Annotated in this window: 51 protein-coding genes and 8 tRNA genes (1 of these 59 only partly in view); 10 read left to right on the plus strand and 49 right to left on the minus strand. The window is 62.7% G+C overall.

The genetic code is table 11. The annotated features are described in order from the left end of the window. Window positions 1–43: 43 nt before the first annotated feature. The 12 genes from A7D27_RS16925 to gspE all read right to left on the minus strand — a co-directional run bounded on the left by A7D27_RS16925 (window position 44) and on the right by gspE (window position 7933). Window positions 44–120: transfer RNA gene (locus tag A7D27_RS16925), tRNA-Asp, on the minus strand. 104 nt (window positions 121–224) lie between these two features. Further along, window positions 225–301, minus strand: a tRNA-Asp gene (locus tag A7D27_RS16930). Window positions 302–338: 37 nt separating this feature from the next. Continuing rightward, window positions 339–414 (minus strand) — tRNA-Val (locus tag A7D27_RS16935). Window positions 415–552: 138 nt separating this feature from the next. Beyond that, a complete protein-coding gene (locus A7D27_RS16940; protein WP_069562928.1) occupies window positions 553–1068 on the minus strand; it encodes a type II secretion system protein M in 516 nt (171 codons plus the stop codon). Window positions 1069–1070: 2 nt separating this feature from the next. Then, entirely contained in the window at window positions 1071–2213 is a 1143-nt protein-coding gene (gspL, locus tag A7D27_RS16945; protein WP_069562929.1) for a type II secretion system protein GspL, read from the minus strand. After that, window positions 2210–3184, minus strand: a complete 975-nt coding sequence (gene gspK, locus A7D27_RS16950; RefSeq protein WP_069565513.1) for a type II secretion system minor pseudopilin GspK — start codon at window positions 3182–3184, stop codon at window positions 2210–2212. Before gspK ends, gspL begins: the two co-directional genes overlap by 4 nt. Beyond that, on the minus strand, window positions 3181–3864 hold the full coding sequence (gene gspJ / locus A7D27_RS16955; RefSeq protein ID WP_069565514.1) for a type II secretion system minor pseudopilin GspJ: 684 nt from the start codon (window positions 3862–3864) through the stop codon (window positions 3181–3183). The genes gspK and gspJ overlap by 4 nt, the downstream gene beginning before the upstream one ends. After that, window positions 3861–4250, minus strand: coding sequence for a type II secretion system minor pseudopilin GspI (gene gspI, locus A7D27_RS16960; RefSeq protein WP_069562932.1), 390 nt, complete (start codon window positions 4248–4250; stop codon window positions 3861–3863). The genes gspJ and gspI overlap by 4 nt, the downstream gene beginning before the upstream one ends. Next, window positions 4247–4792 carry a type II secretion system minor pseudopilin GspH gene (gene gspH, locus A7D27_RS16965; RefSeq protein WP_069565515.1) on the minus strand — a complete coding sequence of 182 codons (546 nt, stop codon included), beginning with the start codon at window positions 4790–4792 and terminating at the stop codon, window positions 4247–4249. Before gspH ends, gspI begins: the two co-directional genes overlap by 4 nt. Next, on the minus strand, window positions 4792–5178 hold the full coding sequence (gene gspG, locus A7D27_RS16970; RefSeq protein WP_044408614.1) for a type II secretion system major pseudopilin GspG: 387 nt from the start codon (window positions 5176–5178) through the stop codon (window positions 4792–4794). The genes gspH and gspG overlap by 1 nt, the downstream gene beginning before the upstream one ends. 49 nt (window positions 5179–5227) lie before the next feature. After that, window positions 5228–6445 (minus strand): GspF family T2SS innner membrane protein variant XcpS, encoded by a 1218-nt coding sequence (gene xcpS, locus A7D27_RS16975; RefSeq protein WP_069562934.1) that lies wholly within the window; start codon window positions 6443–6445, stop codon window positions 5228–5230. Next, window positions 6446–7933 carry a type II secretion system ATPase GspE gene (gene gspE, locus A7D27_RS16980; RefSeq protein ID WP_083265664.1) on the minus strand — a complete coding sequence of 496 codons (1488 nt, stop codon included), beginning with the start codon at window positions 7931–7933 and terminating at the stop codon, window positions 6446–6448. Between the two features lie 340 nt (window positions 7934–8273). Between gspE and A7D27_RS16985 the strand changes: the two genes are divergently transcribed. Both A7D27_RS16985 and gspD read left to right on the plus strand, forming a co-directional pair. Next, entirely contained in the window at window positions 8274–8843 is a 570-nt protein-coding gene (locus A7D27_RS16985; protein WP_083265672.1) for a type II secretion system protein N, read from the plus strand. Between the two features lie 4 nt (window positions 8844–8847). Further along, a complete protein-coding gene (gene gspD / locus A7D27_RS16990) occupies window positions 8848–10782 on the plus strand; it encodes a type II secretion system secretin GspD (protein ID WP_069565516.1) in 1935 nt (644 codons plus the stop codon). Between the two features lie 200 nt (window positions 10783–10982). Here the strand turns inward: gspD and A7D27_RS16995 are convergent, their stop codons facing one another. From A7D27_RS16995 to leuC, 16 genes are all read right to left on the minus strand, one after another. Then, entirely contained in the window at window positions 10983–11759 is a 777-nt protein-coding gene (locus A7D27_RS16995; RefSeq protein WP_139131220.1) for an SDR family oxidoreductase, read from the minus strand. Next, window positions 11759–12970, minus strand: a complete 1212-nt coding sequence (locus A7D27_RS17000) for an O-succinylhomoserine sulfhydrylase (protein ID WP_069565517.1) — start codon at window positions 12968–12970, stop codon at window positions 11759–11761. The genes A7D27_RS16995 and A7D27_RS17000 overlap by 1 nt, the downstream gene beginning before the upstream one ends. 83 nt (window positions 12971–13053) lie before the next feature. Continuing rightward, window positions 13054–14559 carry an amidophosphoribosyltransferase gene (gene purF, locus A7D27_RS17005; RefSeq protein WP_069562940.1) on the minus strand — a complete coding sequence of 502 codons (1506 nt, stop codon included), beginning with the start codon at window positions 14557–14559 and terminating at the stop codon, window positions 13054–13056. An 83-nt stretch (window positions 14560–14642) separates the two neighbouring features. Next, the gene (locus tag A7D27_RS17010; RefSeq protein WP_069562941.1) at window positions 14643–15155 is read right to left on the minus strand and encodes a CvpA family protein; all 513 of its coding nucleotides are present in this window, start codon (window positions 15153–15155) and stop codon (window positions 14643–14645) included. Window positions 15156–15249: 94 nt separating this feature from the next. Beyond that, window positions 15250–15900, minus strand: a complete 651-nt coding sequence (locus tag A7D27_RS17015) for an SPOR domain-containing protein (protein ID WP_240920418.1) — start codon at window positions 15898–15900, stop codon at window positions 15250–15252. A 15-nt stretch (window positions 15901–15915) separates the two neighbouring features. After that, window positions 15916–17193, minus strand: coding sequence for a bifunctional tetrahydrofolate synthase/dihydrofolate synthase (gene folC / locus A7D27_RS17020; RefSeq protein WP_069562943.1), 1278 nt, complete (start codon window positions 17191–17193; stop codon window positions 15916–15918). Continuing rightward, a complete protein-coding gene (accD, locus tag A7D27_RS17025; RefSeq protein ID WP_069562944.1) occupies window positions 17190–18080 on the minus strand; it encodes an acetyl-CoA carboxylase, carboxyltransferase subunit beta in 891 nt (296 codons plus the stop codon). Before accD ends, folC begins: the two co-directional genes overlap by 4 nt. Window positions 18081–18349: 269 nt before the next feature. After that, the gene (locus A7D27_RS17030) at window positions 18350–18973 is read right to left on the minus strand and encodes a phosphoribosylanthranilate isomerase (protein ID WP_069565519.1); all 624 of its coding nucleotides are present in this window, start codon (window positions 18971–18973) and stop codon (window positions 18350–18352) included. Window positions 18974–19031: 58 nt separating this feature from the next. After that, window positions 19032–19892, minus strand: coding sequence for a tRNA pseudouridine(38-40) synthase TruA (truA, locus tag A7D27_RS17035; RefSeq protein WP_069562946.1), 861 nt, complete (start codon window positions 19890–19892; stop codon window positions 19032–19034). 3 nt (window positions 19893–19895) lie between these two features. After that, complete coding sequence (locus A7D27_RS17040) at window positions 19896–22715, minus strand: FimV/HubP family polar landmark protein (protein WP_069565520.1); 2820 nt, start codon at window positions 22713–22715, stop codon at window positions 19896–19898. A gap of 152 nt (window positions 22716–22867) precedes the next feature. Continuing rightward, window positions 22868–23872: an aspartate-semialdehyde dehydrogenase gene (locus A7D27_RS17045; protein ID WP_069562965.1), complete on the minus strand. Its 1005-nt coding sequence runs from the start codon at window positions 23870–23872 to the stop codon at window positions 22868–22870. A gap of 104 nt (window positions 23873–23976) precedes the next feature. Beyond that, on the minus strand, window positions 23977–25089 hold the full coding sequence (gene asd / locus A7D27_RS17050) for an aspartate-semialdehyde dehydrogenase (protein WP_069562948.1): 1113 nt from the start codon (window positions 25087–25089) through the stop codon (window positions 23977–23979). 57 nt (window positions 25090–25146) lie between these two features. Continuing rightward, complete coding sequence (leuB, locus tag A7D27_RS17055) at window positions 25147–26229, minus strand: 3-isopropylmalate dehydrogenase (protein WP_069562966.1); 1083 nt, start codon at window positions 26227–26229, stop codon at window positions 25147–25149. Between the two features lie 51 nt (window positions 26230–26280). After that, the gene (locus A7D27_RS17060; RefSeq protein WP_069565521.1) at window positions 26281–27045 is read right to left on the minus strand and encodes a class I SAM-dependent methyltransferase; all 765 of its coding nucleotides are present in this window, start codon (window positions 27043–27045) and stop codon (window positions 26281–26283) included. Window positions 27046–27065: 20 nt separating this feature from the next. Then, window positions 27066–27707, minus strand: coding sequence for a 3-isopropylmalate dehydratase small subunit (leuD, locus tag A7D27_RS17065; RefSeq protein WP_044408667.1), 642 nt, complete (start codon window positions 27705–27707; stop codon window positions 27066–27068). Between the two features lie 11 nt (window positions 27708–27718). Then, complete coding sequence (leuC, locus tag A7D27_RS17070) at window positions 27719–29146, minus strand: 3-isopropylmalate dehydratase large subunit (RefSeq protein WP_069562951.1); 1428 nt, start codon at window positions 29144–29146, stop codon at window positions 27719–27721. 205 nt (window positions 29147–29351) lie between these two features. Here leuC and A7D27_RS17075 point away from each other — a divergent pair, with 205 nt between their 5' ends. Further along, entirely contained in the window at window positions 29352–30233 is an 882-nt protein-coding gene (locus tag A7D27_RS17075) for a LysR family transcriptional regulator (protein WP_069562952.1), read from the plus strand. Between the two features lie 117 nt (window positions 30234–30350). Beyond that, on the plus strand, window positions 30351–34022 hold the full coding sequence (locus tag A7D27_RS17080) for a PAS domain S-box protein (protein WP_069565522.1): 3672 nt from the start codon (window positions 30351–30353) through the stop codon (window positions 34020–34022). A gap of 60 nt (window positions 34023–34082) precedes the next feature. Here A7D27_RS17080 and A7D27_RS17085 read toward each other — a convergent pair whose 3' ends face one another. Continuing rightward, window positions 34083–34538 (minus strand): Hsp20 family protein, encoded by a 456-nt coding sequence (locus tag A7D27_RS17085; RefSeq protein WP_069562954.1) that lies wholly within the window; start codon window positions 34536–34538, stop codon window positions 34083–34085. Window positions 34539–34647: 109 nt separating this feature from the next. Between A7D27_RS17085 and A7D27_RS17090 the strand changes: the two genes are divergently transcribed. Next, entirely contained in the window at window positions 34648–35394 is a 747-nt protein-coding gene (locus tag A7D27_RS17090; protein WP_069565523.1) for an SDR family oxidoreductase, read from the plus strand. Here the strand turns inward: A7D27_RS17090 and A7D27_RS17095 are convergent. After that, window positions 35352–36347, minus strand: a complete 996-nt coding sequence (locus A7D27_RS17095; protein ID WP_069565524.1) for a tRNA-dihydrouridine synthase — start codon at window positions 36345–36347, stop codon at window positions 35352–35354. The genes A7D27_RS17090 and A7D27_RS17095 overlap by 43 nt on opposite strands. A 133-nt stretch (window positions 36348–36480) precedes the next feature. Here A7D27_RS17095 and A7D27_RS17100 point away from each other — a divergent pair, with 133 nt between their 5' ends. Then, entirely contained in the window at window positions 36481–36852 is a 372-nt protein-coding gene (locus A7D27_RS17100) for a hypothetical protein (protein WP_069562956.1), read from the plus strand. Window positions 36853–36854: 2 nt separating this feature from the next. On the opposite strand, the gene A7D27_RS17105 is transcribed toward A7D27_RS17100, so the two are convergent. From A7D27_RS17105 to A7D27_RS17140, 8 genes are all read right to left on the minus strand, one after another. Then, on the minus strand, window positions 36855–37292 hold the full coding sequence (locus A7D27_RS17105; RefSeq protein ID WP_069562957.1) for a thioesterase family protein: 438 nt from the start codon (window positions 37290–37292) through the stop codon (window positions 36855–36857). Continuing rightward, entirely contained in the window at window positions 37292–37939 is a 648-nt protein-coding gene (locus tag A7D27_RS17110) for a bifunctional 4-hydroxy-2-oxoglutarate aldolase/2-dehydro-3-deoxy-phosphogluconate aldolase (protein WP_069565525.1), read from the minus strand. The genes A7D27_RS17105 and A7D27_RS17110 overlap by 1 nt, the downstream gene beginning before the upstream one ends. A gap of 272 nt (window positions 37940–38211) precedes the next feature. Then, window positions 38212–38287: transfer RNA gene (locus A7D27_RS17115), tRNA-Glu, on the minus strand. A gap of 66 nt (window positions 38288–38353) precedes the next feature. Next, window positions 38354–38429 (minus strand) — tRNA-Ala (locus A7D27_RS17120). A 50-nt stretch (window positions 38430–38479) separates the two neighbouring features. Then, window positions 38480–38555 (minus strand) — tRNA-Glu (locus tag A7D27_RS17125). A 45-nt stretch (window positions 38556–38600) separates the two neighbouring features. Beyond that, a tRNA-Ala gene (locus A7D27_RS17130) sits at window positions 38601–38676 on the minus strand. Window positions 38677–38908: 232 nt separating this feature from the next. Then, window positions 38909–40393, minus strand: a complete 1485-nt coding sequence (gene gltX / locus A7D27_RS17135) for a glutamate--tRNA ligase (protein ID WP_069565526.1) — start codon at window positions 40391–40393, stop codon at window positions 38909–38911. A 25-nt stretch (window positions 40394–40418) separates the two neighbouring features. Continuing rightward, the gene (locus A7D27_RS17140; protein ID WP_069565527.1) at window positions 40419–41342 is read right to left on the minus strand and encodes a LysR family transcriptional regulator; all 924 of its coding nucleotides are present in this window, start codon (window positions 41340–41342) and stop codon (window positions 40419–40421) included. Between the two features lie 104 nt (window positions 41343–41446). On the opposite strand from A7D27_RS17140, the gene A7D27_RS17145 reads away from it, so the two are divergent. Together A7D27_RS17145 and A7D27_RS17150 are read left to right on the plus strand one after the other, a co-directional pair. Continuing rightward, entirely contained in the window at window positions 41447–42484 is a 1038-nt protein-coding gene (locus tag A7D27_RS17145; RefSeq protein ID WP_069562961.1) for an HlyD family secretion protein, read from the plus strand. 62 nt (window positions 42485–42546) lie between these two features. After that, window positions 42547–44043, plus strand: coding sequence for an MDR family MFS transporter (locus A7D27_RS17150; protein ID WP_165667743.1), 1497 nt, complete (start codon window positions 42547–42549; stop codon window positions 44041–44043). A 9-nt stretch (window positions 44044–44052) separates the two neighbouring features. On the opposite strand, the gene uvrB is transcribed toward A7D27_RS17150, so the two are convergent. Next, window positions 44053–46068: an excinuclease ABC subunit UvrB gene (uvrB, locus tag A7D27_RS17155; protein WP_069565529.1), complete on the minus strand. Its 2016-nt coding sequence runs from the start codon at window positions 46066–46068 to the stop codon at window positions 44053–44055. A 186-nt stretch (window positions 46069–46254) separates the two neighbouring features. Between uvrB and A7D27_RS17160 the strand changes: the two genes are divergently transcribed. Together A7D27_RS17160 and A7D27_RS17165 are read left to right on the plus strand one after the other, a co-directional pair. Continuing rightward, the gene (locus A7D27_RS17160) at window positions 46255–47451 is read left to right on the plus strand and encodes an amino acid aminotransferase (protein ID WP_069565530.1); all 1197 of its coding nucleotides are present in this window, start codon (window positions 46255–46257) and stop codon (window positions 47449–47451) included. A 69-nt stretch (window positions 47452–47520) separates the two neighbouring features. Beyond that, window positions 47521–47596 (plus strand) — tRNA-Asn (locus A7D27_RS17165). Window positions 47597–47729: 133 nt separating this feature from the next. Here A7D27_RS17165 and A7D27_RS17170 read toward each other — a convergent pair. The 10 genes from A7D27_RS17170 to gmd all read right to left on the minus strand — a co-directional run. Next, window positions 47730–48047: a ComEA family DNA-binding protein gene (locus A7D27_RS17170; protein ID WP_069565531.1), complete on the minus strand. Its 318-nt coding sequence runs from the start codon at window positions 48045–48047 to the stop codon at window positions 47730–47732. 58 nt (window positions 48048–48105) lie between these two features. Beyond that, a complete protein-coding gene (locus A7D27_RS17175; RefSeq protein WP_069565532.1) occupies window positions 48106–50109 on the minus strand; it encodes a nucleoside-diphosphate sugar epimerase/dehydratase in 2004 nt (667 codons plus the stop codon). Window positions 50110–50130: 21 nt separating this feature from the next. Further along, a complete protein-coding gene (locus A7D27_RS17180; protein ID WP_240922951.1) occupies window positions 50131–51165 on the minus strand; it encodes a glycosyltransferase family 4 protein in 1035 nt (344 codons plus the stop codon). After that, window positions 51150–52115, minus strand: a complete 966-nt coding sequence (locus A7D27_RS17185) for an SDR family oxidoreductase (protein ID WP_069565534.1) — start codon at window positions 52113–52115, stop codon at window positions 51150–51152. The genes A7D27_RS17180 and A7D27_RS17185 overlap by 16 nt, the downstream gene beginning before the upstream one ends. After that, window positions 52112–53305, minus strand: a complete 1194-nt coding sequence (locus tag A7D27_RS17190) for a glycosyltransferase family 4 protein (protein WP_170832301.1) — start codon at window positions 53303–53305, stop codon at window positions 52112–52114. Before A7D27_RS17190 ends, A7D27_RS17185 begins: the two co-directional genes overlap by 4 nt. Then, window positions 53305–54279, minus strand: coding sequence for an NAD(P)-dependent oxidoreductase (locus tag A7D27_RS17195; protein ID WP_069565535.1), 975 nt, complete (start codon window positions 54277–54279; stop codon window positions 53305–53307). The genes A7D27_RS17190 and A7D27_RS17195 overlap by 1 nt, the downstream gene beginning before the upstream one ends. Before the next feature lie 67 nt (window positions 54280–54346). Next, window positions 54347–55186 carry a glycosyltransferase gene (locus A7D27_RS17200; protein ID WP_165678789.1) on the minus strand — a complete coding sequence of 280 codons (840 nt, stop codon included), beginning with the start codon at window positions 55184–55186 and terminating at the stop codon, window positions 54347–54349. Window positions 55187–55214: 28 nt separating this feature from the next. Continuing rightward, complete coding sequence (locus A7D27_RS27280) at window positions 55215–55958, minus strand: glycosyltransferase (RefSeq protein ID WP_165678788.1); 744 nt, start codon at window positions 55956–55958, stop codon at window positions 55215–55217. Continuing rightward, a complete protein-coding gene (locus A7D27_RS27285; protein ID WP_083265667.1) occupies window positions 55933–56922 on the minus strand; it encodes a GDP-L-fucose synthase in 990 nt (329 codons plus the stop codon). The genes A7D27_RS27280 and A7D27_RS27285 overlap by 26 nt, the downstream gene beginning before the upstream one ends. A 2-nt stretch (window positions 56923–56924) precedes the next feature. Continuing rightward, window positions 56925–57321: the end of a GDP-mannose 4,6-dehydratase gene (gmd, locus tag A7D27_RS17210; RefSeq protein ID WP_069565538.1), read on the minus strand. 722 nt of this gene lie beyond the right edge of the window; only the last 397 of its 1119 coding nucleotides appear in the window; its start codon lies off the right edge, out of view; its stop codon occupies window positions 56925–56927.

The following is a 57321-nucleotide window of genomic DNA, read 5'->3' on the forward strand; positions in this document are numbered from 1 at the left end:
AAAAAAAAGCCCCCAGGTATTTCTACCTGAGGGCTTTTGTATATGGCGCAGCGGACGGGACTCGAACCCGCGACCCCCGGCGTGACAGGCCGGTATTCTAACCGACTGAACTACCGCTGCGCGTCGGTTTGGACTTGCGTCCGGTGAAGCTTTGCTTTGGAGCGTCTGGCGCTTGCCTTTCGGCTTTCGCCTCATCCCGGGCATGACCCTGGATGGGAAATAAGTGGCGCAGCGGACGGGACTCGAACCCGCGACCCCCGGCGTGACAGGCCGGTATTCTAACCGACTGAACTACCGCTGCGCGTCGGCCGGACTTTCGTCCGAAGTATCACAAGGAGTGGTGGGTGATGACGGGATCGAACCGCCGACCCTCTGCTTGTAAGGCAGATGCTCTCCCGGCTGAGCTAATCACCCATCGCCTTGCGAGGCGCGCAATTTACGCAGAGGGCTCACCTAAGTCAACACCCTGCTTGAAGTTTTTTTCATTGAGGCGATTTTTCGAGGGGTGAAGGAAAGCCCTCGCGACCGCCCTTTCACCCTCAGGCGGAGCACTCAGTTACCGACCCTCAATGTCAGCCGGGCAGCAACGCGTCCCTCTTCCGCACGATCAAGGCCTGCTTCCTCGATGCGCACGCCCTGGGCCTCCAGCGCCACGAACCAACGCAGCAGTTGGGGGAAGGCGGTGGGCTGCAGGCTGACCTGTACCTGGCCGGGTGCGTCGCTGTCCATGCGCTCCACCGAAAGGCCCTGTTCTGCGGCACTGGCGGTGACCAGCCCCTGCAGGCGTTCGGGTTCGACGCTGGCCTGGGGCCGCTCGACGCCGGCCCGCGCCTGGGGCGCCTGGGCCTGCATGTAGAGGTTCAGCGCACGTTGCTGCTCGAAATACCGACGCGCCTCCAGCATCCCGTTGTGGGCTGGACGCCAGAGGGCGAGGTACAGCAGGACCAGCGCCAGAAAGCCGCCCAGCGCCGCCAAGGCCAGCCGGTCACGGGGCGGCAGGGCTTGCCAGCGAGTTGCCGCGCTGGAGGTCTGCCAGTGGGTATGCAAACGATCCCTGAGAGTGGCCATGCTCATCCTCCGATCACCAATCGTGCGCTTACGCCGTCACCTTCACGGCTGGCAGAGCCCATCTGCACGGCCAGCCCGGCACCGATCAGGCGCTCGCGCAGCCGCTCGAGCGCGTCAAACCCAGGCGCCTGCACCTGCAGGGCCAGGTCGCCACGTGTCTCGCTGAAATCCAGTTGCTGAATGCGCACCACGGCGCCGTCCTCCAGCAAAGCCCCGGAGGCCTGCCCGAGGGTTTCCAGCAACTTGCCTTGCCCGGGGCGGCTGCCCTCGGCCAGGTGCTGGTCGAACTGCGCCCGCAGGTTCACCAGCCGGGTGTCCTGGGGGAACAGCTCGCGGTAAAACGCCTCGTTGGCCTGGGCATAGGCATTCCCCTGGTGCCGCAAGTGCCAGCCCTGAGCCAGGTAGAAGCCGCACTGCAGGATGGCCCACAGCCCCACGAGCCCCAACGCCGGCCGCCACAATGCCCACTGCCGGTTGGGCTGGCGGACTTCGAACTCGCCTTGCGCCAGCTCGGTGCCTTGCCAGCGGGCCAGGTCGACATGGCTGTCCTGCACGCCCTCCCAGCGTTCGATACCCTCCAGGCTGCGCCGGTCAGCGCTCGCCTGACCGATCCACGGGTGCGAACAGGCTTCACGCAGCATCGACCAGTCCTCGTCCTGCACGCTGAGGCGGGAAACACCCTCGCCGCCCAACAGCCAGCGGCCGTCCAGCCAGAACAGCCGGGTGCCTTCCAGCGGCAGCAGGTCCGCGTCCACCTGCAGGCTGCTCGGTGCTGCGCCGCTCGCCGTTGCCAGGTCGATCCATGACGTCAGCCACGCCTGGCGCACGGCAAGCACCCGGTGGCGACCGTCCTCCAGGGGCTCCCCAACGGCCAGATGCAGGCCGTCCACATCTTCGGCCAGCAGCTCCTCCACTGCGAACGGCAGGGCCTGGCGCAACCAGCGTGCCTTCTGCGTCGGCAGGCGCACGGCGCAGGCGGTCACCGCCTCCACGGGCAGCACCAGCCGCCAGTTGCTGCCTGCGGCCGCCACGGCATCGGCAAACGGCAGTCGCCGCACCTCGCCCCCACTGACCAGTCGTACCTCCAGGTCACCCATCACCCACTGCAGGGCCTGGGGCGGGAGGAACACGCTCGTCTGAATCATTGTTTGTCCTGCTCCTTGTTGAGGGTGAGCGGCACTCCGCCCTGTCCCAGATCGCGTGCCAACACCCGTACCCGACCGTCATTGCTGCGCTGCAGGGTGCTCACCAGCACCTGCCGGCGGTCGCCCAGACGGACTTCGCTGATCACGCGGAAATATTCACTGCCCACCGCCAGGCCCTGGGCTTCGAGACCGAGGCCCGCCAAAACAGGCTGACCGAGGAAGGCGTCCACTGTCTTGAACCCTTCGCGGCCGCGGGTCGCCACCAGGGATTCGGCCACGGAGGGGCTGAGGGTATCGCCCAGGCTGGAGAGCACCAGAGCCCCGGCGGTGTTGACATTGAGGGTGGCGTCGCTGGGCAGAGCGGTGACGAAGGGCAGCAGGCGACGATAGTCGGCCTCTGTCATGCCGGCCAGCAGACGCAATTCGGATACATCCGCCATCACGCGGTTGGCTGCGCGGTAAGGCGGCTGATTCAGCAGGTACTGGTTGTCTTCGGCGCCATTGGCACCGGTCGGTTCCTGGTCCTTGTCCAGCCAGTCCACCAGGCGATCGCCGTAGGGCGCCTCGATGCCCAGGCGCAGCAACAGGCGGCGGAACTGCTTGAGCCCCTGCTCGTTCACCCGCCCCTGGCGCACCACGCCATTGAGGTTGAAGCGTGCAGTGGCGTCCTCGATGCGCACCACCAGTTCACCGCCGTCGTCCAGCGGGAAGCTGGTCAGCGGACGCGCCCAGGCTTCACCCGGGTGGTCCACCGGGGTGCGCGGGTCGCCGGCGCGCAGGTCGCGAACCAGGATCGCCCGGGCCAGCGCCTCACCCCCCAGGGCGTACTGCAACGCCTGGCGGGTATGCAACTGGTTGGCACTGGAGCGAATGGCCAGCTCCTGGCGGGCGATGAGCCCGGCACAAACGACCGTCACCACAGCCACCACCAGCAGCACGGTGATCAGGGCCACGCCCCGTTGCGCTCTCATTGGGTACCCTCCTCGGGAAGCGGTGTTTCCGAGTTGGGGTCGTTGCTGTTGGGTCCCGGCTTGCGCTCCTGCGGCTCGTCCACCAACCGCAGGACACGACGCAGCTCGCCGTAGCGGCGGTGCTCCAGGGTCACTTCGACGGCCTTCGGTACTTTCTCCAGGCGCTTGCTGTCGCTTTCGCCGTCCGGCGGCCAGGCCTCCAGCCAGTTGTCGTCCTTGTCCAGATAACGCAGGCGCAGCCGCGTGACACCATCCAGCGCCTCCTGGACCCGGGCCTGGCTGTCCTGAGCCTGATCGAGCACCGTCCAGTAGCGGCGTTCGAGTTTTTCCCCGGAGAGCTGCCAGCGCACCCGCTGCAGGCCTGAGCGCAGCGCGCCCATGGGATTGCGCCAACCGCTGCGGGTGAACTCGAAGCTGTCGTTGTCGGCGCGCTCGCCCAGCAGCGCACTGCGCCATTCGCCGTTGGGGTCGCGCACGGGGCGCACCACCACCTGCTGCAGGTCACGCTCCAGTGCGGCCATGGCACGCACCAGCTCGCGCAGTTGCTGCTCCTGCACGCGGGTGGCGCGGTCAGTGGCCAGCACGCTGTCGAGCATGCGGTAGGTGCCCAGGGCCAGCAGCGCGAAGATGGCGATGGCGATCAGCAGTTCCAACAGGGTGAAGCCACGCTGGCGGGTCATGGCGTGGTCTCGATGAAGCCGACCAAGCGGGCGGCAGCGCGCTCTTCGAGCTTGCCGCGCTCGCTGCGCTCGGGCCGCTGGGCCACCCACAGGGTGACCCGGCGCAGGGCGGGGTCGGAGGTGGCCTCTACCTGGCTCTGCCATTCCCAGCGCCGGCCGGCCATCTGCACCTCACCCTGGTCACGACCTTCCGCAGGAGGCGTGCGGCTCAGTTGCATCTCGGTGAGACGGTTATCGGCCACCCACATGGCCAGGGTCTTGTCTTCCAGGCGGGCGGCATTGCGCAGGCTGCGGCCACTGGCCGTCAGCACCGAGGCGGCGACCACGGCGAAGATCGCCAGGGCCACCAGCACTTCCAGCAGGGTGAAGCCGCGCAGCGCTTTCATCCCGCGCGTCCACGCACGACCGGCTCGACCCGAGGCAGGCGGAAGCCATCGCTGCTCACTTGCAGACGAATACCGTCCTTGCTGCGCTCGCCCATCTCCAGGCGGAACGGGCTGAGCTCACCGCTGGAGAGAATCAGCAGTTGCGGCGCCCGAGCATTCGGGTTGCCCTTCTTCTCATCCCCATCGGCAGCACTGCCCGGCAGCACCAGGGCATCGCCTTCCAGTTCGAGCTTCATCTCCGCCCAGGCGGGCAAGGTGTGGGGCTGCTTCCCCACTGGCTCCCAGCGGGCCTTGGCCTCGTCGAAGCGCAGCACCTGATAGCGGTCGCTTTCCAGGCGCAGGCCGTACTCACGGTTGTCCAGCACGGCCTCGTCCACCAGCACGCCGATGAGACCGGCCAGGCGTTCGGCTTCGTTGTTCAGTTCGCGCGAGGGCCCGGCAATGCCAGTGCTGAAGACCGCCAGCCCGACCAGGCAGCCGATGATCACCAGGACCACCAGCAGCTCGATCAGGGTGAAGCCGCGGGCCCCGCGCGCGCCCATCAGTTGTCCCAGTTACCGATGTCGGCATCGGCGTCGGTACCGCCTTCCTTGCCGTCGGCGCCAAAGGAGTACAGGTCATACGGGCCCTTGGTGCCCGGCGCCAGGTACTGGTAGGGGTTGCCCCACGGGTCGACCGGCAGACGCTTGAGGTAGCCGTCCTTGTTCCAGTTCTTCGGCTGCGGGTTGCCGCTGGGCTTCTTCACCAGCGCCTCCAGCCCCTGCTGGGTGCTGGGGTAGGCGAAGTTGTCCAGCTTGTACATGTCCAGGGCGGCGCCGACGGCCTTGATGTCGCCCTTGGCGACGGTGATCTTGGCCTGGTCCGGGCGGTTCATCACCTGGGGCACCACCAGCGCGGCGAGGATGCCGAGGATGACCACCACCACCATGATTTCGATGAGGGTGAAGCCCCTCTGTAGACGGCTCGATTTCACGCGTTTACCCCACGAGTTGGTTGAGAGAAAGGATGGGCAGGAGAATAGCCAGGACGATGACCAATACCACGGCGCCCATGAACACCAGCATGAAGGGCTCGAACAGCCCCACCAGCAGCGCGATCTGCGCGGCCAGGTCGCTTTCCTGGTTGCGGGCAGTGCGGGCCAGCATCTGGTCCAGCTCGCCGGAACGTTCGCCACTGGCCACCATGTGCAGCATCATCGGCGGGAACTGGCCGGTCTGCTCCAGGGCGCGGGTCAGGCTGCCGCCTTCACGGACCTTCTGCGCCGCCAGCACCACCTCGGCGCGGATCACCCGGTTGGCGATGACTTCGGCGGCAATGCCGAGGGCCTCCACCAGCGGCACGCCGCTCTGGGTGAGAATCGCCAGGGTGGAGGCGAAGCGCGCGGTGTCGGTGGCACGCACCAGGCGCCCCACCAGCGGTATCCGCAGCAGGATGCCATGCCAGCGCTGGCGCGCTGCCTCCTGGCGCAGCGCCAGACGGATCGCGGTGATGCCGGCCACCGCCAACAAGACGGCCAGCCAACCCCAGTGCTTGACCAGGTCGCTGAGGGCGATCAGGCCACGGGTGAGCAGCGGCAGGGTCTGCCCGGAATCGATGAACACCCGAACCACATCCGGCACCACGAAGCCCAGCAGGAAACCGACGATGCCGAGGGAGGCGCACATCAGGATCACCGGGTAGAGCAGGGCCAGCTGGATCTTCTGCCGCGACTGCTGACGTTGCTCGGTGTAGTCCGCCAGTTGCTCCAGCACCGGGCCGAGGTGGCCAGCGTGCTCGCCCGCCGAAACGGTGGCGCGGTAGAGCTCGGGGAAGGCAGCAGGAAACTCGCGCAGGCTGCCGGCCAGGCTGTGACCCTCCAGTACCTTGGCGCGCACCGCCAACAGCATCGACTGGATGCGCGAAGAGGTGGACTGAGCCGCCGCAGCGCGTAGCGCCTCCTCGATGGGCAGCGCCGCCTGCACCAGGGTCGCCAGTTGGCGGGTCACCAGGGCCAGGTCACGGGCGGACAGCCCCCGGGCGAAGCCGAAACGTTGGCCGCCGACGGCCTGCTCGCGGGTGCGGGTGGCCTTGACCTCCAGCGGCGCCAATTGCCGCTCGCGCAGCAGTTGGCGGACCTGGCGGGCACTGTCGGCCTCCAGCACGCCCTTCTGCTGGCGCCCGCGGGCGTCCAGGGCGATGTATTCGAAGGCAGCCATTTACTCCTCCCGGGTGACGCGGAGGACTTCTTCCACGGTCGTCACGCCTTCCAGCACCTTGCGCTTGCCGTCGTCACGGATGCTCGGGCCGAAGCGACGGGCGTGGCGGGTCATTTCCTGCTCGGAAGCGGCATTGTGGATCAGGCTGCGCATGTGGTCGTCGAACACCACCAGCTCGTAGATGCCGGTTCGCCCACGGTAACCCTGCTGGTGGCACTCACTGCACCCGCGCGCGTGATAAAGGGTGGCCGGCTGAGCCGGATCGACGCCCAGCAACTGGCATTCCGCCGCGTCGGCCTGGTAGGCCTCCTTGCAGTGGGGGCAGAGCACCCGCACCAGGCGTTGAGCCAGCACACCCAGCAGCGAAGACGACAGCAGGAAGGGCTCGACACCCATGTCCACCAGGCGGGTGATGGCACCGATGGCGCTGTTGGTGTGCAGGGTCGAGAGCACCAGATGGCCGGTGAGTGAGGCCTGTACGGCGATCTCGGCGGTCTCGTGGTCGCGGATCTCACCCACCATCACCACGTCCGGGTCCTGACGGAGGATGGCCCGCAGGCCCCGTGCGAAGGTCATATCCACCTTGGGATTGACCTGGGTCTGGCCGATGCCTTCCAGGTGGTACTCGATGGGGTCCTCGACCGTGAGGATGTTGCGGGTGCGGTCGTTGAGGGTGGTGAGGCTGGCGTAGAGGGTGGTGGTCTTGCCCGAGCCGGTGGGGCCCGTGACCAGCAAGATGCCGTGGGGCTTACGCACGGTCTCCTCCATCAGCGCGCGGTCCCGCGCACTCATGCCCAGGTGCTGCAGCGTGAGGCGCCCGGCCTGCTTGTCCAGCAATCGCAGCACCACCCGCTCGCCGTTGGCCGAAGGCAGCGTGGAGACGCGAATGTCCACCTCGCGGCCGGCCACCCGCAGGGAAATGCGGCCGTCCTGGGGAATGCGCTTCTCGGCGATGTCGAGCTTGGCCATGACCTTGATTCGCGACACCAGCAACGTCGCCAGCTCGCGCTTGGGCTCCAGCACTTCACGCAGGATGCCGTCGACGCGGAAGCGCACCACGAGGCGCTTCTCGAAGGTCTCCAGGTGGATGTCCGAGGCGTTCTCACGGATCGCTTCGCCGAGGATGGCGTTGATCAGGCGGATGATCGGTGCATCGTCCTCCTGCTCCATCAGGTCGGTGGTCTCGGGCATCTGCTCGGCCAGCGCGGCCAGGTCCAGGCTGCCGCCCAGGTCCTCGGCCAACTGCATGGTGGCGGACGAATCGTGTTGATAGGCCTGGGCCAGGGCCTGGTCGAAGGCCTCGGGGGCAAGCGCTCGGAACGGCAGGCTGCGCCCGACGAAGCGTCGGGCCTCGGCCAGGGCCACCAGCTCGGCACCCTGGCGATGGGCCAGGCAGGGTTCGGCGCCATCCTGAAGGAAGACACCGTGGCGCTTGGCGAAACCGAATGGCAGGCGCCGTAGCGGCGCGTCCAGCGAAGAGGAATTCATCCGTGTCATGCCTTAATGAAATCACCCCGGAATCGTCTAGCACGGGGTCTGACGGTTGTTCGGCGAATCCCTGCCGAATTCTTTTCGTTGTGCTGCCGGATGCACGGCAAGTCGTAAAAAAACGGCGCTATCTTTAGCACATCGTCGCCGGTCGTACATCTTCCGGACGCTTGCAGCGTGATCCATTCGTGCTGCTATGATCAACGCACTTTTTCCCCGACATACCCCCACAATCACCACTGACTCGCCTCGCGGAGACTCTCTTTTGCACGTTCCAGGTGCCCGATATCGCTTGCAGGAAAAGGCCCCCGTCGTCGTCGGGGTGGCGCTGATCGCAGCGATGAGCCTAAGCCTCGCCTGGCAGACTGCCGACTGGATCCGCCTGCTGCGCACCCCCTCCCCTACCGGTAGCGATACCCCGCAGATGGCGGCAGTTCCGCCCAGCCTGGACCGTCTGGAAAGGCTGTTCGGCCCCGTCCGCATCCAGCAGGAGGGACCGCCGCCGGCAACCAACCTGCGCCTGGTCCTGCTGGGCAGTTTCATCAACGCCGACCCGGCACGTTCCAGTGCCATCATCCGCGCGGACGACAGCAAGCCGAGGCGGATACTGGCAGGCGAGTCGATCAGCGACGGCGTACGCTTGCACGCTGTCTACCGCGACCGGGTGGAGATCGAACGGGGAGGCCGCCTGGAGACCCTGACCTTTCCCCACACCCGCACCACCCGTGCATCCGTTTCGCCGGTGATGGACGCAGCGCCCGCCGATGGAGCGATCGAGGCACTCGAAGGCCTTCAGGACGAGAATGCCGCCGAGCTGCGTGAGCGCATGGAAGCCCTCAGAAAACAGATGGAAGAATCCGGTGGCCTGCCCCTGGACTCACCGCCCGAACAGCCCATGGAAAGCGAATGAATCAATGCCCACAGCCCTCTCGCGCCTGAGTATTGCCGTACTGGTCGCCGGACTCGCGACCGCCCCGCTCCCCGTTTTCGCTGCCGAACCCGTGTCCGCCTCCAGCAGCAGCCAGCAGGACAGCTGGACGATCAACCTCAAGGACGCGGACATCCGCGAGTTCGTCGACCAGGTGGCCGACATCACTGGGCAGACCTTCATCGTCGACCCGCGAGTGAAGGGCCAGGTGAGCGTGGTATCCAAGGCGCCACTGAGCCTGTCCGAGGTCTACCAGCTGTTCCTCTCGGTGATGGCCACCCATGGCTTCACCGTCATCACCCAGGGTGACCAGGCGCGTATCATCCCCAACGCCGAGGCCAAGGCCGAAGCCGGCAACGGCCCGCAAGCGCCGGATACGCTGGAAACCCGGGTCATCCAGGTCCAGCACGCCTCGGTCACCGAGCTGATCCCGCTGATCCGCCCGCTGGTGCCGCAATACGGCCACCTGGCGGCGGTGACCTCAGCCAACGCACTGATCATCAGCGACCGCGCCGCCAACATCGCCCGCATCGAAGACCTGATGCGCCAGCTGGACCAGAAGGGCGACCGCGACTACACCGTGCTCAACCTGCAGAACGCCTGGGTGATGGACGCTGCCGAGGTGCTCAACAACGCCGTCACCCGGGGCCAGGCCAAGGGCACCAACGCCGCCCAGGTGATCGCCGATTCCCGTACCAACCGCCTGATCATCGTCGGCCCGCCTTCGGCCCGGGCCAAGCTGGTGTCCCTGGCGCAGTCCCTCGACACACCCACCGCGCGCTCGGCCAATACCCGAGTGATCCGCCTGCGCCACAACGATGCCAAGTCCCTGGCGACCACCCTCGGCGAGATTTCCGAGGGCCTCAAATCCCCTGAAGGCACCGAGCAGAAGGGCAAGCCACAGAACATCCTCATCCGCGCCGACGAGAGCCTCAATGCCCTGGTGCTGCTGGCCGAGCCGGACACGGTGAATGCACTGGAAGACATCGTCCGCCAGTTGGACGTGCCCCGCGCCCAGGTGATGGTGGAAGCCGCCATCGTGGAAATCTCCGGCGACATCAGCGACGCCCTCGGCGTGCAGTGGGCCGTGGATGCCCGCGGCCGTACCGGTGGCCTGGGCGGCGTGAACTTCGGCAACACCGGCCTGTCGGTGGGGACCGTGCTCAAGGCCATTCAGGACGACAAGGTCCCGGACGCGCTGCCGGATGGCGCCATCATCGGTATCGGGACCGACCATTTCGGCGCCCTGGTCACCGCACTGTCGGCCAACAGCAAGAGCAACCTGCTGTCCACGCCCAGCCTGCTGACCCTGGACAACCAGAAGGCGGAGATCCTGGTGGGCCAGAACGTGCCGTTCCAGACCGGCTCCTACACCACCGATTCGTCCGGAGCCAACAATCCCTTCACGACCATCGAACGCAAGGACATTGGCGTGACCCTCAAGGTCACTCCGCACATCAACGAAGGCGCCACCCTGCGCCTGGAGATCGAGCAGGAAATCTCCTCCATCGCCCCTAGCGCAGCGGTCACCGCCAAGGCCGTCGACCTGGTCACCAACAAGCGCTCGATCAAGAGCACCATCCTCGCCGAGGACGGCCAGGTGATCGTGCTCGGCGGCCTGATCCAGGACGACATCACCAGCACTGACTCCAAGGTGCCGCTGCTGGGCGACATTCCCCTGCTCGGCCGGCTGTTCCGCTCCACCAAGGACAGTCATATAAAGCGCAACCTGATGGTGTTCCTGCGGCCTACCGTGGTGCGCGACCGTGCCGGCCTGGCGGCGCTGTCGGGCAAGAAGTACAGCGACATCCGCGTGCTCGGCGACCCGGGCCCGCAACGCAGCCGCCCGAGCATCCTGCCGGCCGAACCTGTGCAACTGTTCGACGGCCAGGGCACCCCGGCCATCGACCTGCGCCCCTGAAACGCAAACGGGCGGTGACGCGCCAGCGCCACCGCCCGTTCAGGCCCCTCCCCGACCTCAGGGCACCTCTAAAAACTACCTGCGTTGTCATCGCAGCGTTAAAAGCAGGCTCAAAATGCTCATTTACCGCACGTAAACTGCGCTTTTTCGCCTGCTTTCGCCTTGCGCTGACCGCCTCGCCTACGTTTTTAGAGCCCCCCTCAGTCGAGGTAGACCATTTTGCGGGTCATCCCGCCGTCGACGCGGTAGTCCTGACCGGTGACGAACGCCGCCTGGTCGGACAGCAGCCAGGCCACCAACGGTGCCACATCCTCCACCAGCCCGACCCGGCCCACCGGGTGCTGGTCGTGATCCAGCTCGGTGAGCGGCACGGCTTCGCGCTCGGCACGGTCACGGCTATCGATCCAGCCTGGGCTGACCGCATTCACCCGTACATCCGGCCCCAGGCTTATGGCCAGGGCATGGGTCAGCGCCACCAGGCCCCCCTTGCTCGCGGCATAGGCCTCGGTATCCGGCTCGGACTGGTGGGCACGGGTGGAGGCGATGTTGACGATCGCTCCCTTGTGGGCCCGCAGGTACGGCGCGCAGTACTTGGCCAGCAGCATGGGCCCGGTGAGGTTGATCGCCAGGGTGCGGTTCCAGGCCGACAGCTCAAGACTTTCCAGCGGTGCGCCGTGGGGGTCGGCAACGGCGGCATTGCACACCAGGGCATCCAGCCGGCCGAACTGGCCGAGGACCTCGGCGATGCCCACCGCCACTTGGCTCTCATGGGCCACATCCATGCCGACGAACCAGGCGTTGGGTCCCAGCGCCTTGGCGACCTTGGACCCCCGAACCCGGTCGATATCGGACAACACCACTTGCCAGCCTTCAGCCAGCAGCCAGGCCGCTACGCCCAGTCCGATGCCACGGGCCGCGCCGGTGACCAGCGCGACCTTGCCGTTGTTGGCGAGGCAGGTTTCGACACGCCACTCCATCACAGAACCGCCAGGCCTCGCGCCAGATCCGCCTGGATGTCGGCCACGTCTTCAAGGCCCACCGCCACGCGGATGAGGTTGTCGGCGATGCCGGCATTGGCCCGCTCCTGGGGCGACAGCCGCCCGTGGGAGGTGGTGGCCGGGTGGGCGATGGTGGTCTTGGTGTCTCCCAGGTTGGTAGTGATGGAGATCATCCGGGTGGCATCGATGAAGCGCCACGCCGCCTCCTTGCCGCCCTTCACCTCGAAGCTGACCACGGCGCCGAAGGCCTTCTGCTGGCGCTTGGCGAGCTCATGCTGGGGATGGCTTTCCAGGCCGGCGTAGTGCACACGCTCGATGCCCGGCTGGGTTTCCAGCCAGCGCGCCAGCTCCAGCGCGCTCGCGCTGTGGGCCTGCATACGCACGCGCAGGGTTTCCAGGCCCTTGAGCATCACCCAGGCGTTGAAGGGGCTGAGGGTCGGGCCGGCGGTCCGCAGGAAGCCCACCACCTCCTTCATGTGCTCAGCTCGCCCGACCACTACGCCCCCCATGGCGCGGCCCTGGCCGTCGATGTACTTGGTGGCCGAGTGCATGACGATGTCCGCTCCCAGCTTCAGCGGCTGCTGCAAGGCCGGGGTGCAGAAGCAGTTGTCCACCACCAGCAGGGCGCCCTTGGCGTGGGCGATTTCGGCCAGGGCGGTGATGTCCACCAGCTCGGCCAGGGGATTGGACGGCGACTCGACGAACAGCAGGCGGGTGTTGGGCTTGATCGCCGCTTCCCAGCCGGCCAGGTCCGAAAGCGCCGGGTAGTCCACCTGCACGCCGAAGCGCTTGAGGTACTTCTCGAACAGGCTGATGGTGGAGCCGAACACGCTGCGCGAGACCAGCACGTGGTCACCGGCACTGCACAGGCTCATGGCGATGGCGAGGATGGCGGACATGCCGGAGGCGGTGGCCACGGCCTGCTCGGCACCTTCCAGGGCAGCGATGCGCTCCTCGAAGGCGCGCACGGTGGGGTTGGTGTAGCGCGAGTAGACGTTGCCCGGTACCTCACCGGCGAAGCGCGCGGCGGCGTCGGCGGCGGTGCGGAACACGTAGCTGGAGGTGAGGAACATGGCCTCGCCGTGCTCGCCCTCCGGCGAGCGGCGCTGGCCGGCACGCACGGCGAGGGTGTCAAAGGAGGCGCCTTCGAGGTCACTGTCCAGCCTTCCGGCTTCCCATTCTTGCGTCATAACCCTATCTCTCCAGAAACGAAGCCCGGAGCGGGTCCGGGCTGCGGGGTGTCACGGAGGGCGTGGCCAGGGCCACGCCTGGCTCAGTTGTTGTACAGGTCGATGATGGCGCTGACCGCACTGGCCTTGACCTTGGCGAGGTCGTTACGGGCCTGTTCGATCTTGTCCAGATACTGCTCGTCGACGTCACCGGTGATGTACTGGCCGTCGAACACGGCACAGTCGAAGTGCTCGATCTTCACCTTGCCGCCGCCAACCGCTTCGATAAGGTCCGGCAAGTCCTGGTAGATCAGCCAGTCAGCACCGATCAGCTCGGCCACGTCCTCGGTTGTCCGGTTGTGGGCGATCAGTTCATGAGCACTCGGCATATCGATGCCGTAGACGTTGGGGTAGCGCACTGCCGGAGCAGCGGAACAGAAATAGACGTTCTTGGCGCCGGCTTCGCGGGCCATCTGGATGATCTGCTTGCAGGTGGTGCCGCGAACGATGGAGTCATCCACCAGCATCACGTTCTTGCCACGGAACTCCAGTTCGATCGCATTGAGTTTCTGGCGCACGGATTTCTTGCGCGCCGCCTGGCCCGGCATGATGAAGGTCCGACCGATGTAGCGGTTCTTCACGAAGCCTTCGCGGAACTTCACACCCAGATGGTTGGCCAGCTCCAAGGCTGCAGTGCGGCTGGTGTCCGGGATCGGGATGACCACATCGATGTCGTGATCAGGACGCTCGCGCTGGATCTTCTCGGCCAGTTTCTCGCCCATGCGCAGGCGCGCCTTGTAGACGGAGACGCCGTCGATGATGGAGTCCGGACGCGCCAGGTAGACATGTTCGAAGATGCACGGGGAGAGCTTCGGCGCCTTGGCGCACTGACGGGTGTAGAGTTTGCCTTCCTCGGTGATGTACACCGCCTCGCCCGGGGCAAGGTCACGGATCAGGGTGAAGCCAAGCACGTCCAGAGCCACGCTCTCGGACGCGATCATGTATTCCACGCCTTCGTCGGTGTGACGCTGGCCGAACACGATCGGACGGATGGCATTGGGGTCGCGGAAGCCGACGATGCCGTAGCCGGTGATCATCGCCACCACGGCATAGCCCCCCAGGCAGCGGTCATGCACGCCGGAGACGGCGGCGAACACATCTTCCTCGGTGGGTTGCAGCTTGCCGCGGTGGGCCAGCTCGTGGGCGAACACGTTGAGCAGCACTTCCGAGTCGGAGTTGGTGTTCACGTGGCGCAGGTCAGACTCGTAGATCTCCTTGGCCAGTTGCTCGACGTTGGTCAGGTTGCCGTTGTGCGCCAGGGTGATGCCGTAGGGCGAGTTGACGTAGAACGGCTGCGCCTCGGCGGAGCTGGAGGAACCAGCAGTGGGATAGCGCACATGACCGATGCCCATGTGGCCGACCAGGCGCTGCATGTGACGCTGCTGGAACACATCGCGCACCAGGCCGTTGTCCTTGCGCAGGAACAGGCGGCCGTCATGGCTGGTCACGATCCCGGCCGCATCCTGGCCGCGATGTTGGAGAACGGTGAGCGCGTCATACAGCGCCTGATTGACGTTCGACTTGCCGACGATACCGACGATGCCACACATGTGACGCAACCCCTGCTAGTAGTTCAGGCCAATACTGGGTGCCGCACGGGGTTTACCCGGGGTGGCGCCCTTCGTCTGGCAGCTCAGCCGGGTGGGCTGACGCTGCCGTTGAGCCACTGACCGGTCAGACCCAGGATCAGGTTCTTGGACCAGTCGGCGACCATGAGAAAGTGCGGCAGCAGCGTGGACTGCTGCCACCAAGGATCCTGTTGCACCGGCGCCAGGCTGAGCAGGCCGACCAGCACAACCACCAACAAGGCCCCGCGCGCTGCGCCGAAGACCATGCCGAGGAAGCGGTCGGTGCCGTCCATGCCGGTGACCCTGATCAGCTCGCCGATCAGGAAGTTGACCAACGCCCCTACCAACAGGGTAGCGATGAAGAGAATGGCGCAAGCCGCGATGACGCGAGCCGAGGGCATTTCGATGAATTCAGTGAGGTGCTGCGACAAAGCACCCCCGAACATCCAGGCGACCGCACCGGCGATGATCCAGGTGAGCAACGAGAGGGCTTCCTTGACGAAGCCGCGCTTCAGACTGATCAAGCTGGAAATGGCGATGACGGCGATGATCGCCCAATCGACCCAGGTGAATGCCACGTATGCAGCCCACGAACGGAAAAGGCGGGCATTTTAACAGAGGCCCTTGGCTCCGGTAACCCGCGAATCAGAAAGGTCCGACGGCGGCTGCGACTCAGCCCTTCTCCGGCTGGAAACGCACCACGAAGCCATTCAGCTTCTGCTGGCGGCTGAGGGCGTCGCGCAAGCGTTCAGCCTCGGCACGTTCGATCACCGGCCCGACGAAGACCCGGTTCATTCCGTCCGCGCTACGGATGTAGGCGTTGTAGCCCTGATTGCGCAGGGTCTTCTGCAGGTTCTCGGCACTGGCCCGATTGGACAGACTGGCCAACTGGATGGACCAACTGACGGGCAAGCCGTTGGGGTCCAGGCGCTTCTCCTCAACCCTCGTCGCAGGCTGCGTCGCAGCAGCCTGGGGTTGGGCCTGGACGACCGGAGAGGCTGCAACGGGTTGTGTCGGAGCCGGCTGCTGGCGCGGCGCCTGGCTGGGCGCCGGAACGGCGGGGGGCGTGGTAGGCACCTGAGCCACACCACCGTTGGCGTCCAGCGGGGGTACGGGCTCGTCCGGCAGGACCTGGGGCTCGGGGACCTGGACGCCCTCCAGCTCGGTCGGAGGCATGGCAGGCGCCTGGGGCATCGGCGGTGCTTCGACCTGCACCTGGCGCAACTCGTCCTCACGGGTGAACAGCATCGGCAGGAAGATCACGGCCAATGCCAGCAACACCACGGCGCCAACGATGCGTTGCTTGAGTCCCTTGTCCAGCACGGCTACCCCCAACTATCAAGCCTGCTGCGCGAGCCAGGCCAGGGCCTCGGCCACGCAATAGAACGATCCGAACACCAGGATTTCATCCCCCTCCCCGGCCTGTTCGCACTGCGCCTGCAGGGCGGCGACCACGGACTCATGGCCATGCACCCGAGCCCCCAGGGCATCGAGGGCGGCCTGCAGTTCGCCGGCCGGCCGGGAACGGGGCGACGGTAACGCAGTCACCGCCCAGTCCGCCAGATGCGCGTGCAGGGGGCGGAGCACACCGTCGAGGTCCTTGTCCGCAAGCAGACCGAACACCGCCAGTCTGCGGCCAGCCACAGGCCGCGCAACCAGACGCCCGGCGAGGAATTCGGCGGCATGGGGGTTGTGTCCGACATCCAGCACCAGGGAGACATGCTTGCCTTGCCACAGGATGTTGCGGCGCTCGAGTCGGCCACTCACCCGGGTAGCTGACAGGGCCTGCACCAGGCGCTCGGGCTGCCAGGGCAGGCCAAGCAGTGCATAGGCCTGCAATGCGAGGGACGCATTCTCCTGGGGCAGATCCAGCAAAGGCAGGTCGTGCAAGTACAGCAACTCGCCGGACAGCGAGCAGCCACGCCAGTGCCAGCTCTGCTCGGCCTCGGCCAGGTCGAAGTCGCGCCCGCGTACCAGCAACGGTGCACCGATCTCGGCAGCCCGGCCCAGCAGGGGCTCCGGCGGGTCGAGATCGCCACAAACGGCGGGTTTGCCCGGACGGAAGATGCCGGCCTTCTCGAAGGCCACGCTTTCACGGGTGTCGCCGAGCCAGTCGGCATGGTCGATGCCAATACTGGTGACAAGTGCCAGGTCGGCATCGGCCAGGTTCACGGCGTCGAGCCGTCCGCCCAGGCCGACTTCCAGCACCACGGCATCCAGGGCTCGGCGCTGGAACAGCCAGAAGGCCGCCAGGGTGCCCATCTCGAAATAGGTCAGGGTGATATCGCCACGCGCCGCTTCGACTGCGGCGAAGGCGTCACAAAGCGCCTCATCGCTGGCCATACCATCGTCGAACTGGACGCGCTCGTTATAGCGCAGCAGGTGCGGCGAGCTGTAGACCCCGACGCGCAGCCCCTGGCTACGCAACAGCGCAGCCAGGAATGCACAGGTGGAACCCTTGCCGTTGGTGCCGGTGACGGTGATCACCTTGGGGGCAAGCTGCCCGATACCCAGGCGCTCGGCCACCTGCCGGCTGCGCTCCAGCCCCATGTCGATGGCGCTGGGGTGGAGGTGTTCGAGGTAATCGAGCCAGTCGGCGAGGGTTCTCTGGGTCATGCAGTGGCCGGTACGGGAGTGGGTACGGGAGACGGCAGGTTCTGGAACTGGGCGAGCAGGCGCGACAGGCGGCTGCGCAGTTCCTGGCGGGGGATGATCATGTCGATGGCGCCATGCTCCAGCAGGAACTCGCTGCGCTGGAAGCCTTCAGGCAGTTTCTCGCGCACGGTCTGCTCGATCACGCGCGGGCCGGCGAAGCCGATCAGGGCCTTGGGTTCACCGACGATCACATCGCCCAGCATGGCCAGGCTGGCAGACACGCCGCCGTAGACCGGGTCGGTCAGCACGGAGATGAAGGGAATGCCCTCTTCGCGCAGGCGCGCCAGGACGGCGGAGGTCTTGGCCATCTGCATCAGGGAGATCAGCGCCTCCTGCATGCGCGCGCCACCGGAGGCGGAGAAGCACACCAGCGGGCAGCGCTTCTCCAGCGCAACGTTGGCAGCACGCACGAAACGCTCACCGACGATGGCCCCCATGGAACCGCCCATGAAGGAGAATTCGAAGGCGCAGGCCACGATGGGGTTGCCTTCGAGGCTGCCGCTCATGGCAATCAGGGCATCCTTTTCACCGGTGTCCTTCTGCGCGGCGGCCAGGCGGTCCTTGTACTTCTTGCTGTCACGGAACTTCAGGCGATCCACTGGTTCGAGGTCGGCGCCCAGTTCTTCCCGGCCTTCGGCATCGAGGAAGATGTCCAGGCGGGTGCGCGCATCGATGCGCATGTGGTGGTCGCACTTGGGACAGACATTCAGGGTCTTCTCGAGCTCGGGCTTGTACAGCACGGCGTCGCAGGACGGGCACTTGTGCCAGAGGCCTTCGGGTACCGAGCTCTTCTTAACTTCGGAACGCATGATCGAAGGGATCAGCTTGTCTACCAGCCAGTTGCTCATGCTCTCGTTCTCCATAGCTTCAGGCCCGAACACACGCTAGCGGCTCGAAGCGCTGCGCCTGTTCCTGAGCGAAATCAAATTCATGGCCGGGTTCGCCCCGACCGCTGCCGTCCACGCCAATGAAACGTGCCAGCAGCACCTGGTTTCGGCCCGGCTCGCGGCGCTCCCGGGGAGCGTCCGAGCGGACAACTGGGTTATGGACGGCAGCCCGCTCGCCGTCGTCACATCCAGTCGAACGCCTCCGCTCGACACGGTGAGGGGAAAGACGATCATGCGGCAGTGCGCACGGCATCGATGAAGGCCCGGATCAGTACTGGGTCCTTGATGCCCTTGGCCGCTTCGACCCCACCACTGACATCGACGGCATAAGGGCGCACACGGCGGATGGCCTCAGCGACGTTGCCGGGAGTCAGGCCACCGGCGAGCACCACCGGGCGGGACGGCGCACTGGGCACCAGGCTCCAGTCGAAGGCCTCGCCTGTGCCGCCAGGCGTGCCGGGCACGTGGGTGTCCAGCAGAACGCCGGATGCATCCGAGTAACGTTCGATCAGCGCCGGGACATCATCACCGGGACGGATACGCAGGGCCTTGAGATAGGGGCGCCCATGGCGCCGGCACACATCCGGCGATTCGTCGCCATGGAACTGCAGCAGGTCGAGGGGTACCGTCGCCAGCACGCTGTCCAGCTCTTCCCCCGGCATGTCGACGAACAATCCGACCGTCGTCACGAAGGGCGGCAGAGCGGAGATGATCACCCTTGCCTGCTCTGCGGTCACGGCTCGGGGGCTGGGTGCATAGAACACCAGCCCGATGGCATCGGCACCCGCGGCGACAGCCGCCAGGGCGTCCTCGACACGGGTGATGCCACAGATTTTGACGCGAACGGTAGACAACGTGCAGACACCTGCTGGGCAAAAAGTTGCTGGATGGTAGCAAAGGTCTGCTACAGCGTCAGCTTGCGTCTTCCGGCATCCAGGAAAGGAAATGCGGCCCCAGGTAACGCTTGGGAAGCTCGAACTCCTCCGGGTATTCCACCTCTACCAGGTAGAGCCCATAGGGGTGCGCGGTGACACCGCCGGTACGCCGGCAGCGGCTCTCGAGGATTTCCTGTGCCCACGCCGGCGAACGCTCCCCAGCACCGATGGCCATGAGCACGCCGGCGAAGTTGCGCACCATGTGATGGAGGAAGGCATTGGCCCGAACGTCCAGCACGATGAAACGGCCATGCTCATGGATCTGCAGGTGATGGACCGTCTTCACCGGCGACTTGGCCTGACACTGTTTGGCACGGAACGAGGTGAAGTCGTGGGTGCCCACCAGGTAGGCAGCCGCCTCGCGCATACGCTCGACGTCAAGCGGGCGATGGTTCCAGGTCACCTCTTCGGCCATGTGGGCCGGGCGGATCGGGTCACTGTAGATGACGTAGCGATAGCGCCGCGCCATGGCGCTGAAGCGCGCATCGAAATGCGCGGGCATGGCCTGGGCCCAGGTGACACTGATATCGCCGGGGAGATTCATGTTCGCGCCCATGGTCCAGGCATGCATGGAGCGCGGGACCGGCGCATCGAAATGCACGACCTGTCCGCTGGCGTGAACCAGCGCATCGGTCCGGCCTGCGCAACTCAGGGTGATGGGATGCCCGCCAGCCACCTTGGTCAGCGCCTTTTCCAGGGATTCCTGGATGGACGGCACCCCGGCGATCTGACGCTGGAAGCCACGGTAGCGGGAACCCTTGTACTCAACGCCAAGGGCGATTCTGGAAATGCCAACGGCAGCCTTTTCGGCTGCCGTTGCGGGTACTGCTTGTGTCATGGATCAACTGATACGGGCGATCAGGTCGCGCGCTTCCTGTTGCTGGGTTTCGCTGCCTTCGGTCAATACCTCGTCGAGGATGTCGCGAGCACCTTCGGTGTCGCCCATGTCGATGTAGGCACGCGCCAGGTCGAGCTTGGTGGAGGTTTCGTCGGTTCCCGAAAGGAAATCGAAGTCATCATCCCCTTCCAGTTCCGCAGCAGGCGCTGCGACTTCAGGGGCCGGTGCCGGGATGGGAGCCTCCTCAGCCGGCTGGTCGAGGCTCTCGGCGAGCTGATCCAGTTCGGCGGTGACTTCATCCAGCTTGGCGGCGAAGCTGTCCGTCTGCGGCTCGGCGTGTGCCGAATCTTCAGGCATGGACAGGTCGAAGTCGGAAGGCAGGTCGAAGTCACTGGTTTCAAGCTTGGTGGGCTCGGCAGTGGCCGGCAGGTCATCGTCCAAGCTCAGCAGGAAGTCGTCTTCCGTGACAGCGGAGGGCTTGGCGTCTTCGTCCAGGTCCAGGCTGAAATCAGCCAGGTCGTCCCCCAGGGCGAGGTTGTCATCAGCCAGCGGCTTGCTGTCGAGGTCCAGGTCAAAGCCAAGGTCATCATCGGCAGCGGCTGGGCTGGAGGCCGGCAGGTCGAGGCTCAGGTCGGCATCCAGGTCCAGGTCGTCGAGGCTGGGCAGGGACTCTTCGGCAGAAGAACGGGCTGCAGGCGCCGCATCCAGCTCGTCGTCGAGACTCAGGTCGAAGGCATCATCCAGGTCCTGCGGCTTCTGGGCCGGTGCAGCCGGTTCGTCCAAGGTCAGATCGTCGAGGCTGAAGCTGTCCAGATCATCTGCAGCAGAGGCAGCGGCGAAACCCGCACCAGCGGCTGCCACGGCAGCCATGGCCGGGTAGCGGGACTTGAGCAGATCCACGTCGGCCTGGGCGCCACCGATCTCACGCAGCTCGCCTTCCTGGCGTGCGAAACCGTCACGATCACCCAGTTCGGCGTAGACCTCCATCAGCTTCAGGCGCAGATCTGCGCGCTGAGGCTCGTCGTTGATGGCGTTCTGCAGCAGCTCGGCAGCCTGGTTGAAGCGACCGTAGGCGATATAGATGTCGGCCTCGCTGAGGGCATCTCCGGTTTGGGCGGTGACGCGCTCTTCAGCGGCAGACTGAGTCGCGACGGCAGGCGCCGCAGCGGGCTCGACATCAAAGCCGGAGAACGCATTGTCCTGCAGGTCGAGGTCACTGTCTGCGCTGGCTTCGCCATCCTGGCCAGCCAAGCTGTTCTGCAGCTCGGCCTCCTTCATGGCGTTGCGGCGGGAAAGGATCATCAGCACCACCAGCAGCACCAGCAGCGCACTACCGCCAATGATCCCCAGCAGCATGGTGTTGCCCATCAGCTCGTCGAGGAAGCTCGGCTGCTCGGCCTCGACCGGGGGAACCGGCGCAGGAGTCGGGGCCGGGGCCGGCTGGGCAGCGGGCTTCTCAACGGCTTCAGCCGGCTCTGTGGCCGGCTGCTCGTTCTGGGTCTGGCTGGCCGCATCGGGTGCGGCCGGCTCCTGATTGTAGTTGTAGTCCGGCGCGGCGCCGGCCGGCGGAGTCGCCGGGGCGCCCGCCTCGGCGGGCGCCTGGGGCTGCGGCGCAGGTGCAGGCTGTTCGGCAGCGGGGGCCGGCGCGGGAGCAGGCGCTGCCGGAGCGGCGGCCTCGGGCTTCTTGGACAGGTCGCCCTGCATCTTGGCGAGCTGGTCGTCCTTGAGCTGGATCAGGCGCTGCAGCTTATCGAGCTGGCTTTGCAGATCCGTCATCCGGCTCTTCAGTTCTTCGTTCTCGCGGCGGGTGGTGTCCAGGCTTTCCTGGGTAACCGCCAGTTTCTCGGCCAGGGCCTTGGCGTTACCGTTGGCGGCACCTTTATCGCTGCCAACAGTTGCCTTGCCGCTCTCGGCGGATACCAGACGCAGACTGTCCTTGCTCTCGACCTTGGCCGGAGCGGCGCCTGCGGTCGAGCGCTTGGTAGCATCCAGCTGGCGCTGACCAGCGGTATCGGCTACGGCACCGCCGCTGCGCCAGGCAGCATTCTGGGCGGCGACCTGGGCAATTGCCTCGGACTGGGAACGGCTGGCGATCTGCTGCTCGGTCGGCATGCGCAGGACCTGGCCACTCTTCAGACGGTTGATGTTGCCGCCGACGAAGGCGTCGGGGTTCAGGTCCTGGATGGCCAGCATGGCCTGGTGGACGCTGCCACTGGCGCGATTGCGCTGGGCGATGTCCCACAGGGTGTCCTTGCTGGTGGTTCGGTAGTCACCGCCCCCCGCAACCTTGCTGCTGGCAGCAGCCGGCGCTGAAGACGGGGCCTGTGTAGCAGAAGCAGAGGCTCGCGAAGCTGTCGGGCGAGCCTTCTGAGCCGGCGCGGTGGCGGCCAGCGCAGGTGCAACAGCGGCGGTTTCAGGCGAGTAGGCCGGCGGATCGAGCAGCAGGGTGTACTCACGCAGCAGACGCCCATTGGGCCATAGCACTTCCACCAGGAAGTTGAGATAAGGCTCGCGCACCGGCTTGCTGGAAGTCACGCGCACCACACTCTTACCGTTGGGCTTGAGTACAGGCGTGAACTTGAGGTCAGTGAGGAAGTACTGGCGATCAACGCCAGCCTTGCCGAACTCTTCGGCGGAGGCGAGGCTGGGAACGACTTCGCTGGACGACAGATCGCGGACGTCGAGCAACTCGATCTCAGCATCCAGCGGCTGGTTCAATGCAGACTTGAGAGTGACTTCACCCAGTCCGAGGGCATGTGCCATGCCGGAAGACAGAGCCGAAGCTGCCGCAATTGCCAGTACCAGTTTGCGAACCCGAACCATAGCGTAATCCCTTGTTTTATCTTTTCTTCTCGCTCGAACGAGAGGGTAATTGATCGCCGCCACAACGCGCGCTTGGCGCTTCCCCGCCAGCGATCAACCAGATCAGTATTGTCAAGCTAGAAAAGTACTTCAAATTTTCAGGTAAGTATCTTTTACAGATAGTGTTTTATCAACAACTCGCCAGACTGTATGGCATTGAGCGCAGCGCCTTTTCGCACATTATCTGACGCAATCCACAAATTGAGTTGACGCGGGTCTTCCAGGCCCTTTCTAACGCGGCCGACGTAGATCACATCCTGCCCAACAGCGTCACCTACTGCCGTGGGGTAGTCGCCCAACTCGACGCACTCCAGTACATCGGCACCTTCAAGTGCAGCGTTAACGGCATCAAGGTCAACGTCCCTAGCGGACTGGATGCTGACACTCAGGCTGTCGCCAAAGAACACCGGCGCCAGAATGCAGGTCGCCGCGATATCCAGCCCGGGCGAAGCGAGAACTTCTTTCAATTCCCGTGCCAGACGCCGCTCAAGCGGCGCATGCCCTTCACCATCCACCGCATCGGGCTGAGCGAGGATGTTGAAGGCCACTTGCCGATCGAAGAAGCGCGGCTCCAAGGGGCGCGCGTTGAGCAACTCGGCTGTCTGGCGGGCCAGTTCATTCACGCCCTCGCGCCCCCGGCTGGATACCGAGAGGCACGCCGTCACACAGACGCGCTCAGGCGTCAGGACCTCCCCCAACGGCGCGAGCACACTAGCAAGCGCGACGGCAGAGGGGCTGGGGCTGATCAGCGCGAACGGGGCCTGCAACTGCGCCAGGGCCGAGTCGTTGGCCCCTGCGACCAGGGCCACGCCCTGCTCCAGCGCTCCGGACAGGTCGATCACCGAGCATCCGGCCTGCAACGCGCGCGACGCAAAGCTGCGGGTAACGGCCTCTCCAGCGGCAAAGAAGGCCAGGCGGACACGGGCGAAATCGAATTCGGCGACATCCCGCACGCGCAGGTTCTTGCCGCGAAACGGCACGGAGGCGCCAGCAGACTCGATGCTGGCCAGAAGATGCAGGGTGGATACGGGGAACTCGCGCTCCTCGAGGAGCTGGACGAGGGTTTCGCCGACGGTGCCGGTGGCGCCGATCACGGCGATTTCAAGGGACGGGCTCATGGTCATTGCCTATGGCGAAACGGGGAGCGGCACTTTAACCGTCACCCCGTATGCAGGCAATCGGACCGATTGGCGCGGGCGAGCCCCGCCCGCGCCAGGTTCGATCAACGCTCCAGCAGGATGCGCAGCATACGGCGTAGCGGCTCAGCGGCGCCCCATAGCAACTGGTCGCCCACGGTGAAGGCCCCCAGGTACTGCGACCCCATGTTCAGCTTGCGCAGGCGGCCGACGGGGACCGACAGAGTGCCGGTCACGGCAGTTGGCGTCAGCTCACGCATGCTGATCTCGCGCTGGTTCGGCACCAGCTTGACCCAGGGGTTGTGCTGGCTGATCAGCCCTTCGATATCGGCGATCGGCACGTCCTTGTTCAGCTTGATGGTGAGCGCCTGGCTGTGGCAGCGCATGGCACCGATGCGCACGCAGATGCCATCCACCGGGATCGGGCTCTTGAAGCGCCCGAGGATCTTGTTGGTCTCGGCCTGGCCTTTCCATTCCTCGCGGCTCTGGCCGTTGGGCAGTTCCTTGTCGATCCAGGGGATCAGGCTGCCGGCCAGCGGTACGCCGAAGTTCTCAGTGGGGAAGGCTTCGCCGCGCATGGTCTCGGCGACCTTGCGGTCGATGTCGAGGATGGCGCTGGCGGGGTTGGCCAGGTCATCGGCGACAGCTGCGTGGGTGGCGCCCATCTGCTTGATCAGCTCACGCATGTTCTGCGCGCCGGCGCCCGAGGCCGCCTGGTAGGTCATGGCGCTCATCCACTCCACCAGGCCGGCTTCGAATAGGCCGCCCAATGCCATCAGCATCAGGCTGACGGTGCAGTTGCCGCCGATGTAGTTCTTGGTGCCGGCGTCCAGGGAATGGTCGATGACCCTGCGGTTCACCGGGTCGAGAACGATGACCGCGTCATCCTGCATCCGCAGGCTGGAGGCCGCATCGATCCAGTAGCCGTTCCAACCCGCTTCGCGCAGCTTGGGGAAGACCTCGTTGGTGTAGTCGCCGCCCTGGCAGGTCAGGATCACGTCGAGGGTCTTCAGCTCTTCGATGCTGTAGGCATCCTTCAGCGGGGCAATGTCCTTGCCGACCGCCGGGCCCTGCCCACCGACGTTGGAGGTGGTGAAGAACACCGGCTCGATCAGGTCGAAGTCCCGCTCCTCAAGCATCCGCTGCATGAGCACCGAACCCACCATGCCGCGCCAACCGATCAGACCTACACGCTTCATGACAACTGCACCTTTCAGGAAAAAAGTGGGCCGCTGCCGCGCAGCGGGCCCGACAGATTACAGATTACGCAGGGCCTCGACCACTGCATCGCCCATGGCCTGGGTACCGACCTTGGTCGTGCCCGGGGAGTGGATGTCACCGGTGCGCAGGCCCTGGTCCAGCACGCGGCTCACGGCCTGTTCGATGGCATCGGCGGCGGCGCCTTGGTTGAAGCTGTAGCGCAGCATCATCGACACCGAGAGGATGGTCGCCAGCGGGTTGGCGATGCCCTGGCCGGCGATGTCCGGTGCGGAGCCGTGGCAGGGTTCGTACATGCCCTTGTTGTTGGCGTCCAGGGAGGCGGACGGCAGCATGCCGATGGAGCCGGTGAGCATGGAGGCCTCGTCGGAAAGGATGTCGCCGAACATGTTGTCGGTGACCATCACGTCGAACTGCTTCGGCGCCCGCACCAGTTGCATGGCAGCGTTGTCGACGTACATGTGGCTGAGCTCGACGTCCGGGTAGTCCTTGGCCACTTCCTCCACCACCTCGCGCCACAGCTGGCTGGAGGCGAGGACGTTGGCCTTGTCCACCGAGCAGAGCTTCTTGCCGCGCACGCGGGCCATGTCGAAGCCGACACGGGCGATGCGGCGGATCTCGCTCTCGCTGTACGGCAGGGTGTCATAGGCCTGGCGCTCGCCATTCTCCAGCACGCGCTGCTCACGGGGCTGGCCGAAATAGATGCCGCCGGTCAGCTCGCGGACGATGAGGATGTCCAGCCCGGCGACCACTTCCGGCTTGAGGCTGGACGCTTCAGCCAGTTGCGGATAAAGGATGGCCGGACGCAGGTTGGCGAAAAGGCCCAGTTGCGAGCGGATCTTCAGCAGGCCGCGCTCCGGGCGGATGTCACGCTCGATCTTGTCCCATTTCGGGCCGCCCACGGCGCCCAGCAGCACGGCATCGGCCTTGCGGGCGCGCTCCAGGGTCTCGTCGGCCAGGGGCACACCGTGCTTGTCGATGGCGGCGCCGCCGATCACGTCGTGCACCAGTTCGAAGCCCAGTTGGTACTTGTCGTTGGCCACTTCGAGCACCTTGACCGCCTCGGCCATGATCTCCGGGCCGATGCCGTCACCGGGGAGAACCAGAATCTGCTTGCTCATGCTTTCCTCGTCATTCATCTATCGGCGCCTCGGCGCCGGGGTGTTCAGTGTTCAGCGCTCGGCCCAGAGCACCAGCACATCGGTGCTGAAGGAGCCGTCCGCTGCAATCTCGAAATAGTCGCGCACCTCATCGCCCACCGAGCGCTGCAACGCCAGGATCGCCTCGCGGAATACGTCCGGCGTGCGCATGCGCTCGATCCAGGTGGCGAACTCCAGGCGCAGGCGCTGCCGCTTGGAGGCGGTCAGTACCAGCCCGGCCTCGCCGACCAGCCGGGCCCATTCGGAGGGCGAATAATCGCGCACATGGCTGGTGTCGCGCAGCACTTCCACCGTCTGCAGGTGGGTATCCAGCAACGGCAGGCCGGGGGCGACCACATCGATGAAGCACGCCGCGCCGCCCGGGCGCAGGACCCGACGCACCTCGCGCAGGGCCTGGCCGACGTCCCGCCAGTGGTGGGCGGAATAGCGGCTGAAGACATAGTCGAACGCCTGGTCATCGAACGGCAGGCGCTCGGCAACCCCCTGCTGGGTGCGGATGTTGTCCAGCCCGCGCTCGGCGGCCGTGCGGGCGACCACGTCCAGCATCTGGGCGGACAGGTCGTAGGCCACCACCTCGTCGCAGAACTCGGCGACCTGGAAGCTCACATGACCGGCACCACAGCCCAGGTCGAGCACCCGGGCGCCGGCGTCAGCCGCCACCGTCTCGCGCAGCAGGACGAACTCCTCGCCCTGGGCGTGAACGGCACTGTTCAGATAGGCGGTGGCCTGGCTGCCGAACTGGCGCTGGACCACATCCTCGTGCTGGCTGGCGGTCATGGTGAGCCTCCTCTGGCTGATCAGCCCTGGAACAACCAGGGCTGGCGCTGGCGATAGCCGGCTTCGAAGGTGCGAATGGCATCGGCGTCCTGCAGGGTCAGGCCGATGTCGTCGAGACCGTTCAGCAGGCAATGCTTGCGGAAGGCGTCCACCTCGAAGGCATAGGACTTGCCATCCGGACGGGTCACGGTCTGGGCCGCCAGGTCGACGGTCAGCTGGTAGCCCTCGGTGGCCTCGCACTGCTCGAACAGCTCATCCATCTCTTCATCTTTCAGCACGATCGGCAGCAGGCCGTTCTTGAAGCTGTTGTTGAAGAAGATGTCGGCGAAGCTCGGCGCGATGACCGCGCGGAAGCCGTACTCATCCAGTGCCCAGGGGGCGTGCTCGCGGGAGGAGCCGCAGCCGAAGTTCTCGCGGGCCAGCAGCACGCTGGCGCCCTGGTAGCGCGGGAAGTTGAGCACGAAGTCCTTGTTCACCGGGCGCTTGGAGTTGTCCTGGTTGGGCTGGCCCACGTCCAGGTAGCGCCACTCGTCGAACAGGTTGGGGCCGAAGCCGGTGCGCTTGATCGACTTGAGGAATTGCTTGGGGATGATCTGGTCGGTGTCGACGTTGGCGCGATCGAGCGGGCAGACCAGGCCGGTGTGTTGGGTAAAGGCTTTCATGACTCTGCTCCTCAGGCCTGCATCAATTCACGGACGTCGATGAAATGGCCGGTCACCGCAGCGGCGGCGGCCATGGCCGGGCTCACCAGGTGGGTACGGCCGCCCGCGCCCTGGCGCCCTTCGAAGTTGCGGTTGGAGGTGGAGGCGCAATGCTCGCCACTTTCCAGCCGGTCCGGGTTCATCGCCAGGCACATGGAGCAGCCCGGCTCACGCCATTCGAAGCCGGCCTCGATGAAGATCTTGTCCAGCCCTTCCTGCTCGGCCTGGGCCTTGACCAGGCCGGAGCCCGGCACCACCAGCGCCTGCTTGACGGTGGATGCGACCTTGCGGCCCTTGGCGACGGCGGCGGCGGCACGCAGGTCTTCGATCCGCGAGTTGGTGCAGGAACCGATGAACACGCGATCCAGGCGGATGTCGGTGATCGCTTGGTTGGCGTTCAGGCCCATGTACTTGAGCGCGCGGACAATGGAGTCGCGCTTGACCGGGTCGGCTTCGACGGCCGGGTCCGGCACGTTCTGGTCGACGGCCAGGACCATCTCCGGCGAGGTGCCCCAACTGACCTGGGGCTTGATGTCCTCGGCACGCAGCTCGACCACGGTGTCGAAGTGGGCGTCGGCATCAGATACCAGGTCCTTCCAGGCGACCACGGCCTTGTCCCAGTCAGCGCCCTTCGGCGCGAAGGGTCGACCCTCGACGTAGGCAACGGTCTTCTCGTCCACCGCCACCATGCCGACGCGGGCACCGGCTTCGATGGCCATGTTGCAGAGGGTCATGCGGCCCTCCATGGAGAGATCGCGGATCGCGCTGCCGGCGAACTCCAGCGCATGGCCGTTGCCACCGGCGGTGCCGATCTTGCCGATCACGGCGAGGACGATGTCCTTGGCCGTGACGCCGAAGGGCAACTGGCCCTCCACGCGAACCTGCATGTTCTTCATCTTCTTGGCCACCAGGCACTGGGTAGCGAGCACATGCTCCACCTCGGAGGTGCCGATGCCGTGGGCCAGAGCGCCGAACGCACCGTGGGTGGAGGTGTGGGAGTCGCCGCAGACCACGGTCATGCCCGGCAGGGTGGCGCCCTGCTCCGGCCCGACCACGTGGACGATGCCCTGGCGCACGTCGTTCATCTTGAATTCGAGGATGCCGAAGTCATCGCAGTTCTCGTCCAGGGTCTTGACCTGGATGCGCGACACCTCGTCGGCGATAGCCTCGAGGCCACCCTTGCGCTCGGCGGTGGTGGTGGGGACGTTGTGGTCCGGGGTGGCGATGTTGGCATCGATGCGCCACGGCTTGCGACCGGCCAGGCGCAGGCCCTCGAAGGCCTGGGGCGAGGTCACCTCGTGGAGGATGTGACGGTCGATGTAGATGAGCGACGAACCATCGTCGCGGCGCTTCACCTCATGCAATTCCCAGAGCTTGTCGTAGAGCGTCTTGCCAGCCATCGGACTTTCCTCATCGGCGTGTTTCTATGCGGGGGCTCTGCAAAGGCCCCTTGGCTCGTGTGGGGATGCTAGGGGCTTGCATTGAATAACTCAAATTCATATTTTTTATCCGAAGGATTCCTGACAGGAATCCAAAACCCGGAAGCCGACAGGCACCGGAATACGCCCGCGATGCATCTGCCGTCGCCGCCAGGAGCCGATACCGATGGACCTCGCCAGCCTCAATGCCTTTATCGCCATCGCCGAGACCGGCAGCTTCTCCGAAGCCGGTGAGCGCCTGCACCTCACCCAGCCGGCCGTGAGCAAGCGCATCGCCTCACTGGAGCAGCAACTGAACGTCCGCCTGTTCGACCGCCTGGGTCGCGAGGTGGGGCTGACGGAAGCCGGGCGCGCCCTCCTCCCCCGCGCCTACCAGATCCTCAACGTGCTGGACGATACCCGCCGCGCACTGAGCAACCTGTCCGGCGACATCAGCGGTCGGCTCACCCTGGCCACCAGCCACCACATCGGCCTGCATCGTTTGCCGCCGCTGCTACGTGCCTTCACCCGCGCCTACCCGCAGGTGGCGCTGGACATCCAGTTCCTCGACTCCGAAGTGGCCTATGAGGAGATCCTTCACGGCCGCGCCGAGCTGGCGGTGATCACCCTGGCCCCGGAGACCGCCGACCCGGTCCAGGCCGTGCCGGTGTGGGACGACGCCCTCGACTTCGTCGCCGCCCCCGAACACCCGCTGGCCCGCGACAAGACCATCTTCCTCGCCGACGTCGCCAAGCACCCGGCGGTGTTCCCCGGCGGCAACACCTTCACCCACCACATCGTCCGCCGCCTGTTCGAGGCGGAAGGCCTGACGCCGAACATCGCCATGAGCACCAACTACCTGGAGACCATCAAGATGATGGTTTCCATCGGCCTGGCCTGGAGCGTGCTGCCGCGCACCATGCTCGACGAGCAGGTGGTGCGCCTGCCGCTGCAGGACATCCAACTGAGCCGTCAGCTCGGCTATATCTTCCATACCGACCGCACCCTCTCCAACGCCGCCCGGGCTTTCATGGTCCTGCTGGATGGGCAGCGCGCCCCGCTTGCCTGATCCGGGGGGCTGGGGCTAACGTGAAGGCCATAACGATAAGAAAAGGCCTTCCCATGCCTGCCTCGGTTCCAGGCCTCAACCGCGCCAATTCGTACCCTCCTGACAGACCCAGGCGCCATGACCCAATCTTCCGATAGCCCCCCGCTGCCCTTCATACCCGCCCTGGACCCGGTCGAGTTCGAACAGAGCTGGCAGGACGCCCCGCGCCTGATCGCCGCGCTCAACGGCGCGCGACTGGGGGCGTGGGACTGGGACCTGGCCAGCGGCCGGGTCAACTGGTCACGGGGCGCCCAGGCATTGTTCGGCTTCGACCCCCGGGTACCTTTGGCGCAGCGGGTCGACTACATGGAACTGATCCCGGCGGACGACCGCGACCGGATCATCGACCTGTTCAGGCTGGTGCTGGAGAACCGCCCCATTTCCCACGCCTACCGGCACCGTATTCGCTGGCCCGACGGCAGCCTGCACTGGTTGGAGATCAGCGGCAGCCTGCAGCAGGACGACGATGGCCGTCGCCACGTTATCGGCGTGATCCGTGACGTCACCACCCAGCAGGAACGTGACGAAGCCCTGGCCAGCTCGCAACGGCGCTTCTCCACCCTGTTCCAGCTCAGCCCGGACGTGGTGATGCTGGTGCGCGTGAAGGACGGCCGCATCACCGAGGCCAACCAGCACTTCGAAACACTGTTCGACTGGCCCTCCTCCGAAGTGATCGGGCGCAACACGCTGGAACTGAACCTTTGGGTCGATACCCGCCAGCGCGAGCACCTCTATCGCATCGGCCCCGGCTCCAGCGAACCCGTGGTGCAGGAAGTGCAGATGCGCACCCGCGCCGGCCGCCTGCTCGACGGCGTGCTGTCCACCCAGTACGTGGAGCTGGACGGCGATGCCTTCTTCATCAGCACCTTCCTCGACACCACGAAGCGTCGGCAGGCCGAAGCCGCGCTGCGCACCAGCGAGGAGAAGTTCGCCAAGGCCTTCCACAGCTCGCCGGACGCCATCGTCATCACCGAGCGCGAGAGCGGACTGTTCATCGAGGCCAACCCCAGCTTCGCCCGCCAGTTCGGCTGGACCAACGCCGAGACCATTGGGCGCACCTCTGCAGAGCTGGGCTTGTGGATCGACCCCGAGCAACGCCGGCAGATGCTGCTCAGCCAAGACGAGAATGGCCGGCTGATGGGCGTGGAAGTGGAACTCCGCCACCGCGACGGCACCACCAGCACCAACCTGATCTACGGCGACCAGATTCAATTGCAGGGGCGCGACTGCCTGGTCCTCACCGTGCGCGATATCACCACAGTGCGCGCCCAGGAGCGCGCCCTGCGCGACAGCCAGGAACGCCTGGCCCTGGCCCTGGAGTCAGCGGACCTGGGCACCTGGGATTGGCACATCCCCAGCGGGCGGCTGCATGGCTCGGCGCGCGCCTCCGCCCTCCACGGGCTGCCACCGGAGCCCTTCGACGGCGACTTCCACCTGTTCTTCGCCAGCGTTCCCGCCGAGGACCGCCGCACGATGCGCAAGGCCTATCAGGACCTGCAGGACGGCCGCCAGACGCGCTATGAGCTGATCTACCGCTCACGCTTCGCCAATGGTGAGGTGCATTATCTGGAGAGCACCGCCAAGCTCTACTACGACGCCAACGGGGCCCCGCTGCGCATGGCGGGCACGCTCATGGACATCACCGAGCGCGTGCGCCGCGAGCAGCGCCTGGCGGCCTCGGAGGAGAAGTTCTCCACCCTGTTCCAGGCCAGCCCGGACCCGATCTGCGTCACCCGCCTGCGCGACGGCGCCTTCATCGAGATCAACCCCAGCTTCACCGAGGTATTCGGCTGGAAACCGGAAGAGATCGTCGGCCGTCGCGCCCCCGAGATCCATTTCTGGGCCGACCTGGAGCAACGCGAGCAACTCTCCGCCCAATTGATGCGGGAAAAGAGCCTGGACAATGTCGAGGCCCACTACCTCAAGCGCTCCGGCAAACCGATCACCTGCGTGGTCTCCAGCCGCTTTATCCGCGTCGAACGGCAGCTGTGCATCACTACCACCTTCCGCGACGTGACCGAGCGCAAGCAGGCGGAATCCGCGCTCAAGGCCAGTCAGGAGAAATTCGCCAAAGCATTCCACAGCTCGCCGGATGCCATCACCATCACCGACCTGGAAAGCGGCCGCTACATCGAGGTCAACGAAGGCTTCTGCCGCCTCACCGGCTACAGCGCGGAGGAGGTGATCGGCCGTACCGCCGGCGAGATGCAGATCTGGTCGGACCCGGCCGAGCGCCGCCGGCTGCTGGAAGTGCTGGACCGCGACGGCCGCGCGCTGCACCTGGAAATGGTCGGTCGCCACCGCGACGGACACACCAAGACGGTGGAAGTGTCGGTGGAGCGCATCGAGCTGGACGGCAAGGCCTGCCTGCTGCTCACCGCGCGGGATATCAGCGCCCTGAAGGACGCTCAAGCGCAGATCCACCACCTGGCCTACCACGACCCGCTGACCAACCTGCCCAACCGCGCCCTGTTGATGGACCGCCTCACCCAGCAGATCGCCCTGCTCAAGCGACACGACCTGCGCGGCGCCCTGCTCTTCCTCGACCTGGATCACTTCAAGCACATCAACGACTCCCTCGGCCACCCGGTGGGCGACGCCGTGCTGAAGATGGTCACCGCGCGCCTCGAAGCCAGCGTGCGCCTGGAAGACACCGTGGCACGCCTGGGCGGTGACGAGTTCGTGGTGCTGCTCAGCGGCCTGGAGGGCAAGCGCTCGGACGTGACGCGCCAGGTCCGCCTTATCGCCGACAAGCTGCGCAAACTGCTGGCCGAGCCGATGCTGCTGGACGGCCACCACCTGCAGGTGACGCCAAGCATCGGTATTGCGTTGATCCCGGACCACGGCCAGACCCCGGCCGACCTGCTCAAGCGTGCCGATATTGCGCTTTACCGGGCCAAGGACTCGGGGCGCAATGCCATCCAACTGTTTCGCTCCACCATGCAGGAAGCGGCCAGCGAGCGATTGCGCCTGGAGAACGACCTGCGCCTGGCGCTCGCCCGCAGCGAGTTCGAACTGCACTACCAACCCCAGGTGGATGCCCGCAGCAACTGCATCGTCGGTGCCGAAGCCCTGTTGCGCTGGGTACACCCGACCCTGGGCCCGCAATCGCCAGGCCAGTTCATTCAGGTGCTGGAGGAAAGCGGACAGATCCTGGAGGTGGGCAACTGGGTACTGGAAGAAGCCTGCCGCAACTGCGCCACACTGATCGCCGATGGCCTGATTGACCCGAGCGACTTCAGCCTGTGCGTCAACATCAGCCCCCGGCAGTTCCGCCAGAATGACTTCGTCGAACGCATCGAGAAAAGCCTGGCCGACAGCCACCTGCCCCGCCGCGTTCTCAAGCTGGAAGTCACCGAAGGCATCGTGATCCAGAACATCGACGACACCATCGGCAAGATGCGCCGGTTGAAGAAGCTCGGCGTGAGCTTCGCCATGGACGACTTCGGCACCGGGTACTCGTCCCTCACCTACCTCAAGCGCCTGCCGGTGGACGTGCTGAAGATCGACCAGTCCTTCGTCCGCGACGCCACCAACGACCCCAATGACGCCGAGATCATCCGCGCCATCGTCGCCATGGCGCGCAGCCTTGGCCTGGGCATGGTGGCCGAAGGCGTGGAGCAGCCCGAGCAACTGGAATTCCTCGAGCAGCAAGGCTGCTACCTCTACCAGGGCTACCTGTTCAGCCGCCCCCTACCCTTCTCCGCTTTCCGCACGCTGCTCAAACCAACGACGGCCGCCAACGCCTGATTTCCGGACAGGAAAAAGGGCGCCACTCGGGCGCCCTTGTTTCGCACGGCCAGGAGTCGATCAGTGCTCCAGCATGGCCGGCCCGCCGTTGCCACCGATGGGAATGCGCTTGGGCTTGGCCTCTTCCGGCACGACACGCACCAGGTCGATGTTGAGCAGGCCGTTCTGCAGCGATGCGCCCTTCACCTCGATGTGGTCGGCCAGACGGAACGACAGCTTGAAAGCGCGCTGGGCGATGCCCTGGTGCAGGTAGGTCACGCTGCTCTCGGCGCCCTTGTCGCGCTTGCCACCGCTGACGGTCAGCACGCCACGCTCGACCTGCAGTTCGAGGTCGTCTTCCTGGAAGCCGGCGGCCGCGACCACGATGCGGTACTGATCATCGCCATGCTTCTCGACGTTGTAGGGCGGGTAGCTGCTGCCCCCTTCGTTGCGCAGGGCCGACTCGAACAGGTCGTTGAAGCGATCGAAACCCACGGAATGGCGGAACAGGGGGGCCAGGGAAAATGCAGTGCTCATAGTGTTCTCCTGAATAGATCAGCAAGGGTTCTACGGGTGCGGGACCCGACTTCGGCATCCCGCAGTACCCTAGATAGGGACAGGCCGATACTTTTCAAGGGGGTAAATCATGTGCAAGGTCATGCTCGTCACAGGAGCCAATCGTGGCATCGGTGCTGCCACGGCACGTCTCGCCGCGCAACGCGGCTACGCCGTGGGTATCAACTACCGGGAGCGGCGCGAAGAGGCCGAGGCGCTGGTCAATGCCATACGCGCGGGGGGTGGCGAGGCGTTGGCAATCCAGGCCGACGCGGGCGTCGAAGAACAGGTCGAGCAGATGTTCCAGCGCCTGGACGAGGCGCTCGGCCAGCTGGACGTGCTGGTGAACAACGCCGGCATGCTGGAGCGGCAGATGCGCCTGGAGGCGATGGACGCAGCCCGCTTCGAGCGCGTCCTGCGGGCCAACGTGATAGGCAGCTTCCTCTGTGCGAAGCAGGCCATCCGCCGCCTGTCGACCCAGCACGGCGGCACCGGTGGCGCCATTGTCAACCTGTCCTCGGTGGCAGCCCGTATCGGCGCTCCCGATGAATACATCGACTATGCCGCTGCCAAGGGCGCCATCGATGCCATGACCCTGGGCATGGCGAAGGAACTGGCCGGCGACGGCATCCGGGTCAACGCGGTTCGTCCGGGGGTGATCCACACCGACATCCATGCCAGCGGCGGCGAGCCCGACCGGATCGAACGGGTGCGCCACGCCGTGCCAATGAAGCGCGGGGGCGAAGCGGAGGAAATTGCAGCGGCCATCCTGTGGCTGGCCAGCGACGAGGCGTCCTACACCACCGGCGCCATTCTGGACGTTTCGGGCGGCCGCTGAATTGCGAGCAGATCGCAGCCCAGCAGGCTGTCGATGCGCAGGCAGTCATGCTCCCGGCGGATCTCGGCGAACAGCGCCACCGCCTCGGGGTAGGTCCGGGTCAGCATGCCCACCCATTGCTTGAGGCGACCGGGGGCGTAGCGCGGCGCGAGCTTGTGCCGGGCCTGGCGCCAGAAGTCCTGCAGCAGCGGGAAGAACGCCTCCCAGCTCATCTCCTCCGGCTCGCGACCATCGCGCACGGCCGCGATCTGCCGGGCCAGCGAGGGGCGCGAAACCAGGCCGCGACCGAGCATGATGTCCTCCACCCCGCTCACCTCCCGGCAACGGAGCCAGTCGTCCAGGGTCCACACCTCGCCGTTGGCGAACACCGGCACGCGCACCACGTCCTGCACCCGCGCGACCCACTCCCAGTGGGCAGGTGGCTTGTAACCCTCCACCTTGGTACGGGCGTGGACCACGATCTGCTGGGCGCCGCCGTCGGCAAGCGCGCGAACACAGTCGAGGGCGACTTCCGGGCTGTCGTAGCCCAGACGCATCTTCGCCGTCACCGGAATGGCCGCCGGTACCGCGCGCCGCACCTCGGAAACGATGGCATGCAGCAACTCGGGCTCCTTGAGCAGCACGGCGCCACCCCGGGACTTGTTCACTGTCTTGGCCGGGCAGCCGAAGTTCAGGTCGATGACCGGCGCCCCGAGCTCGCAGGCAAAGGCGGCGTTCTCGCCCAGGCACACCGGATCAGAGCCGAGGAACTGCACCCGCATGGGCGTGCCTGCACGGGTGCGTGCACCGTCGGCCAGCTCAGGTGCCAGCTTCTGGTAGGTGGTGGCGGGCAACAAGCGGTCGCACACGCGGATGAACTCGGTGACGCACCAATCGATGCCGCCCACGCGGGTGAGGACGTCACGCAGGATTTCGTCGACCAGGCCTTCCATGGGTGCCAAGGCGATTTGCATAGGTACTGAAGGGGGGAGTGTTGAGGGGCGCGTAGTGTAATGGGCGGCCCTGAGGGTTAGAACCCTTGAATGGGTGGGAGCCGAAGCCGCTCGTCCGTGGTCCAAACCGCAGGACCAGAACCGTGAGCCCCGTATGAAAGCCCCCTGCCTCGCCCTCGCCTGCTGCCTGACCGCGTCCGCCAACGGCTTTGCGGCCACGCTGCAGCCTGCGCCAGACGCTCTGGCCGAACTGGAAGTCCGCCGGGACGAAAACGCCGCGAACGCCTGCGACATCAACCTCTACCTGCGGGATGAGGCCGTGGCGCAGCTCGTGCCGGGGCAAGCGGTGGTACTGGAGATACCGGCAGGCGAGCAGGTGCTGGCCTTGCGGCAAGCACCTTCGGGGTACTGCAGCGCCGGCCCGGTGGGGCGGCCGCAATCGATCCTCCTGCAACCGGGGGAGCATCGTGGCTTGCGCATCATGCAAAGCCCGACGGAGCTGTACCTGGCGCCCGCCCTGGAATGAGCTCAATCGGCCGGCAGCAGAGCCCGACCGTAACCCTCGACGAACTCGACGGGCATGCGCTTGGGCCGACCGGTGGACAGTTCGATGCAGACGAAGGTGGTGCGTGCTCGCAGGAGCGTCGCGCCATCTTCAGGACGGATCAGCTGGAAGCAGCGGTCCATCTTCAGGCGCTGGTCCGACTCGACGATCCAGGTGCCCATCTGCAGCGCCTGCCCTTCATAGGCGGCGGCCAGGTAGTCGATCTCGTGGCGCACCACCGCCATGGCGCGGTCGAGGCGACGGTATTCGGCAAGGTCCAGGCCCAGGCTTTGGGAGTGGCGCCAGGCACAGCGCTCCAGCCAACTGACGTAGACAGCGTTGTTGGCATGACCAAGGCCATCGATGTCATCAGCCGCCACGATCAGGTCGATCACGAATGGATCAGGTCGGTCCCAGTTCATCAGCCGTGCTCCGCCTTGTGCACCAGCTCCCGGGCCTCCCGCGCCAGCTGGGTGATCTGGTCCCAGGCGCGAGCGCGGATCAGACTCGACGGCGCGATCCAGGTACCGCCCACGCACGCGACGTTGGGCAGTTGCAGGAAGCCCAGCAGGTTGTCCGGCGTGACGCCGCCGGTGGGGCAGAAGCGGATGCCGGTGAAGGGTCCCTTCAGGCTCTTGAGCATCTTCACGCTGGCATTGCCGTTGGCGGGGAACAGCTTCAGCGAGCGGTAGCCGTATTCCAGCGCCAGCAGCACCTCGGACGGTGTCATGACGCCGGGCAGGTAAGGCAGGCCGGAGTCCTCGGCGGCGGCGGCCAGGCGCTCGGTGCAGCCCGGGCTCACGGCAAAATGCGCACCGGCATCGCGAACCTCCAGGAACTGCTCGGTGTGGATCAGCGTGCCCGCCCCCACCAGCAGCTCCGGGAACTCCTTGCGGATCGCCGCGACCGCGTCCAGCGCACGCGGCGTACGCAAGGTCACCTCCAGCACCTCGACCCCACCGGCACTCAGCGCACCGGCCAGGTCCAGCGCCAGGGCGGTGTCTTCGATCACCAGCACCGGCAAGACGGGGCGCGCCCTGCGCAACACCACATCCATCGTCAGACTCATTTGCCTCTATCCCCTCAATGCAGATGCCACGGCCCACCGGGCCGGCCACTCCAGATGTCGACCGACACCGGGCCGACGTGTTCCTTGGAAGCGAACAGCACCCACCCGGTCACGGCGGCCGCCAATGGGCTGCCATCTTCCAGCACGCGCAGGCCGCCGCCAAGGGCCAGCCGGCCAAAGGCACGAGGGAAAGGAGGAATTTTTTCAGGCCCAAAAACAAAAGGGCCACTCCATGACGGAATGACCCTTGAAACCCCGCAGAGCGGGAAAAGTGGCGTCCCCTAGGGGACTCGAACCCCTGTTACCGCCGTGAAAGGGCGGTGTCCTAGGCCACTAGACGAAGGGGACAGTAACCTTCGAAAAGCAAGGCCAGCTTAGTGCTGGCCTTGGATTTGATGCTGTACGCATCGGATTTGGTGGAGCTAGACGGGATCGAACCGTCGACCTCTTGCATGCCATGCAAGCGCTCTCCCAGCTGAGCTATAGCCCCGAAAACCGCTTCGGTGCGCGATTTGCCTTATGGCAATCGCTGCTGGAAAGTGGCGTCCCCTAGGGGACTCGAACCCCTGTTACCGCCGTGAAAGGGCGGTGTCCTAGGCCACTAGACGAAGGGGACTTAACCTTCGCGAACATGAAGCGTTCGCTTCACATTCCGGTAAATTGGTGGAGCTAGACGGGATCGAACCGTCGACCTCTTGCATGCCATGCAAGCGCTCTCCCAGCTGAGCTATAGCCCCAAAGTACCGCTGGATCGCTTCGCTACGTTGAGTTCGTCGCGAAGACGGGGCGCATATTAAGGGCGACCCTGGAGGTCGTCAACAAATTTTTTCATCGGAATCGAAAATTTTTCGTCGGCAGAACAAACACTTACCCGTCTCTGCCATTGCCGCGCGGCAAAACAGAAGCCACCGCCCTGCCCACACATACGAAAAGGCCCGCATCAGGCGGGCCTCTTCGGTACTCGATCACTCAACCAGGAATGGCGTCGCGGATCTTCTCCCACTCCTTGGTTTCCTTCTTCGACGTGCCCCCAAGCAGCTCGAGTGCCTGGCGCAGACGGAAACGGGTGAGATCGGCACCGAGGATCTCCATGGCATCCAGCACCGAGACCGAGCTGGATTGCCCGGTGATGGCCGGGAACATCAGCAGCATGACATCCCGCAGCTTCAACCCGAGGTGCTCGGCCACGGCCTGGATGCAGCCGGTGATGCGGTCCTTCTCCCACTGGCGCAGCGACTCCAGCTTCCACAGCACCAACTGCAGGACCTGGCGAACCTGGTCGGACGAGAGCTTCTTGTGCTCGAACAGCGATGCATCCAGAGGCAGAGCACCGGCGAAGAAGAAGCCGGCCAGCGGAGCGATCTGGCTGAAGGTCTCGACCCGGCCCTGTACGTGGGGGGCGATCTTCATCAGGTAGTCGGGATTCAGTGCCCACTTCTGCACCTCAGCCGCGAAGCGCTCCACCGGCAGCTCGCGTATCCACTGGCCGTTGAGCCAGGAGAGCTTCTCCAGGTCGAAGATCGGGCCGCCCAGGGACACGCGCGACAGATCGAAGTGCTCGATCATCTCCGTCAGGGAGAACTTCTCGCGCTCGTCCGGCATCGACCAGCCCATGCGGCCGAGGTAGTTGAGCATCGCCTCGGGCAGGTAGCCCATGCGCTCGTAGAAGGTGATGGAGGTCGGGTTCTTGCGCTTGGAGAGCTTGCTCTTGTCCGGGTTGCGCAGCAGCGGCATGTAGCAGAGCGTGGGCTGCTCCCAGCCGAAATACTCGTAGAGCTTGATGAGCTTGGGCGCCGATGGCAGCCACTCCTCGCCACGGAGCACATGGGTGATGCCCATCAGGTGGTCATCGACCACGTTGGCCAGGAAGTAGGTGGGCAGGCCATCGGTCTTCATCAGCACCTGCATGTCCATGCGGTCCCACGGGATCTCGACGTCGCCGCGGAGCATGTCCGGAACCACGCAGACGCCCTCGGTGGGCATCTTCATGCGGATGACATGGGGCTCGCCCGCTGCGATGCGCTTGGCCGACTCCTCGCGGGGAAGGTGCATGCAGTGGCCGTCATAGCGCGGGGTTTCCTTGCGCTCGGTCTGCTCGGCACGCAGCTTGTCCAGGCGCTCGGCGGTGCAGAAGCAGGGGAAGGCATGGTCCTTGTCCACCAGCTCCTGGGCGTACTTCTTGTAGATCTCGCCGCGCTCGCTCTGGCGGTAGGGACCATGCGGGCCGCCCACATCCGGGCCCTCGTCCCACTCGATGCCCAGCCAGCGCAAGGCGTCGAATATCTGCTGCTCGGACTCGCGGGTGGAGCGCAACTGGTCCGTATCCTCGATGCGCAGGATGAACTGGCCACCGTGCTGACGGGCGAAGCAGAGATTGAAGAGGGCGATGTAGGCGGTACCGACGTGCGGGTCACCGGTGGGCGACGGCGCGATGCGGGTGCGGACAGTGGTCATGGAGGGTCCTGATACAGAGGAACGGTCAAGGGCGCGATGTTAGCAGGCGCGAGCCAGCGGGCTCCAGCCACGCGGCCTCCTCCTCCATGGCCAGCCGGGCCATGAGGAAATCCAGGAAGGCCTTGACCTTCATCGCCTGGAATCGCCGTGACGGGTAGACGGCGTAGATCTCGCCGCTGGGCAGCGGAACTCCAGGCAGCAGCTCGACCAGCTCCCCACGGCGCACCGCCTGCTCGGTAATCATCAGCGGTAACGAGGCAATGCCCGCGCCCCACAGCACCGCCTCGCGGGCAAAGGTGATGTTGTTGCAGTGCAGCACCCGCTGGCAGGGCACGGAGGCCTCCAGCAGCGGCCAGTAGCGCTGGGAGTCGATGGGCAACAAAACGGCGCGGTGCAGGGCCAGGTCTTCGGCCGTACGCGGCACGCCATGAGCCGCCAGGTAGGCCGGGCTGGCGCAAAGACGCCGTCCGGCCTCGAACAGCTTGCGAGCGATCAGGCTCGAGTCCTGCGGCTGGCCCACCAGGATGGCGATGTCCACCCCCTCCTCCAGCGGGTCCACTTCCCGGGAGGTCAGCTCCACCTGGGCGGTGATCTGCGGGTACTGGCTCATGAACTGCCCCAGCACCCGGCCCAGGAACATCTGGCCGAACTCGATGGGGGCCGTGATACGCAACAATCCGGACGGTGCCTGCTGCAACTGCATGACCGCCTGCTCAGCCTCGGCGAAGTCGAGCATGATCTGCCGGCATCGGTCGTAATAGGCCTGCCCCACTTCCGTGAGCCGCAATTTGCGGGTGGTGCGGTTGAGCAGGCGCACGCCCAGCCGCTCCTCCAACAACGCGATGCGCCGGCTCACCGTGGACTTCTGCATGCCCAAGCTATGGGCTGCCTGGGTAAAGCTGTGCAGTTCCACAACGCGAGTAAAGATCAGCGCATCATCCAGCCCCATTATTGTTCCCCATAAGCAACAAAGTTTACGAAGTGTACTGGCTACTTGCCTGACTGGAACAGTGCTAGATTCCCGCGTCTTTGGTCACAGATTCGAGCCTGCCTATGCCTGCCCCACTGAAACGCCGCCTGTTCATCTTCCTGACGCTGTTGGTGCTGGTGGTTGGTGGTTTCTTCGCGCATTGGTTGCTGATCGGGCGCTTCCTGGAGAGCACCGATAACGCCTATGTCCAGGGCGAAATCACCCGGGTCTCGAGTCAGCTCGGTGCGCGTATAGAAGAGGTGCTGGTGGGAGACAACCAGGCCGTGAAGAAGGGAGACCTGCTGGTGCGCCTGGAGTCGGCGGACTTCCGCGTCGCCCTCGAGCGCGCCCAGGCCACCCTGGCCACCCGCGAGGCCGAGCTGGCACAGGCCCAGAGCAAACTTACCCAGCAGTCCAGCCTGATCGCCGCCAGCGAAGCGGATGTCTCCGCGAGCCAGGCCACACTGGGCCGTACCCAGATCGACCTGTCCCGCGCACAGACCCTGCGCAAGCCCGGCTACGTGTCGGAAGAGCGCGTCACCACCCTTTCGGCTGACTCCCGCGTGGCCCGTTCGCAACTGGCCAAGGCCGAAGCCGACCTCAAGGCCCAGCGGGTGCAGACCGATGCGCTGCGTGCCGACATCAAGCGCCTGGAGGCACAGATCGCCACCGCCCGGGCAGACATTGCCCAGGCTGAACTGAACCTGGCGCGCACCGAGATTCGCGCCCCCATCGACGGCTTCGTCGGCCAGCGCGCAGCACGCAATGGCCAGTATGTCCAGGTAGGCGCCCATCTGATGTCTCTGGTGCCGGACCAGGACATCTGGGTGCAGGCCAACTTCAAGGAAACCCAGATCGAGCACATGCAGCCGGGCCAGAAGGTTGAGTTGGTGTTCGACAGCTTCCCCGGCACCCCGATCGAAGGCCGCGTGGATAGCCTGTTCGCCGCCTCCGGCGCGCAGTTCAGCCTGCTGCCACCGGACAATGCCACCGGCAACTTCACCAAGGTGGTGCAGCGCATCCCGGTGAAGATCACCTTCGACCACGAAAGCTTCCTGAAAGGCCGCATCCGCCCCGGCATGTCGGTGCTGGCGAAGGTTTCCATTCAGCAGGATCAATGACTGTGGCCGCTGACGCGCTGCTGCGCCCTACCGGCGAGCCCAGTCGACGGGACTGGATCGCCGTGATGAGCGCCATGCTCGGCGCCTTCATGGCGGTGCTGGACATCCAGATCACCAACTCATCGCTCAAGGACATCCAGGGCGCTCTGTCAGCCACTCTGGAAGAAGGCTCGTGGATCTCCACCTCCTATCTGGTGGCCGAGATCATCATGATTCCCCTCACCGCCTGGCTGGTGCAGTTGCTTTCGGCACGCCGGCTGGCCGTATGGGTTTCCCTGGGCTTCCTCGCCTCATCGCTGCTCTGCTCATTGGCCTGGAACCTGGAGAGCATGATCGTCTTCCGCGCCATGCAGGGTTTCACCGGCGGGGCACTGATCCCGCTGGCCTTCACGCTCACACTGATCAAGCTGCCGGAGCACCACCGCGCCAAGGGCATGGCGCTGTTCGCTATCACCGCCACCTTCGCGCCTTCCATCGGCCCGACACTGGGTGGCTGGCTCACCGAGAATTTCGGCTGGGAATACATCTTCTACATCAACGTGCCCCCGGGCCTGCTGATGATTGCAGGCCTGATGTACGGCCTGGAGAAAAAGGCGTCCCACTGGGAACTGCTCAAGCGCACGGACTATGCCGGCATCGTCACCCTCGGCCTGGGGCTGGGCTGCCTACAGGTGTTCCTAGAGGAAGGACACCGCAAGGACTGGCTAGAGTCGAGCCTGATCGTCGGGCTGGGCAGCATCGCCCTGGTGAGCCTGGTCCTGTTCGTGATCCTCCAGCTCTCGAGACCCAACCCGCTAATCAACCTGGGCATCCTGGCCAACCGCAACTTCGGGCTGAGCAGCATCTCCAGCCTGGGGCTGGGCGTGGGGCTCTACGGGTCCATCTATGTGCTACCGCTCTACCTGGCGCAGATCCAGGGCTATAACGCGCTGCAAATCGGCGAAGTGATCATGTGGATGGGCGTGCCCCAGCTGTTCCTGATCCCACTGGTGCCCAAACTTATGAAGCTCATTTCGCCGAAGCTGCTGTGCGCAATCGGGTTTGGACTGTTCGGTGTGGCCAGCTTCGCCTCGGGTGTCCTCAATCCGGACTTCGCCGGCCCTCAGTTCCACCAGATACAGATCGTCCGTGCCCTGGGCCAACCTCTGGTCATGGTGACCATCTCACTGATTGCCACGGCGTACATCCTGCCCCAGGACGCGGGCTCTGCTTCCAGCCTGTTCAACATCCTGCGCAACCTGGGCGGCGCCATCGGCATCGCCCTGCTGGCCACTCTGCTGGACAGCCGCGCCAAGGTCTACTTCGACTACCTGCGTGAATCACTGGTGCCCAGCAATCCCCAGGTCGCAGAGCGCCTGGCCCTGCTTTCAGAGACACTCGGCAGTGATCAGGCTGCGCTGGGCAAGTTGAGTGAGATTGCCCACCAGCAGGCAGCAATCATGGCGTACAACGATGCCTTCCATTTCATCGGTATCGCACTCGGGGTCAGCATGATTGCCGTACTGCTGACACGCAGTCTGCCGGCCGGTGGCAGTGGGGCCGGCGCTGCGGCCCACTGATACGGGGTATCAGACCTTCAACAACAGGTCGCGCAGCTTCTGGATTTCGTCCCGCAGTTGCGCGGCGGCTTCGAATTCCAGATCGCGGGCGAGCTGGAACATCCTCTCCTCCATCTGCCGGATGCGCTTGTTGATCTCGCTGGGCGAGCGCAACTCGGCCTCATAACGCGCACTCTCTTCGGCTGCCTTGGCCTGGGCCTTGCGCTTGTTGCTGCGCGCTCCGGGTACGGTCGCGCCTTCGAGGATGTCCTTGATGTCCTTCTGGACACCCCTGGGCACGATGCCGTTGGCTTCATTGAAGGCGATTTGCTTGGCGCGGCGACGCTCGGTCTCGTCGATTGCACGCTGCATCGATCCCGTCACGTTGTCGGCATAGAGAATCGCCCGCCCGTGCAGGTTCCGCGCGGCGCGACCGATGGTCTGGATCAATGAACGCTCCGAACGCAGGAAGCCTTCCTTGTCGGCATCGAGGATGGCCACCAGCGAAACCTCGGGCATGTCCAGCCCCTCACGCAGCAGGTTGATCCCCACCAGGACATCGAAGGCACCGGTGCGCAAGTCGCGAATGATCTCGACCCGTTCGACGGTGTCGATGTCGGAGTGCAGGTAGCGCACACGAACGTCGTGGTCCCCCAGGTAGTCGGTGAGGTCCTCCGCCATCCGCTTGGTCAGTGTGGTGACCAGCACGCGCTGCTCCAGCGCGACGCGCTTGCGGATCTCCGAAAGCAGATCGTCCACCTGGGTGACGGCCGGACGCACCTCGATCTCAGGGTCCACCAGGCCGGTGGGCCGGACCACCTGTTCGACCACGCGCCCGGCATGCTCCCCCTCGTAGGGACCGGGCGTGGCCGAGACGAAGATGGTCTGCGGCGCCATCAACTCCCATTCATCGAAGCGCATCGGACGGTTGTCCAGGGCGGACGGCAAGCGGAAGCCGTACTCCACCAGGGTTTCCTTGCGGGAACGGTCACCTTTGTACATGGCGCCGATCTGCGGGACGGTGACATGAGATTCGTCAATCACCAGTAGGGCATTCGGCGGGAGGTAGTCATACAGGGTGGGTGGCGCCTGCCCGGGATCGCGCCCGGACAGATAGCGGGAGTAGTTCTCGATGCCGTTGCAGTAGCCCAGTTCAAGAATCATCTCCAGGTCGAAACGGGTGCGCTGCTCCAGTCGCTGGGCCTCCAGCAGCTTGTTGGCGCCACGCAGCTGCTCCAACCGCTCCTTGAGCTCTTCCTTGATCTTCTCTACCGCCTCGAGCAGCGTCTCGCGCGGCGTGACGTAGTGGCTCTTGGGGTAGAAGGTGAAGCGGGGCAGCTTGCGAATCACCTCGCCGGTGAGCGGGTCGAACGCCGACAAGCTCTCGACCTCGTCGTCGAACAGCTCGACGCGAATGGCCTCCAGATCGGATTCGGCGGGGAAGATGTCGATCACATCGCCACGCACCCGGAAGGAGGCTCGGGCGAAATCCATGTCATTGCGGGTGTACTGCAGATCCGCCAGGCGCCGAAGCAACGCGCGCTGGTCGATACGATCGCCCCGGTCCAGGTGAAGGACCATCTTCAGGTAGGACGCGGGATCACCCAGGCCATAGATCGAGGACACGGTGGCCACGATGATCGCGTCCGAACGCTCCAGCAGCGCCTTGGTTGCCGAGAGGCGCATCTGCTCGATGTGGTCGTTGATCGAGGCATCCTTCTCGATGTAAGTGTCCGAGGACGGAACGTAGGCCTCCGGCTGGTAATAGTCGTAATACGAGACGAAGTACTCGACGGAATTGTTCGGAAAAAAGGCCTTGAACTCACCATACAACTGGGCAGCCAAGGTCTTGTTGGGCGCCAGAACCAAGGTGGGCCGCTGCACCTTGGCGATCACATTGGCGATGCTGAAGGTCTTGCCGGAGCCGGTCACGCCCAGCAGGGTCTGATGCGAAAGGCCCGCCTCCAGGCCCTCCACCATCTGACGGATGGCCTCGGGCTGATCGCCGGCGGGATGGAAACGCGTGACGAGCTGAAAGTCTGACATGGCGATCCTCGGACTTGCGATGTGACCCCCTCGCGCAGAGGGCGTCAAAACTGGCGAAAAGCGGGCGTTTGATGTCGCCCCTGGCGACCGTGACCGCTATAATACCGGCCCGATTGCGCAACCCCAATGCAGACGCTCGGGGTTGCTCAGGCCCCCTACCCTTCCCTCTCCTCGAGCAGCCGCATCATGAGTCTGTTTTCTGCTGTCGAAATGGCCCCACGCGACCCGATCCTGGGCCTTAACGAAGCATTCAACGCCGATACCCGCCCCACGAAGGTGAACCTCGGCGTAGGCGTCTACTACAACGAGCAAGGCCGTATCCCCCTGCTCCGCGCCGTAGCCGAAGCCGAAAAAGCCCGCATCGAAGCCCATGCACCCCGCGGCTACCTGCCAATCGAAGGCATTGCCGCCTACGATCAGGCCGTGCAGAAGCTGCTCTTCGGTGCTGACTCCCAACTGCTCGCTGAAGGCCGTGTCGTCACGACCCAGGCTGTAGGCGGCACCGGCGCACTGAAAACCGGCGCAGACTTCCTCAAGCGCCTGCTGCCCGATGCGGTTGTGGCCATCAGCGATCCGAGCTGGGAAAACCACCGCGCGCTGTTCGAGTCCGCCGGCTTCCCGGTCCAGAACTACCGCTACTACGATGCCGCCACCCATGGCGTAAACCGCGCTGGCCTGCTGGAAGACCTGAAAGCCCTGCCCGCACGCTCCATCGTGGTCCTCCACGCCTGCTGCCACAACCCGACCGGCGTCGACCTGGAACTGGATGACTGGAAGGCGGTACTGGAAGTCCTGCGCGAGCGCGAGCATGTTCCGTTCTTGGACATCGCCTACCAGGGTTTTGGTGCAGGTATCGACGAAGACGCCTTCGCTGTCCGCCTGTTCGCTGAATCCGGGCTGCAGTTCTTCGTGTCCAGCTCCTTCTCCAAATCGTTCTCGCTGTATGGCGAGCGCGTTGGTGCACTGTCCGTCGTCACCGGTTCGAAGGAAGAAGCCGGCCGCGTCCTGTCCCAGATCAAGCGCGTCATCCGCACCAACTACTCCAACCCACCGACCCACGGCGCCACCGTTGTGGCCAGCGTGCTGAACAGCAATGAGCTGCGCGCCATGTGGGAAGCCGAACTTGCCGAGATGCGCAGCCGCATCCACAGCATGCGCCTCGCCATGGTCGAGCAACTCGCCGCCCAAGGCGCCAAGCGTGACTTCAGCTTCGTTGCTCGCCAGCGCGGCATGTTCTCCTACTCCGGTCTTACTGCCGAGCAGGTCGAGCGCCTGAAGAACGAGTTCGGCATCTACGCCGTCAGTACCGGCCGCATCTGCGTAGCGGCACTGAACGGCAGCAACCTGGACAGCGTTACCCACGCCATCACCCAAGTGCTCTGAGCAAGACAGGAGAAGCTCAAGCCAGGTGCTTGACTTCTCCTTTCTAATCAGTAAGATACGCACCGTTGTTCCGCGATAGCTCAGTCGGTAGAGCAAATGACTGTTAATCATTGGGTCCCTGGTTCGAGTCCAGGTCGCGGAGCCAAATTCAAAAGCCCTCAGCATGTGCCGGGGGCTTTTTCGTTTATGCACCCGATTCGTACCAGCCTCGCATTACGCTACAAAGCGCAGGCGCAAAAAAGCCGGCTATAAGCCGGCTCCCTTTTTGATCACGACGCTCATTCAACAATGAGTCTGTCGCGGTTAGCCTCCAGAGTCTTTGCACCGATCCCCTTTACCTGCAGAAGATCGTCCACGGAAGAAAAAGCACCATTGGCATCTCGGTAAGCCACTATGGCCTTGGCCTTCATCTCACCGACTCCAACCATTGCGTCCTGCAAGGTAGTGGCATCAGCTTTGTTGATGTCTACTTTCTTGGCCACCTGCTGAGCCGCGGCTTTCAATGGCTCATTCTTCGCTGGCGCCTCAACAGCGATAGCAGAACCAGCGAAGCCGAGAAATACAAACAGCAGGGAAAGAACCCGTACGAGCATCATCACTTAAATCTCCATGTGGCTAACGTGTGGGCGGTATTCCTTAATCCGCCGAGCCAAGCTAGTCATTCGGGAGCGCAGACTCAACTTCTCGTTGCTGATGGATCCAGTCAACAATTTCCTCCTGTGGAGAGTAACCATTGACGGTCTCGCGTAGGATTTGACGAACCATCCTGTAATCATCTCTTTCGACAGCATCTAACAGGCGCTCAATAACAGTCTTTAGCTCCCCCCAAGGCAGATGCTCCTCATTAGCACGCATGATCATTGGATGATCGGTCGTGCTGACATTCTCACCAATAAGCAGCTCCTCATAGAGCTTCTCACCTGGGCGTAACCCAGTGAACTCAATAGCGATATCTCCGCTGGGATCATCTTCGTTACGGACACTGAGCCCCGATAAACGAATCATCTTTTCTGCCAGTTCGGCAATCTTGACGGGCTGCCCCATGTCAAGAACGAACACATCACCACCCCGTCCCATCGATCCCGCCTGAATAACCAACTGGGCAGCCTCAGGGATCGTCATGAAGTAGCGGGTGATATTGGGGTGAGTTACTGTGACCGGCCCACCTCGCTTGATTTGCTCACGAAACAGCGGAATCACCGAGCCGGACGACCCCAGAACATTACCGAAGCGAACCATGGTGAAGCGAGTCTTGTTGACTTGGTTGACACGAGCCTCGTCTCCCAGAAAAAGAGGCTCAGGCTCCCCACTTAGCGCCTGTAGCACCATTTCTGCAAGGCGCTTAGTGCTACCCATCACGTTGGTTGGACGCACAGCTTTATCAGTTGAAATCAGAACGAAATGCTCGACTCCGGCCTGTATAGCAGCCTGCGCGGTATTCAGGCTACCGAGAACGTTATTGAGTATACCCTCCGCAATGTTGTGCTCAACAAGGGGGACATGTTTGTAGGCAGCCGCATGGTAGACGGTATCCACTTTCCATGTACACATCACATCCAGCATGCGATCGCTGTTGCGGATCGAGCCTAGGATCGGCAATAAGCGGACAGGCAGGCTATAAGAGCGGACACGCCGCTCCAGCTCCGAGTGGATGCTATAGAGATTGAATTCGCTGTGTTCAAAGAGGATCAGTGTATCGGGATTGGAACCGATTATCTGACGGCACAGCTCGGAACCGATGGAGCCTCCCGCGCCTGTGACCATGACTACCTGGCCACGGATACAGCGTTCGAAAAGATCAGCATTTGGTAGGACGGCATCACGCCCGAGCAGGTCAGAAATATCTACCTCTTGAATATCCTCGACCTTAACACGTCCGTTAGCTAGATCGGTAAGACCCGGTACGCTACGCACATGCAATGCATAGGGCTCAAGCGCTTCGAGAATTTCACGTCGGCGCACTCGTGAAATCGACGGCATTGCAAGCAATACCCCGTCTACTTCCGTCTCATCAACCATCTGTTGGATATGCTTGGGGGTATAAACTCGCAAACCAGCAATTACACGATTTGTAATCCCCTCATCGTCATCCAAGAACGCTACCGCCCGCATGGTTCGGCTAAAGCGTAAAGCGGCCGCTAGTTGATTACCCGCCGTACCAGCACCGTAAATAGCAACACGAGAAAATTTTGCAGCGCTATCCCTCCGAATAGAAAAAGGTTCAAACCAGTCCCCAACAAAAAACTGGCGCATAACCAAGCGTAACCCACCCAACAACAGCAGGCTTAGCCACCAGTAATTAAAAACCATGGACCTCGGTACGATTGCCGTCGGCCCCGTATACCAATAGATCGCTAACGCTAACACCAATGCAGAGAGTGTTACGGCCTTCGTAATAATAATGAGCGCATCACTGCCGACATAACGCATGACTGCCCGATACATACCGAGATGAACAAAAATTGGCAAGGCAATAGCAGGAGCAATCAAAAATAACCAACCGTGGCCAGTAAAGGGATTTGCTGCCAACCAATCGCCCAAACGAACCGCGAAAGAGAGCCAAAGAGCAAACCAAATTAAAAATACATCAACACACAGCTGTAATATACGCTTCTGGCGCTTCGGTAGCCCGATCAAAAACTGACGCAATTCTTTCATAAATAACCTAAGCAACCCAACTCAGCCACTCTCAGGCATGCCGGCGCGAAATCGCCGAGCGAGCCAAGCCAAAGGGCTATAGGCAAGCAAGAGCCCCCAAAAACCCTCCATTAGGCCGGTGGCAACTAACGCAGCTATTGGCAAGAGCCAAAACAGATTGATCGCCACGACTGCCATAGTGACCGGCAAGTGGCCACGATAACAGCGAGAAGCATATTGATAAGCATGACTACGATGAGCTTCATATACACGCTCCCCCCTAAGGGAGCGATGAACCAGCGTATAAGTGGCATCAACGATAAAAACACCGAGCAAAATCATCCACACCCAAAGCAGTTTAGGATTTTCCCATCCAGCCTTTAGGGATAGAGCTCCTAGTACCAACCCAAGAAAGCCACTGCCAGCGTCCCCCATAAATATTTTTGCCGGAGGGAAATTCCAAAACAAAAAACCACAAACAGCGGCAGCCAGCAGTAATGACAATACCAAACTACTGCCTTGCTGCCCAGATAGAAAACCCAAGAACGCCGCAGAAACGCATACGCAGATTGCCTCACAACTAGCGATCCCGTCGATGCCATCCATGAAGTTATAGAGATTAAGCATCCACACCAGATAGAGTGTTGCAGCTACACACCCAACTTGCCCGAACCGCCATTCGCTGTCAAAAATAAGTATTGCCGGAGCCCCCCCTAACAAATAGAGGATCCAAATGGCAGCGGCAAAATGTCCAAGTATTCGCCAACGGGCCGCAATATGCCCATGATCGTCTAGAAAACCCAGTAATGCCATAGCCCCCCCCGCACCAACCAAGGCCCAAAAAATCTCATCAGTAATGTCCAAGCCGATCTTGCGTGCAATAAAAAGCCCAAATATATAGACCACCACAATTGCAACCCCACCGCCTCGCGGTGTTGGCATGAAATGTGAGCTACGCTCGTTTGGCACATCCAGTAAATTACGCGACAGAGCATACCGCAGCAGCACTGCCGTTAATGCAAAAGCCAATATCGACAACAGAGCAATAAGAAACACAAGAATCATAATCTCTGACATTCCAAATAGTGCTTCGCCGTTTTAATCAAGGCTTGATTGACCGAGACTAGTGGACTCCAACCGAGTACCTCCCGAGTTTTATCTATATTTACTTGTAATGAACAACAGATTCGGCGGCTAAGATCTTGGCGACCAATAAGCAATGCGCCACACTTTATCCAACTCTGCGGTACTCGGAGCAGACGAGCAGGGCGTCCCAAAGCCTGGCCCAAACGATGCAGTAGCTCGGTAGTAGAAATATCCTCGCCATCACTTACGAGAAAGCGCTGCCCGGCAGCTGCGGGATGCGTTATACAAAGTTCTAGCAGATCGGTTAGATTGTCCAGCGCCACCAGACTTCGACAATTATCTATCGCACCCAACGGGAGCGGAACGCCCTTGCTCACGCAACGCAACATGCTGAGAAAATTGGCTTTGACTCCCGGACCATATATCAATGGCGGTCGGACAATGACCACTTCCAACCCTGTTGTTGCAGCTATCGCCATCAGACCGTTTTCTGCCTCGCGCTTAGAGACACCGTATGGGTCACAGGTCAACGACTTATCATCAGCGCGAAAGACTTGGCCCGGCAGCGTCTGCTCGCCATTGACTTTTATTGAACTGACAAAGATGAAACGCCGAACACCAGCCTCAATTGCCTGTCGTGCCAGCCGCAGAGAGCCGTCCACATTTACTCGACGAAATTCAGCAAGCGGATCGCTCAAGCGCTCTTTAATCACGTGAACGCGAGCGGCACAATGAATCACCGTGTGTATTCCCTCCAAAGCAGCACGCCAATCTCCGCCAGCCCCCAATTCGGGGGCTCTAAAACTTTCTACCGCCCCCCCCAAAAACTCGACCTGCCGAGATGCAGCGCGCACCTGAAAGCACTCATTGCGCGATAGCTGCCCAACCAGAGCTCTTCCGACAAAACCTGAAGCACCGGTGACTAAAATAGATAAACTCACCCCTTAACGCCCATGTTTGCACTAAATATATCAAGCCATCGCTCGTATTGGGAAATAAGCAGATCACTCATATGGGAGGAGGCAAAATGCTCACGGGCCCGGCGCTGAGCTGCCTTGCCCATGGCTTTACATATTTCAGAATTACACAACAGCGTCTCCATTGCCTCGGCTAGTGCATGGGAGTCTCTTACAGGTACTAACAGGCCGGTATTGCCGTGCTCTACCGCATCGATAAGCCCATAGATCTCTGTACCGATAGTCGGAATTCCCATTGCTGCGGCCTCCAATACCACAGTACCAAAACCCTCACGATAGCTTGGCAATACCAAAAAATTGGAAATTGCCATAAAGCGCTCCGGCTCTGGCGAAAAGCCAATCAGCTTAACCCGAGCACGTGCTTGCACCGACAACGCGCCGAGAAACGCCTCACAATCAGCCTCCAAGGGACCGAGCACGACTAAAGTAGCGAAAACATTTCGGTTTATCAGCTCATCATAAGCAGCCAGTAGCTCGGTAATACCTTTATCGAGAGTGAGGCGCCCAACAAAAAGAAGCACTGGCGCCCCATCAGATATACCCAACTCATACCGTAAAGCAATGCGCTCTTTGTCGGAGAAACGTTCGGGATCAAAACGATGTAAGTCGATCCCAGCAAGCGAGCCATACCCAATCACACCAATCGCTGTGTCGCTCGCGACACCACTCTCAACCACAAAACTCCGCTGACTAGGGCTATCGGCATAGCAATAAGTGTTCAGTTTGGCAATAAGCCAATCACTGGACTTAGAAAGCCAGCGCTTCACGCCGCTCAATCCCACCCAAGGCTGCCCAGTGAACGTGTGCAGCCGTATAGGGACGCCTGCAAGAATGGCCGCGACACTACAGAGCAGCCCAGCCTTGGGTGTGGTTGAATGAACGATATCGAAATGCTCTTTCCGAAATAAATACCACAGTCGCCACAGTGCTACTAAATCGCGCACAGGATGAATCTTACGTGGGATATCAACAGACACGTATCTCATACCCGGAAACTGGAACGCTAGCTGATCGTCACTAGCTATAACTGTTAGCTCGCTCCCTACATCGACGATAGCCTTCAATTGCGCTTTCAATTGTGTCTCAACAAAGAACGCCACAGTGGACACGCGGGCAATCTTCACTCCAGCCAATCGCAGATCGGTGTTAGACATCAGCCCACCTCGTCATGTGCAAATACCTCGCCGATACAATCTGAGATAGCACGGCGGGGCCGATATCCCAGTACCACCTCCAATTTTCTGCAGTCATAATGTGTACGCGCAACGAGCGAATCGATCCTCGCTTGAGTCAGGGGATAATGCGCCAATCGACGCCCCCCCATCGCGAAAACTCTGACAAGAGATTCTGGTAGACGGATAAACGGGGGCGCCACCCCAAAGTGCCTCGCCATTGCGTTTACTAATACCTCTTGGGGACAATCATTCGATAGATTGAAGACTTGGCCTTGCGCCACCGACTCGAACCCACAGAGCATCAGGGCTTCGACCACATCATCCACGTGTACATAAGTCGATATTGCACCTGGTTCACCCACATAAAAAAAACAACGCCGCCGAATAATACGTCCCCATTGGCGTAATGAACCATTAGGCATTCCCGCGCCAAATATGTTGGAAGGGCGCAAGATCGAAACAGTCATCAAGCCCGGCTGGGCGCTACTAATGACCAAACTATCAGCTCTGGTCTTGGACACTTCGTATACGCCCCGAGGAGCCAACATGCTCTCCTCAGTAATCGTTCGCTCAAGGTTCGCCCTTACAGGAGAGCCATACGCCCCTACGCTACTCAGCTGAACCCAATGCAAAGTGTGGCCCGAAGCTTCAGCCCGACGCTTGCAGGCGTCCAACAAGCGAGCAGTAGCGTCAACATGTAGCGCCTCCATGAGCCCCTCATTATGCAGCTCACCAGCGCAGTTGAATATCAACGAACAACCTGAAATAGCCGCATCGAGATCACAATTAAGATCAAGCAAATCCAGCTGCTTCCACTCGACTCGCGAATTGTCGAAAAGCGCATCAGATTGGGTCTTACGCGACAGAACTCTTACCTCATGACCTGCGCCAAGAAGCAGAAGAAGCAATTTCTTACCTATGAAACCAGTGCCACCGATAAGCAGTACTTTCAACTAGCACCCTCTAAACCGAAAAATCAAGAATTTTAATTTATCAAAAATATATTACATATAGAGTCAACTACAACCAAACTAGGAAGGCTCGGCGGAGAAATTTCACTAACGAGAGACAAGTCCAAAAAAATAAGCTCAGCAGGTTAATACCACCTGCGCGATATAGACTCCAGTAGCCTGCGAGCTCACCTTTTTCCATATCCCACAGACGACTACTAAGCCCCGAGGCTCCGTACACCGCCTTATAATTAAAAGTCAGCGCCTGCTTGAAACGGCAACATTCGCCAACAAAGAAAATAACATGAAGCCAGAGCCGATAATCCTCACAATAACGCTGACCATCGACAAAACGTTTTTTAATATCACGCCGAACCATAACAGTTGAGGTAGGAAAGCGATTGGACATCAACAGTTGGCTCTTAGACACACGAATAGGCGAAACTGCATCAAAGCGATATTTCTTTCTGCGCTCGTCGCCCATAATTACCAGATGGCTGGTCAAAACAACATTTGGATTTAATCTCATCCAACCATACTGCAGTTCTATTTTTTGGGGGTGCCAACTATCATCCGAATCAAGAAATGCCACATACTCCCCCTGAGCAATTTTCCACCCTGCATTACGAGCGCTACCAGGTCCGCCATTACTAGATAACTCACAAACCCTTAACCAACTCTTACCATAGAGCGCCTGGAGCGCAAAAAGCAGGCTCAGAGTGCCATCTTGACTACAATCGTCTACAAGAATAACCTCTAATGGCAAGAGTGTCTGAGAAGCAATGGAGTCTACCGCTCGGGCAATAGATGCGGAACATCGGTAACATGGAATAACAACACTGACACTTGCAGTCGAACGCAATTGCTGCATAGGCGATTCAGCAAAATAGCCAAATTCTTTCTTGATCATATCTGGCACACTGGCGCTCATAAGAGTACTAAGAACCGCGAATGAGACGCGGGGAGTGCTTGAGTAAGCGCAGAATGAATAATAGCACCTGCAATGGGCGCCATTCGAACTGCATCTGAATGCGAAAGAACTCTGTTAGGGTGCCTAAAGTGTCAGTTGAGCTGATTCCACCATCACCGAAGCGACCGGCATAAAAATCAGCCACACAAATAGTGGCACCCTGCTTTATCGCGCGCAAGATAAAAAGCTGATCCGCTGCTATAGGATAGAACCGGGAATAAAAACCTATTTCGTGCTGATCGTGGAGGCTCTTTCTATACACCGACCCGACAGCATGGGAGGTAACATAAGCCATACCTCCTGCCAGCCAGGAATAACTGACGGGAGATTTTTTTGTAGTAGTTCCATATTCAATAGAGGCCGTCACTATATCTGCTTTACTTTTCGCGAGCCAAGACTTGTAGTTGGCGACAGCATCCGGAGAGAGCACATCATCCGCCCCAATGACTAAATAGTAGTCACCAGAACTAAGTCTAACTGACTTGTTTAAGGCATCGTATATTCCGAAATCTGGCTCCGATCGATAAACCAGACGCAAATCCTTGACTTCCTTTAGCATATTTACGGTGCCATCCGAAGATCCGGCATCCATTACTACCCATTCAAAATCCAGATCAGTTTGTGCACGAAGTGATGCAAGTAATTCAGGCAATACACAAGCAGCGTTGTAGGTGGCGGTAATAATACTAAGAGTAGGTTTTCGACTGCTCATTATTACAGCCTCCACGCAAAAAATCTTTGTAGGCATGTCTGAGGCCTATTTCTAGCTCCACCTCTGGTCGCCAACCTAACATTTCAAGCTTGGAGCTGTTCATCAACTTCCGAGGCGCTCCATCTGGTTTACTTGTATCGAAGACCAATCGCCCGGTATAGCCGACCACCTTCGCAACCAGTTCGGCAACCTCGCGAATACTCTGGTCATGACCACACCCAACATTAATATGTGAGCATGTCGGCGATACTGCCTCCTGCCACTGCGCGCGCGAGAGAGACATAACATGTACGCTAGCTGTAGCCATATCATCGACGTAAAGAAACTCTCGACGAGGCAAACCACTACCCCACACCGCAACCTCCGCACTTTTGCTTAATTTAGCCTCATGAAAGCGGCGAATAAGAGCAGGAATAACATGACTGTTTTCTGGATGATAGTTGTCACCGGGACCATACAGGTTTGTTGGCATCACACTACGATAGTCACGACCATATTGACGATTATAGCTCTCACAAAGCTTGATACCGGCAATTTTGGCAATGGCGTAAGGCTCGTTTGTTGGCTCCAAAGCGCCGGTTAATAGAGCATCCTCAGCCATAGGCTGGGCAGCTAGCCGAGGATAAATGCAGGATGAGCCAAGAAAAAGTAACTTCTCCACACTCGCTTGATGGGCGCTGTGAATAACATTGGCTTGGATCATTAAATTTTCGTACATAAACTCAGCAGGGTAGGTATTGTTAGCATGAATACCTCCAACTTTTGCCGCAGCTAAGTAGATCAGGTTAATGCGATTATCCTGAAAGAAATTATGCACCGCACCCTGATCGAGTAAATTTAACTCATCGCGCGTAGCAGTCAGAATATTTTTATAGCCCGACCTCTCTAGATTTCTAACAATCGCTGAACCGACCATACCTCGATGGCCGGCAACAAAGATAGTCTGGCTCAAATCTTGGACCACGCTCAGTTCTCCACCGAAACCGGCACTTCATGACCATGCGCCTTAAGTAATGCATGGCGTTGTGCGACCTTGAGATCCTCGCGCACCATCTCAGCACACATTTCCTGCACCGTGATTTCGGGAACCCAGCCCAAGCATTTCTTCGCTTTGGTAGGATCCCCCAGCAGTGTTTCCACCTCAGCCGGACGAAAATAACGAGGGTCAACACGAACTACGACATCGCCCACATTAAGAGCCGGTGCTTTACAGCCCTCTATTGCCACGATGATTGCGATCTCATTTACCCCCTTCCCCTCAAAACGCAGCGAAATACCAAGCTCCGCGGCGGACCACTCAATGAACTGACGCACGGAATACTGCATCCCGGTCGCGATAACAAAATCCTCCGGCTGATCCTGC

It is taken from the genome of Pseudomonas sp. 1D4, from assembly GCF_001728925.1.
Classification (GTDB): domain Bacteria; phylum Pseudomonadota; class Gammaproteobacteria; order Pseudomonadales; family Pseudomonadaceae; genus Metapseudomonas; species Metapseudomonas otitidis.

Bases quoted from the DNA above. Each gene is read 5' to 3' on its own strand.
- A7D27_RS17000 (WP_069565517.1), bottom strand. From the start codon at position 12,970: ATGACGCAAGAATGGGAAGCCGGAAGGCTGGACAGTGACCTCGAAGGC.
- gspG (WP_044408614.1), bottom strand. From the start codon at position 5,178: ATGGTGGTGGTGGTCATCCTCGGCATCCTCGCCGCGCTGGTGGTGCCC.
- A7D27_RS17040 (WP_069565520.1), bottom strand. From the start codon at position 22,715: ATGGTTCGGGTTCGCAAACTGGTACTGGCAATTGCGGCAGCTTCGGCT.
- folC (WP_069562943.1), bottom strand. From the start codon at position 17,193: ATGACCCAGAGAACCCTCGCCGACTGGCTCGATTACCTCGAACACCTC.
- A7D27_RS17095 (WP_069565524.1), bottom strand. From the start codon at position 36,347: ATGCAAATCGCCTTGGCACCCATGGAAGGCCTGGTCGACGAAATCCTG.
- accD (WP_069562944.1), bottom strand. From the start codon at position 18,080: ATGAGCAACTGGCTGGTAGACAAGCTGATCCCTTCGATCATGCGTTCC.
- gspK (WP_069565513.1), bottom strand. From the start codon at position 3,184: ATGAGAGCGCAACGGGGCGTGGCCCTGATCACCGTGCTGCTGGTGGTG.
- A7D27_RS17200 (WP_165678789.1), bottom strand. From the start codon at position 55,186: ATGATCAAGAAAGAATTTGGCTATTTTGCTGAATCGCCTATGCAGCAA.
- A7D27_RS17045 (WP_069562965.1), bottom strand. From the start codon at position 23,872: ATGAGCCCGTCCCTTGAAATCGCCGTGATCGGCGCCACCGGCACCGTC.
- xcpS (WP_069562934.1), bottom strand. From the start codon at position 6,445: ATGGCTGCCTTCGAATACATCGCCCTGGACGCCCGCGGGCGCCAGCAG.
- A7D27_RS17180 (WP_240922951.1), bottom strand. From the start codon at position 51,165: ATGTCAGAGATTATGATTCTTGTGTTTCTTATTGCTCTGTTGTCGATA.
- gspE (WP_083265664.1), bottom strand. From the start codon at position 7,933: ATGAATTCCTCTTCGCTGGACGCGCCGCTACGGCGCCTGCCATTCGGT.
- leuC (WP_069562951.1), bottom strand. From the start codon at position 29,146: ATGGCTGGCAAGACGCTCTACGACAAGCTCTGGGAATTGCATGAGGTG.
- A7D27_RS17110 (WP_069565525.1), bottom strand. From the start codon at position 37,939: ATGAGTCTGACGATGGATGTGGTGTTGCGCAGGGCGCGCCCCGTCTTG.
- A7D27_RS17160 (WP_069565530.1), top strand. From the start codon at position 46,255: ATGAGTCTGTTTTCTGCTGTCGAAATGGCCCCACGCGACCCGATCCTG.
- purF (WP_069562940.1), bottom strand. From the start codon at position 14,559: ATGTGTGGCATCGTCGGTATCGTCGGCAAGTCGAACGTCAATCAGGCG.
- leuB (WP_069562966.1), bottom strand. From the start codon at position 26,229: ATGAGCAAGCAGATTCTGGTTCTCCCCGGTGACGGCATCGGCCCGGAG.
- gspH (WP_069565515.1), bottom strand. From the start codon at position 4,792: ATGGGCGCGCGCGGGGCCCGCGGCTTCACCCTGATCGAGCTGCTGGTG.
- gspD (WP_069565516.1), top strand. From the start codon at position 8,848: ATGCCCACAGCCCTCTCGCGCCTGAGTATTGCCGTACTGGTCGCCGGA.
- A7D27_RS17105 (WP_069562957.1), bottom strand. From the start codon at position 37,292: ATGAACTGGGACCGACCTGATCCATTCGTGATCGACCTGATCGTGGCG.
- A7D27_RS17145 (WP_069562961.1), top strand. From the start codon at position 41,447: ATGCCTGCCCCACTGAAACGCCGCCTGTTCATCTTCCTGACGCTGTTG.
- A7D27_RS17175 (WP_069565532.1), bottom strand. From the start codon at position 50,109: ATGAAAGAATTGCGTCAGTTTTTGATCGGGCTACCGAAGCGCCAGAAG.
- A7D27_RS17100 (WP_069562956.1), top strand. From the start codon at position 36,481: ATGAAAGCCCCCTGCCTCGCCCTCGCCTGCTGCCTGACCGCGTCCGCC.
- A7D27_RS17075 (WP_069562952.1), top strand. From the start codon at position 29,352: ATGGACCTCGCCAGCCTCAATGCCTTTATCGCCATCGCCGAGACCGGC.
- A7D27_RS17080 (WP_069565522.1), top strand. From the start codon at position 30,351: ATGACCCAATCTTCCGATAGCCCCCCGCTGCCCTTCATACCCGCCCTG.
- A7D27_RS16940 (WP_069562928.1), bottom strand. From the start codon at position 1,068: ATGGCCACTCTCAGGGATCGTTTGCATACCCACTGGCAGACCTCCAGC.
- A7D27_RS17140 (WP_069565527.1), bottom strand. From the start codon at position 41,342: ATGGGGCTGGATGATGCGCTGATCTTTACTCGCGTTGTGGAACTGCAC.
- truA (WP_069562946.1), bottom strand. From the start codon at position 19,892: ATGACACAAGCAGTACCCGCAACGGCAGCCGAAAAGGCTGCCGTTGGC.
- A7D27_RS17060 (WP_069565521.1), bottom strand. From the start codon at position 27,045: ATGACCGCCAGCCAGCACGAGGATGTGGTCCAGCGCCAGTTCGGCAGC.
- gspJ (WP_069565514.1), bottom strand. From the start codon at position 3,864: ATGACCCGCCAGCGTGGCTTCACCCTGTTGGAACTGCTGATCGCCATC.
- A7D27_RS17190 (WP_170832301.1), bottom strand. From the start codon at position 53,305: ATGTCTAACACCGATCTGCGATTGGCTGGAGTGAAGATTGCCCGCGTG.
- A7D27_RS16985 (WP_083265672.1), top strand. From the start codon at position 8,274: ATGAGCCTAAGCCTCGCCTGGCAGACTGCCGACTGGATCCGCCTGCTG.
- leuD (WP_044408667.1), bottom strand. From the start codon at position 27,707: ATGAAAGCCTTTACCCAACACACCGGCCTGGTCTGCCCGCTCGATCGC.
- asd (WP_069562948.1), bottom strand. From the start codon at position 25,089: ATGAAGCGTGTAGGTCTGATCGGTTGGCGCGGCATGGTGGGTTCGGTG.
- uvrB (WP_069565529.1), bottom strand. From the start codon at position 46,068: ATGTCAGACTTTCAGCTCGTCACGCGTTTCCATCCCGCCGGCGATCAG.
- A7D27_RS17085 (WP_069562954.1), bottom strand. From the start codon at position 34,538: ATGAGCACTGCATTTTCCCTGGCCCCCCTGTTCCGCCATTCCGTGGGT.
- A7D27_RS27280 (WP_165678788.1), bottom strand. From the start codon at position 55,958: ATGAGCAGTCGAAAACCTACTCTTAGTATTATTACCGCCACCTACAAC.
- gspL (WP_069562929.1), bottom strand. From the start codon at position 2,213: ATGATTCAGACGAGCGTGTTCCTCCCGCCCCAGGCCCTGCAGTGGGTG.
- A7D27_RS17170 (WP_069565531.1), bottom strand. From the start codon at position 48,047: ATGATGCTCGTACGGGTTCTTTCCCTGCTGTTTGTATTTCTCGGCTTC.
- gltX (WP_069565526.1), bottom strand. From the start codon at position 40,393: ATGACCACTGTCCGCACCCGCATCGCGCCGTCGCCCACCGGTGACCCG.
- A7D27_RS16995 (WP_139131220.1), bottom strand. From the start codon at position 11,759: ATGGAGTGGCGTGTCGAAACCTGCCTCGCCAACAACGGCAAGGTCGCG.
- A7D27_RS17090 (WP_069565523.1), top strand. From the start codon at position 34,648: ATGTGCAAGGTCATGCTCGTCACAGGAGCCAATCGTGGCATCGGTGCT.
- gspI (WP_069562932.1), bottom strand. From the start codon at position 4,250: ATGAAAGCGCTGCGCGGCTTCACCCTGCTGGAAGTGCTGGTGGCCCTG.